At 69.3% G+C, this 57,255-nt stretch carries 53 protein-coding genes (2 of these 53 cut by a window edge); 31 read left to right on the top strand and 22 right to left on the bottom strand.

What is annotated here, in order from left to right; all coding sequences use genetic code 11:
- The 4 genes in view from ACFMRZ_RS04540 to ACFMRZ_RS04525 are tightly spaced (at most 46 nt apart) and all read left to right on the top strand, a layout consistent with a single transcriptional unit that may run on beyond the window.
- On the top strand, positions 1–170 hold the 3' end of the coding sequence (locus tag ACFMRZ_RS04540) for an ASPIC/UnbV domain-containing protein (RefSeq protein ID WP_400178032.1). Its footprint begins 1,831 nt before the window's first position; only the last 170 of its 2,001 coding nucleotides appear in the window; the start codon falls outside the window, past its left edge; it ends in the stop codon at positions 168–170.
- Positions 170–1,270 carry an RnfABCDGE type electron transport complex subunit D gene (locus ACFMRZ_RS04535; RefSeq protein ID WP_400178031.1) on the top strand — a complete coding sequence of 367 codons (1,101 nt, stop codon included), beginning with the start codon at positions 170–172 and terminating at the stop codon, positions 1,268–1,270. The genes ACFMRZ_RS04540 and ACFMRZ_RS04535 overlap by 1 nt, the downstream gene beginning before the upstream one ends.
- A 46-nt stretch (positions 1,271–1,316) precedes the next feature.
- On the top strand, positions 1,317–2,267 hold the full coding sequence (locus tag ACFMRZ_RS04530) for a DUF1702 family protein (RefSeq protein ID WP_280276429.1): 951 nt from the start codon (positions 1,317–1,319) through the stop codon (positions 2,265–2,267).
- The gene (locus ACFMRZ_RS04525) at positions 2,264–3,079 is read left to right on the top strand and encodes an SDR family NAD(P)-dependent oxidoreductase (protein WP_400178030.1); all 816 of its coding nucleotides are present in this window, start codon (positions 2,264–2,266) and stop codon (positions 3,077–3,079) included. Before ACFMRZ_RS04530 ends, ACFMRZ_RS04525 begins: the two co-directional genes overlap by 4 nt.
- A 32-nt stretch (positions 3,080–3,111) precedes the next feature.
- On the opposite strand, the gene ACFMRZ_RS04520 is transcribed toward ACFMRZ_RS04525, so the two are convergent.
- Positions 3,112–4,101, bottom strand: a complete 990-nt coding sequence (locus ACFMRZ_RS04520) for a UbiA family prenyltransferase (RefSeq protein WP_400178029.1) — start codon at positions 4,099–4,101, stop codon at positions 3,112–3,114.
- Between the two features lie 91 nt (positions 4,102–4,192).
- Here ACFMRZ_RS04520 and ACFMRZ_RS04515 point away from each other — a divergent pair, with 91 nt between their 5' ends.
- The 4 genes from ACFMRZ_RS04515 (at position 4,193) to ACFMRZ_RS04500 (ending at position 7,730) form a co-directional block, all read left to right on the top strand.
- Positions 4,193–5,062, top strand: a complete 870-nt coding sequence (locus ACFMRZ_RS04515) for a geranyl diphosphate 2-C-methyltransferase (protein WP_400178028.1) — start codon at positions 4,193–4,195, stop codon at positions 5,060–5,062.
- Between the two features lie 101 nt (positions 5,063–5,163).
- On the top strand, positions 5,164–6,174 hold the full coding sequence (locus ACFMRZ_RS04510; RefSeq protein WP_400178027.1) for a hypothetical protein: 1,011 nt from the start codon (positions 5,164–5,166) through the stop codon (positions 6,172–6,174).
- Between the two features lie 145 nt (positions 6,175–6,319).
- Positions 6,320–6,901, top strand: coding sequence for a TetR/AcrR family transcriptional regulator (locus tag ACFMRZ_RS04505; protein WP_400178026.1), 582 nt, complete (start codon positions 6,320–6,322; stop codon positions 6,899–6,901).
- A gap of 40 nt (positions 6,902–6,941) precedes the next feature.
- Positions 6,942–7,730: an SDR family oxidoreductase gene (locus ACFMRZ_RS04500; protein ID WP_400178025.1), complete on the top strand. Its 789-nt coding sequence runs from the start codon at positions 6,942–6,944 to the stop codon at positions 7,728–7,730.
- A 23-nt stretch (positions 7,731–7,753) separates the two neighbouring features.
- On the opposite strand, the gene ACFMRZ_RS04495 is transcribed toward ACFMRZ_RS04500, so the two are convergent.
- From ACFMRZ_RS04495 to ACFMRZ_RS04485, 3 genes are all read right to left on the bottom strand, one after another.
- Positions 7,754–8,227: a DUF2269 family protein gene (locus tag ACFMRZ_RS04495; protein ID WP_400178024.1), complete on the bottom strand. Its 474-nt coding sequence runs from the start codon at positions 8,225–8,227 to the stop codon at positions 7,754–7,756.
- Positions 8,224–8,964 carry an HD domain-containing protein gene (locus ACFMRZ_RS04490; RefSeq protein ID WP_400178023.1) on the bottom strand — a complete coding sequence of 247 codons (741 nt, stop codon included), beginning with the start codon at positions 8,962–8,964 and terminating at the stop codon, positions 8,224–8,226. The genes ACFMRZ_RS04495 and ACFMRZ_RS04490 overlap by 4 nt, the downstream gene beginning before the upstream one ends.
- A 666-nt stretch (positions 8,965–9,630) precedes the next feature.
- On the bottom strand, positions 9,631–10,578 hold the full coding sequence (locus tag ACFMRZ_RS04485) for a GlxA family transcriptional regulator (RefSeq protein WP_400178022.1): 948 nt from the start codon (positions 10,576–10,578) through the stop codon (positions 9,631–9,633).
- 1,107 nt (positions 10,579–11,685) lie between these two features.
- Here ACFMRZ_RS04485 and ACFMRZ_RS04480 point away from each other — a divergent pair.
- Both ACFMRZ_RS04480 and ACFMRZ_RS04475 read left to right on the top strand, forming a co-directional pair.
- A complete protein-coding gene (locus ACFMRZ_RS04480) occupies positions 11,686–12,555 on the top strand; it encodes a bile acid:sodium symporter family protein (protein ID WP_400178021.1) in 870 nt (289 codons plus the stop codon).
- A 55-nt stretch (positions 12,556–12,610) separates the two neighbouring features.
- Positions 12,611–13,951: a family 1 glycosylhydrolase gene (locus tag ACFMRZ_RS04475; protein WP_400178020.1), complete on the top strand. Its 1,341-nt coding sequence runs from the start codon at positions 12,611–12,613 to the stop codon at positions 13,949–13,951.
- 321 nt (positions 13,952–14,272) lie between these two features.
- Here ACFMRZ_RS04475 and ACFMRZ_RS04470 read toward each other — a convergent pair whose 3' ends face one another.
- The 5 genes from ACFMRZ_RS04470 to ACFMRZ_RS04450 all read right to left on the bottom strand — a co-directional run bounded on the left by ACFMRZ_RS04470 (position 14,273) and on the right by ACFMRZ_RS04450 (position 20,278).
- Complete coding sequence (locus ACFMRZ_RS04470; protein WP_400182766.1) at positions 14,273–15,298, bottom strand: alpha/beta hydrolase; 1,026 nt, start codon at positions 15,296–15,298, stop codon at positions 14,273–14,275.
- Between the two features lie 169 nt (positions 15,299–15,467).
- Complete coding sequence (gene ligD, locus ACFMRZ_RS04465) at positions 15,468–16,409, bottom strand: non-homologous end-joining DNA ligase (RefSeq protein ID WP_400178019.1); 942 nt, start codon at positions 16,407–16,409, stop codon at positions 15,468–15,470.
- Between the two features lie 138 nt (positions 16,410–16,547).
- Positions 16,548–17,201, bottom strand: a complete 654-nt coding sequence (gene lexA / locus ACFMRZ_RS04460; protein ID WP_400178018.1) for a transcriptional repressor LexA — start codon at positions 17,199–17,201, stop codon at positions 16,548–16,550.
- Positions 17,202–17,228: 27 nt separating this feature from the next.
- Complete coding sequence (locus ACFMRZ_RS04455) at positions 17,229–18,845, bottom strand: LCP family protein (RefSeq protein ID WP_400182765.1); 1,617 nt, start codon at positions 18,843–18,845, stop codon at positions 17,229–17,231.
- A gap of 722 nt (positions 18,846–19,567) precedes the next feature.
- Positions 19,568–20,278: a TetR/AcrR family transcriptional regulator gene (locus ACFMRZ_RS04450; protein WP_400178017.1), complete on the bottom strand. Its 711-nt coding sequence runs from the start codon at positions 20,276–20,278 to the stop codon at positions 19,568–19,570.
- A gap of 179 nt (positions 20,279–20,457) precedes the next feature.
- On the opposite strand from ACFMRZ_RS04450, the gene ACFMRZ_RS04445 reads away from it, so the two are divergent.
- Complete coding sequence (locus ACFMRZ_RS04445) at positions 20,458–22,173, top strand: GMC oxidoreductase (protein ID WP_400178016.1); 1,716 nt, start codon at positions 20,458–20,460, stop codon at positions 22,171–22,173.
- 192 nt (positions 22,174–22,365) lie between these two features.
- Here the strand turns inward: ACFMRZ_RS04445 and ACFMRZ_RS04440 are convergent, their stop codons facing one another.
- Together ACFMRZ_RS04440 and ACFMRZ_RS04435 are read right to left on the bottom strand one after the other, a co-directional pair.
- Positions 22,366–22,845 carry a hypothetical protein gene (locus ACFMRZ_RS04440; RefSeq protein ID WP_280276335.1) on the bottom strand — a complete coding sequence of 160 codons (480 nt, stop codon included), beginning with the start codon at positions 22,843–22,845 and terminating at the stop codon, positions 22,366–22,368.
- A 36-nt stretch (positions 22,846–22,881) separates the two neighbouring features.
- Positions 22,882–23,967 (bottom strand): TerD family protein, encoded by a 1,086-nt coding sequence (locus ACFMRZ_RS04435; RefSeq protein WP_280276334.1) that lies wholly within the window; start codon positions 23,965–23,967, stop codon positions 22,882–22,884.
- A gap of 154 nt (positions 23,968–24,121) precedes the next feature.
- Between ACFMRZ_RS04435 and ACFMRZ_RS04430 the strand changes: the two genes are divergently transcribed.
- The gene (locus ACFMRZ_RS04430; protein ID WP_400178015.1) at positions 24,122–24,646 is read left to right on the top strand and encodes a DUF2599 domain-containing protein; all 525 of its coding nucleotides are present in this window, start codon (positions 24,122–24,124) and stop codon (positions 24,644–24,646) included.
- A 27-nt stretch (positions 24,647–24,673) separates the two neighbouring features.
- On the opposite strand, the gene ACFMRZ_RS04425 is transcribed toward ACFMRZ_RS04430, so the two are convergent.
- On the bottom strand, positions 24,674–25,105 hold the full coding sequence (locus ACFMRZ_RS04425; RefSeq protein ID WP_400178014.1) for a pyridoxamine 5'-phosphate oxidase family protein: 432 nt from the start codon (positions 25,103–25,105) through the stop codon (positions 24,674–24,676).
- Positions 25,106–25,280: 175 nt separating this feature from the next.
- Here ACFMRZ_RS04425 and ACFMRZ_RS04420 point away from each other — a divergent pair, with 175 nt between their 5' ends.
- The 7 genes from ACFMRZ_RS04420 (at position 25,281) to ACFMRZ_RS04390 (ending at position 34,226) form a co-directional block, all read left to right on the top strand.
- Entirely contained in the window at positions 25,281–26,555 is a 1,275-nt protein-coding gene (locus ACFMRZ_RS04420; RefSeq protein ID WP_400178013.1) for an aminotransferase class V-fold PLP-dependent enzyme, read from the top strand.
- Positions 26,552–27,829, top strand: a complete 1,278-nt coding sequence (locus ACFMRZ_RS04415; protein WP_400178012.1) for a heavy-metal-associated domain-containing protein — start codon at positions 26,552–26,554, stop codon at positions 27,827–27,829. The genes ACFMRZ_RS04420 and ACFMRZ_RS04415 overlap by 4 nt, the downstream gene beginning before the upstream one ends.
- Entirely contained in the window at positions 27,826–29,274 is a 1,449-nt protein-coding gene (locus tag ACFMRZ_RS04410) for a decarboxylase (protein ID WP_400178011.1), read from the top strand. Before ACFMRZ_RS04415 ends, ACFMRZ_RS04410 begins: the two co-directional genes overlap by 4 nt.
- Positions 29,274–30,602, top strand: a complete 1,329-nt coding sequence (locus ACFMRZ_RS04405; protein ID WP_400178010.1) for a pyridoxal-phosphate dependent enzyme — start codon at positions 29,274–29,276, stop codon at positions 30,600–30,602. Before ACFMRZ_RS04410 ends, ACFMRZ_RS04405 begins: the two co-directional genes overlap by 1 nt.
- A 73-nt stretch (positions 30,603–30,675) precedes the next feature.
- Positions 30,676–32,550 (top strand): Na+/H+ antiporter, encoded by a 1,875-nt coding sequence (locus ACFMRZ_RS04400; RefSeq protein WP_400178009.1) that lies wholly within the window; start codon positions 30,676–30,678, stop codon positions 32,548–32,550.
- A 19-nt stretch (positions 32,551–32,569) separates the two neighbouring features.
- Positions 32,570–33,196, top strand: coding sequence for a TetR/AcrR family transcriptional regulator (locus ACFMRZ_RS04395; RefSeq protein ID WP_400178008.1), 627 nt, complete (start codon positions 32,570–32,572; stop codon positions 33,194–33,196).
- A 301-nt stretch (positions 33,197–33,497) separates the two neighbouring features.
- Positions 33,498–34,226 carry an MgtC/SapB family protein gene (locus ACFMRZ_RS04390; protein WP_400178007.1) on the top strand — a complete coding sequence of 243 codons (729 nt, stop codon included), beginning with the start codon at positions 33,498–33,500 and terminating at the stop codon, positions 34,224–34,226.
- A gap of 7 nt (positions 34,227–34,233) precedes the next feature.
- Here ACFMRZ_RS04390 and ACFMRZ_RS04385 read toward each other — a convergent pair whose 3' ends face one another.
- Positions 34,234–34,965, bottom strand: coding sequence for a TetR/AcrR family transcriptional regulator C-terminal domain-containing protein (locus ACFMRZ_RS04385; protein ID WP_400178006.1), 732 nt, complete (start codon positions 34,963–34,965; stop codon positions 34,234–34,236).
- A gap of 53 nt (positions 34,966–35,018) precedes the next feature.
- On the opposite strand from ACFMRZ_RS04385, the gene ACFMRZ_RS04380 reads away from it, so the two are divergent.
- A complete protein-coding gene (locus ACFMRZ_RS04380) occupies positions 35,019–36,500 on the top strand; it encodes an MFS transporter (RefSeq protein ID WP_400178005.1) in 1,482 nt (493 codons plus the stop codon).
- A gap of 90 nt (positions 36,501–36,590) precedes the next feature.
- On the opposite strand, the gene ACFMRZ_RS04375 is transcribed toward ACFMRZ_RS04380, so the two are convergent.
- Positions 36,591–38,129: a DHA2 family efflux MFS transporter permease subunit gene (locus tag ACFMRZ_RS04375; protein WP_400178004.1), complete on the bottom strand. Its 1,539-nt coding sequence runs from the start codon at positions 38,127–38,129 to the stop codon at positions 36,591–36,593.
- Positions 38,130–38,259: 130 nt separating this feature from the next.
- Between ACFMRZ_RS04375 and ACFMRZ_RS04370 the strand changes: the two genes are divergently transcribed.
- The 5 genes from ACFMRZ_RS04370 (at position 38,260) to ACFMRZ_RS04350 (ending at position 42,289) form a co-directional block, all read left to right on the top strand.
- Positions 38,260–38,499, top strand: coding sequence for a hypothetical protein (locus ACFMRZ_RS04370; RefSeq protein ID WP_280276318.1), 240 nt, complete (start codon positions 38,260–38,262; stop codon positions 38,497–38,499).
- Positions 38,500–38,513: 14 nt separating this feature from the next.
- Entirely contained in the window at positions 38,514–39,614 is a 1,101-nt protein-coding gene (locus ACFMRZ_RS04365) for a flotillin family protein (RefSeq protein WP_280276317.1), read from the top strand.
- A gap of 57 nt (positions 39,615–39,671) precedes the next feature.
- Positions 39,672–40,058, top strand: a complete 387-nt coding sequence (locus ACFMRZ_RS04360; RefSeq protein WP_400182764.1) for a cold-shock protein — start codon at positions 39,672–39,674, stop codon at positions 40,056–40,058.
- 96 nt (positions 40,059–40,154) lie between these two features.
- Entirely contained in the window at positions 40,155–41,237 is a 1,083-nt protein-coding gene (locus ACFMRZ_RS04355) for an ATP-dependent DNA ligase (RefSeq protein ID WP_280276315.1), read from the top strand.
- The gene (locus ACFMRZ_RS04350; RefSeq protein ID WP_400178003.1) at positions 41,234–42,289 is read left to right on the top strand and encodes a DNA polymerase domain-containing protein; all 1,056 of its coding nucleotides are present in this window, start codon (positions 41,234–41,236) and stop codon (positions 42,287–42,289) included. Before ACFMRZ_RS04355 ends, ACFMRZ_RS04350 begins: the two co-directional genes overlap by 4 nt.
- Positions 42,290–42,303: 14 nt before the next feature.
- On the opposite strand, the gene ACFMRZ_RS04345 is transcribed toward ACFMRZ_RS04350, so the two are convergent.
- The 3 genes from ACFMRZ_RS04345 to ACFMRZ_RS04335 all read right to left on the bottom strand — a co-directional run bounded on the left by ACFMRZ_RS04345 (position 42,304) and on the right by ACFMRZ_RS04335 (position 44,975).
- Positions 42,304–42,909 carry a TetR/AcrR family transcriptional regulator gene (locus tag ACFMRZ_RS04345; protein WP_400182763.1) on the bottom strand — a complete coding sequence of 202 codons (606 nt, stop codon included), beginning with the start codon at positions 42,907–42,909 and terminating at the stop codon, positions 42,304–42,306.
- Positions 42,910–43,063: 154 nt separating this feature from the next.
- A complete protein-coding gene (locus ACFMRZ_RS04340; RefSeq protein WP_280276313.1) occupies positions 43,064–44,209 on the bottom strand; it encodes an acyl-CoA dehydrogenase family protein in 1,146 nt (381 codons plus the stop codon).
- Positions 44,210–44,312: 103 nt separating this feature from the next.
- Positions 44,313–44,975: a TetR/AcrR family transcriptional regulator gene (locus tag ACFMRZ_RS04335; protein WP_280276312.1), complete on the bottom strand. Its 663-nt coding sequence runs from the start codon at positions 44,973–44,975 to the stop codon at positions 44,313–44,315.
- 241 nt (positions 44,976–45,216) lie between these two features.
- On the opposite strand from ACFMRZ_RS04335, the gene ACFMRZ_RS04330 reads away from it, so the two are divergent.
- The 3 genes from ACFMRZ_RS04330 to ACFMRZ_RS04320 all read left to right on the top strand — a co-directional run bounded on the left by ACFMRZ_RS04330 (position 45,217) and on the right by ACFMRZ_RS04320 (position 48,566).
- Positions 45,217–46,098: an alpha/beta fold hydrolase gene (locus ACFMRZ_RS04330; protein ID WP_400178002.1), complete on the top strand. Its 882-nt coding sequence runs from the start codon at positions 45,217–45,219 to the stop codon at positions 46,096–46,098.
- 91 nt (positions 46,099–46,189) lie between these two features.
- Positions 46,190–47,653 (top strand): SDR family NAD(P)-dependent oxidoreductase, encoded by a 1,464-nt coding sequence (locus tag ACFMRZ_RS04325; RefSeq protein WP_400178001.1) that lies wholly within the window; start codon positions 46,190–46,192, stop codon positions 47,651–47,653.
- A gap of 523 nt (positions 47,654–48,176) precedes the next feature.
- Positions 48,177–48,566 carry a DUF2784 domain-containing protein gene (locus ACFMRZ_RS04320; RefSeq protein ID WP_400178000.1) on the top strand — a complete coding sequence of 130 codons (390 nt, stop codon included), beginning with the start codon at positions 48,177–48,179 and terminating at the stop codon, positions 48,564–48,566.
- Between the two features lie 15 nt (positions 48,567–48,581).
- Here ACFMRZ_RS04320 and ACFMRZ_RS04315 read toward each other — a convergent pair whose 3' ends face one another.
- Both ACFMRZ_RS04315 and ACFMRZ_RS04310 read right to left on the bottom strand, forming a co-directional pair.
- Positions 48,582–49,331, bottom strand: a complete 750-nt coding sequence (locus ACFMRZ_RS04315) for a thioesterase II family protein (RefSeq protein ID WP_400177999.1) — start codon at positions 49,329–49,331, stop codon at positions 48,582–48,584.
- A gap of 146 nt (positions 49,332–49,477) precedes the next feature.
- Complete coding sequence (locus ACFMRZ_RS04310; protein WP_400177998.1) at positions 49,478–50,050, bottom strand: TetR family transcriptional regulator; 573 nt, start codon at positions 50,048–50,050, stop codon at positions 49,478–49,480.
- Positions 50,051–50,153: 103 nt separating this feature from the next.
- Here ACFMRZ_RS04310 and ACFMRZ_RS04305 point away from each other — a divergent pair, with 103 nt between their 5' ends.
- From ACFMRZ_RS04305 to ACFMRZ_RS04295, 3 genes are all read left to right on the top strand, one after another.
- On the top strand, positions 50,154–51,368 hold the full coding sequence (locus tag ACFMRZ_RS04305; protein WP_400177997.1) for an FAD-dependent monooxygenase: 1,215 nt from the start codon (positions 50,154–50,156) through the stop codon (positions 51,366–51,368).
- Positions 51,369–51,437: 69 nt separating this feature from the next.
- Entirely contained in the window at positions 51,438–52,460 is a 1,023-nt protein-coding gene (locus ACFMRZ_RS04300; protein WP_400182762.1) for a nucleoside hydrolase, read from the top strand.
- Between the two features lie 6 nt (positions 52,461–52,466).
- A complete protein-coding gene (locus tag ACFMRZ_RS04295) occupies positions 52,467–53,348 on the top strand; it encodes an amidohydrolase family protein (RefSeq protein ID WP_400177996.1) in 882 nt (293 codons plus the stop codon).
- Here the strand turns inward: ACFMRZ_RS04295 and ACFMRZ_RS04290 are convergent.
- The 3 genes from ACFMRZ_RS04290 to scpA form a co-directional block, all read right to left on the bottom strand.
- Positions 53,345–54,910, bottom strand: a complete 1,566-nt coding sequence (locus ACFMRZ_RS04290; RefSeq protein WP_400177995.1) for an adenylate/guanylate cyclase domain-containing protein — start codon at positions 54,908–54,910, stop codon at positions 53,345–53,347. The genes ACFMRZ_RS04295 and ACFMRZ_RS04290 overlap by 4 nt on opposite strands.
- Positions 54,911–55,008: 98 nt before the next feature.
- The gene (meaB, locus tag ACFMRZ_RS04285; protein ID WP_400177994.1) at positions 55,009–56,154 is read right to left on the bottom strand and encodes a methylmalonyl Co-A mutase-associated GTPase MeaB; all 1,146 of its coding nucleotides are present in this window, start codon (positions 56,152–56,154) and stop codon (positions 55,009–55,011) included.
- A protein-coding gene (gene scpA, locus ACFMRZ_RS04280) for a methylmalonyl-CoA mutase (RefSeq protein WP_400177993.1) crosses the window boundary here: on the bottom strand, positions 56,151–57,255 show its 3' end. It continues 1,163 nt past the right edge of the window; the window shows 1,105 of its 2,268 coding nt (coding positions 1,164–2,268); its start codon lies off the right edge, out of view; the stop codon is at positions 56,151–56,153. The genes meaB and scpA overlap by 4 nt, the downstream gene beginning before the upstream one ends.

Genomic DNA, 57,255 nt, shown 5'->3' with positions numbered 1-57,255 from the left:
AACGCGCCACCGACGTCCATCTCGGGCTCGGCGACGTCGATCCCGCCACCCCGCTCCCGGTCCAGCTGAGCTGGCGCGACAACCACGGCGCCGTGCACACCCAGCAACTGCAGCTGCGGCCCGGCAGCCACACCCTCGTTCTCGACACCGATGCCCGGGAGGTGCACTGATGAGTGTCCAAGGCAACGGCCATCATCCCGACTCCGACGGCAAGGCGGTCCTCGCGACCGACACCAACGGGAACGGATCGGCGCCCGACGCGACGCCGGACGCACCCCCGACCGCATTCCAGGCGTGGCGGCGAAAGTGGCTGGGGGTCAACAAGGAAGGCCGTGACCCCCGCTATCTGGCGCTGCGCAACTTCGCGGCCTCGCTGACGTTCTTCAACGTCGTCGGCTTCCTCTGGCTGGGCTTCGAGCAGCCGTGGCTGTGGCCGATCCTGGCGGCGCTGACCGCCTACACCGTCGAGCTGATCCTCGAGACGCTGGCGGCGTGGGCCTACAAACGCCCGGCCGGCTACCGCGGCAACGGTTTCCGCGGTCTGTTCGTATTCCTGATGCCCGCGCACATCACCGGCGTCGCGTTCAACTTCCTGATGTACGCCGCCGACCAGTGGCTGCCGATCATGTTCGGCATCACCGTCGCCGTGGGCACCAAATGGGTGCTGCGCGCGAAGATCCGCGGCAAGATGAAGCACTTCATGAACCCGTCGAACTTCGGGATCGTGGTGGCGCTGCTGGTGTTCCCGGAGATCGCGGTCGTCGGGCCCTACCACTTCGTGGAGAACGTGCAGGGCGCGGCGGACGCGCTGCTGGTGCTCGGCCTGCTGATGGCGGGCACCATGCTCAACGCCAAGCTCACCAAGAAGACACCGCTGATCGCGGCGTGGCTGGGCGCGTTCGTGCTGCAGGCGGTGGTGCGCGGGGCGCTGGATCCCGATGTCTCCATCATCGCGGCGCTGCTGCCGATCACCGGCATCGCGTTCGTGCTCTACACCAACTACATGATCACCGACCCGGCGACCTCCCCGTTCGCGAAGCGCGATCAGGTCATATTCGGCGCGTCCGTGGGCCTGATGTACGGCGTGCTGATGGCGCTCAATGTGTCGTTCGGGCTGTTCTTCGCGCTGGTGATCGTGTGCGCGTGCCGCGGCATCTTCTGGTGGTACCGCAACATTCGCGAATGGCTCGGCAACCGCGCCGTCCCCGCCGAACCCGCACCGCGCCCGGCCGAGCCGGCCGCGCTGGAACCGGCGGCCGCGCCGTCCTGACCGATCCCGCACCGCCGCAACAGAACCGAGGATTCCCATGCCATCGATGATCGGACCGATACGGTCGGTGCTACTCGGCACCGGCGCCGACGTACCACCGCTGGGCCGCCCCGGGTTCGCCGCGCCGAGCCCGGCGACCAAGGCCGAATTGGAGCGCGTCGCCACCCATCTGGCCACCAGCATCGACGTCGCGGTGCGCAGCAAGAACAACGACGAGTTGATCGCGCACATCGAGACCCTGCCCCAGCAGTATCGAGGCTTCGCGTTCGAGGGCGCGGCGACCGGTCTGGCGGCGGTCGACTCGATTACGCCGTTCAGCCGCCGCGCGCACGACCTGATCGCCGGGCCCGCCGCCGCACACGACCTGACCATGTACGTGGGCGTCGGGCTGGCCTTGGGACGCATCCCGAGGCCGTTCTGGCGCAAGGTGTTTCCGAAACACCCGTCCTACCGGTGGCTGGCGATCGACGGGTACGGCTTCTACAACGCCTTCTTCCGCACCGAGAAGTACATCGGGCGGCACTTCGCCGAGGACCGGTATCCGCGCTGGATGGGCGACCGCGCACCGCTGCGCCGCGCCGCCGATCAGGGTATCGGGCGGGCGCTGTGGTTCGTCAGCGGCGGCTCGCCGGAGGGGGTGGCCAAGCTCGTGGACGAGTTCGACGCGAGCCGCCACGCCGATCTGTGGAGCGGTATCGGCATCGCGACGACCTTCGCCGGCGGTGTGGAAGCCAGCGATCTCGAGGCGATCCTGGCCCGGGTGCCGCAGTTCCGGGAGCCGCTGGCCGCCGGGTCGGCGATGGTCGCCAAGATCCGGCAGCAGGCCGACAGCGCCATCCCGCACACCCACGCGGCCGTGCGCGCCTACACCGGCCGCACCCTCGACGAGGCCGCCGCCCTGATCGACCGGGCGTTCGCCGAGGTGCCCCAGGACGGCACCGCGGCCGGCTATCAGGCCTGGCGCGACCATCTCGGCGCGCTGGCCGTACCGGCATGAGCGGCGCGCGCTGGGCGGGCGAACACGTCATCGTCACCGGCGGGTCGGAGGGCATCGGGGCCGCCGTGGCCGCCGCCTTCGCCCGCCGCGGCGCCCGGGTGTCGATCATCGCCCGACGCCCGGACCCGTTGCGCGACACCGCGAAACGCCTCGGCGCCGACCACCGCGCCGCCGACGTCACCGACCGGGCGGCGCTGGCGGCGGCGATCGCGGAACTGGAGGCCCGCAACGGCGGCTGCGGCGTGCTGGCCTGCTGCGCGGGCCTCACGCTGCCGGGCCTGTTCACCGAATTGGGCGACGACGAGTTCGCGGAGCAGACCGACGCGAACTATCTCGGCTCGGTGCACGCCGTGCGCGCCGTGCTGCCGGGCATGGTGGAACGCGGCAAAGGCCATGTGCTGCTGCTGAGTTCGACCTCGGCGTTCCTCGGCATCCCGGGCTACAGCGCCTACGCGCCCACCAAGGCGAGCATCCGCCAGCTGGGCCTGTGCCTGCGCTATGAGACCGAACCGGCCGGTGTGTCGGTGACGGTGCTGTATCCCGCCGATACCGACACCTCCGGGCTGGTGCGGGAAAATCTGCGCAAACCGCCGGAGACCAAGGCCATCACCGGCACCATCAAGCCGATGCCGGCCGAGAAGGTGGCCGAGGCGGCGGTGCGGGGCATGGAGCGCGGCCGCCACCACATCACCACCGATATGCTCACCACCTTTCTCCTGCGCTGGGCGAATATTCCCGAGGATTTCATGCGGCCGTTCTTCCGCCGCAGCATCTCCCGGGCGCGGCAGCGCGCGGAAAAGGCGACCACCTGACCGGAATCGAGGTGAGGATCGACCGTGCGCTGTCACCGATTCGCGAATACCGCGGCGGCGGGAAATACCGTCGCCCAGGAAAGCAGCATCGCGACGACCGCGAACGATTTCGCGCGGCGCACGACGTCGATCGCCGCCGCCAGCGGCTGCCCGCGCACACCGGCGAGGAGCCGTCCGAGATACATGACGCCGACAGCCACCGCCGCCAGGTACGGAATGTATGTCCAGGAAAATCCCGCCGCCGGAAATGTCGCCACACAGAACACCGCGGCACCGGCCACGAGCTGCCCGAGCCCTATCGCGAATGCCGGAAATATTCCGATCGCACGCGGGGCGGTGACGATGGAATGTTCGGCGTCCTCGGGAACATCCTCGGCGGCGTTCACGATGAATACCGAGTTCACCGTGAGCGCGAGCCCGACAATCGCCAGGAGGGCCGGCCATTCCAGCGGCCGGTCGTAGGTCCGTACCAGCGCGAGACCGGGAAGGAGCGTCACCATCACCAGCACCGTCGGAATCTGCCAGGCCCCGGCACCCTTCAGATGCAGGGGCGGCAGCGAGTACTGAAAGGCCAGCGCCACACCGATACCCAGCACCAGCACCAGGTCGAGGTGGCCGGTCGTGGCCACCAGCCAGATCAGGCACACCGCGATGACCGCGACCCATCCGAAGACCAGCCGCCGCACGCGCCGCACCCCGAGATCACCCACGGCCCGCGACAGCCGCGATTTGAAGTCGGCGTCGAGCCAGCGGTCGGCGAGACAGTTCACGACATTGGTCAACAGAACGTAAGCGGTGAGCATGATTATAGTGACCAGCATTCGCACCGAGAGCACCTCGTTCCACGAATGCGAACTGACCACCACCGAGGCGGCCATCACGCCCGCGCCGAGCGGCAGCACCTCCACGCGATGCACGGCGAGGCCGAGCCGGAATGCGCGCGCCGGTGATATTTTCCGCCCGCGTTCCGCCGGGCCCGCCGAGAATACCCGGCGGAACTCGGCGACTGCGCCCATGGTCATCGAATTCTCCAAATCGTCGAACAACAACCCGGTACCCGCGCATAATACAATTGATTTCCGCCTGTGAGAACAGCACGAAAGGATGCCGCTAATGTCGATGCTGGACTCGGTAACCGATAACGTCCTGCGCACGCCCTATCAGCGCGCCGTGGCCGACTACTGGAACAACAATCCCAACGACGACCGCATCAATGTGAAACTCGGCGAAGTCGACGGGCTTTACCATCATCACTACGGCATCGGCGATTACGATCCGCGGGTCCTGGAGGGCCCGGCGGAGTCACGTCAGGAACGTCTCGTCGCCGAGTTGCATCGGCTCGAAACCGCGCAGGCCGATCATTTGCTGGATCAATTCGGGGCGGTGCGCGCCGACGATCGGCTGCTGGACGCCGGTTCCGGTCGCGGCGGCACGAGCATCATGGCGAACGCCCGGTTCGGCTGCCGCGTCGACGGGGTCTCGATCTCGGAGTACCAGGTGGGTTTCGCGAACGAGCAGGCCGCGCAGCGCGGCGTCGCCGACCGGGTCGAGTTCCATCTGCGCAATATGCTCGACACCGGATTCGAGGCGGGGTCGATCGGTGGGGTGTGGACCAACGAAACCACCATGTACGTCGACCTTTTCGACCTGTACGCCGAATTCGCCCGGGTGTTGCGGCCCGGTGGCCGCTACGTGTGCATCACGGGCTGCTCCAACGACGTCATCGGGGGCAGGTCCTCGGCGGTGAGCAAGATCGACGCCCACTACACCTGCAACATCCACCCGCGCGGCGACTACTTCAAGGCCCTGGCCGCCAGCAAACTGGTGCCGGTCAGCGTCACCGACCTGACCGCGGCCACCATCCCCTACTGGGAACTACGCACGCACTCGGAACTGGCTACGGGGGTGGAGGAGTCGTTCCTCACCGCTTACCGGGAGGGCAGCTTCCAGTATCTGCTCATCGTCGCCGACCGGGTCGTCTGATGAGCGCCCGCACCGGCCGTGCGGCCCACTACACTGCGTGGCTGCTCGGCGTGCCGGACGCGGCGACGCCGGACTTCGTGAACGACGGTTAGGAACTGCCTATGGCCACCACACACAGCGACAGCCTCCCTCTAGGTGGGCAGTTGCGGCGCATCTTCACCGCCGGTCCGGGCGAGGAGGGCAGGCCGCTGCCGCTGCCCACGAAGTTCAACTACGCGTTGTGGCTGACGCGGCCGGAGATCGCGCCCATGTCCTCGGCCGTGATGGTGGCCGACGTCCTGTTCAGCGCCCACTCCGGCGCGGAGATCGCGAATGTTCCGATGCTGGTCGCGGCGCTCATCCTCGCCGCGGCCATTCAACTGCTGCACGTCGCCAACTGCCTGGCCGACCGCTGGGTCGACATGGAGTACAAGTCGAAGTTCGCCCGGATGGTGCGCGATCTCGGGGTGCGGTTCGTCGCCTGGCAGATCTACCTCACCACCGCGTTCATCCTGCTCGGCGGCGGGTATATCGCTTGGGCGACAGGGCATTACGATCTGGCGCCGATCGTCGCGCTGGGCACCTTCCTACTGCTGCAGTACTCGCTGCCGCCCTGGCATTTCAAGTCCGGCGGGTTCTGGCAGATCCCGTGGACCTACATCGGCACCATGGTGTTCCCCGGCCTGGTGGTGCTGCGGCTCTACGACCGGCCGATCGAGATCCCGGCGTTGCTGGCCGTGCTCGGGCTCGGGCTGACCCTGACGGGGATCTTCTCGGTCAATACCGCCGAGGACATTCCCGAGGACGCCGAGCACGGCATCAACACCTCGGTGCTGGCGCTGGGCCTGCCGCTCTCGTTCGCCGAATCCATGACCCGGGTGAGCGTGGGCGCGGCCCTGGTGATCGGCGGCGTGGTGGCGGTCGCGGGCTGGACGTGGACACTGATCCCCTACACCGTCGTCCTGCTGATCGTGCTGTGGTATCTGGGCAGCACCCTCGCCGGGGTCTGGCGCACACCGCTCGACGAGGCCATGGCGGTGGTGCGGCCCCGAGCCAAGATGTTCGTCGTGATGGTGGCGTTGATGGGCTGGGTCACGGTCTTCCCCGCCGCCGCCATGTTCGCGGCACGGTAATCGCCTGCGGATCGTCCGCAGACCGGGCGGGTTCTCGCTGGGCTTGCTTCGACGTTATCCGTTCGGATAATGTTATCCAGGTGAATAACGAAGTTGCCGGTCTCGTTGAGGCACACGAGGATCGACGCGTCGGGGGCGGTAGGTAGTGACCGCACATCAGGCGGCGACCGCAGCCCGCAAACAACAGATCACCCGTACCGCGGTCGCGCTGCTGAGCGAATTCGGCTATCAGGCCACCACTTTCGAGGCCATCTGCCACCGGGCCGGGCTCAGCAGCAAGCGGCTGATCACCTATCACTTCTCCAGCAAGGACGAGTTGTTCGCGGCCGTCGCCGATCAGATCGTCGCCGACGCCGAAGCCCACATGCGGACCGCCCTGGCGGACGCGACCGGCGCCCGCGCATTGCTCGCCACTGTCATCCGGGCGAACGTGGCGTTCATCGCCGATCACCTGCCGCAGGTGCGGGCGCTGCAGCAGATCCTGCTCAACGGTGGCCACGGTGTCTGGGAGCGGCATCACCTCGAATCGCTGCACCGGCTGGCCGACCTGTTCGAGGAGGGCCGGCGCACTGGCGCCTTCCGCCCGTTGGATCCGCAGGTCATGGCGGCGGCGCTACGAGCCTCCATCGACAGTGTGGTCCCGCTCCTTTCCGCCGGCCTCGACGCCGAACGCTGTGGAAACGAACTGGTCGAACTCTTCGACCGCGCTACCAGTGCGCGGCCCTGATCGGACGGCGTCGCCGGGCCCGCGAACGGAAGGAACAGATATGACATATCCAGGGGTCGCCGGGCGTACGTATGTCGTGACCGGCTCCGCCTCGGGCATCGGTGCCGCGACCGCGACGATGCTGCGCGAGCGTGGCGCCGAGGTCATCGGCTGCGATCTCAGCGACGCCGATATCGAGGCGGACCTGTCCACGCCGAGCGGTCGGCAGGCGCTGATCGACCAGGTGACCGAGCGCGGGCCCATCGACGCGGTACTCGCCGTCGCCGGGGGCGGCAAGACCGGTCTGCTCGAGACGAACTACTTCGGTGCTGTCTCGACCCTCGAAGGGTTACGGCCCCTGCTGGCGCAGAGCGCCGCGCCCCGAGCAGTGGTCGTGTCGTCGACGTCGTCGCTGGCGCCCGCGGACGAACGGGTGATGCGAGCATGCCTCGACGGCGACGAAAGCGCCACCCTCGCTTACCTCGACGCGGACCCGTCCCTCGGCGGTGTCGCGGGCGCCTACGGCGTCGCCAAACGCGCGCTGAATCGCTGGGTGCGCACGGTTGCCCCGACACCCCTGTGGGCGGGAAGCGGCATCGCCCTGAACGCTGTCGCGTCCGGCGTCGTGGACACGCCCGCGGCCGCGTGGATCTTCGCGAGCGAAGACACCCGCGCCGCCGTGGAAGCCGCTGCGCCGCAACCGTTCGGTGGATTTCCCGGGCAACCGGAATGGGTCGGCGAGCTCATCTGCTGGCTCGCCGGCGCGGACAACAGATTCGTGACCGGTCAGGTCATCTTCGCCGACGGAGGTGCGGAGACGGCGCTGATCGGAGACCTGCACTGGCGCTGACCGACGTGTTCACGGACCGGTGATCACGCCGCGGTGGTCGATCCGGGACGCACGATCATCAGGACCGTGACGATCACCCAGAGCAGATTGAAAACGCCTGTATACATGGTCAATTGCGTGAGGGTGCGCGCTTCGATCCGCACCTTCAGCCCCGCCGCGGAGTTCGCGCCGCCCAGCAGCGCGGCCTGCCGGGGCAGCACGGCGAACCCGAGTACCGCGGCCGCGGCGGCGGTGAGAAGGATCGACGCGATCAGCCACGCGTCGCCCAGAACGCCGAGGCTGCTCGCGGTGCCGAAACCGAAGACCGGCACGGCCAGTCCGATGACCGCGTAGACGCGGCAGATTCGATGCAGTGCCGCGACGACGGCGTGGTCGGGGTCCGCGCCGGTTTCGGATGCGCGTCGCGTGGCGGCGGGAAACATGCTGGCGGCCACGGTGACCGGGCCGATGGCGATGATCGCCGCGAGCACATGGATGGCGAGCAGGGCCTTCGTCATGCGGCATCGTTCCAGATGCTGGTGGCGAGGATCGCGTCCCATGTCAGGTGCGGCACGTCGGGGTGGTGTTCGCGCACGATCACACCGGCCAGCGTGCCCGGCATGGCCTTGCGCGGGTCGGCCAGCGCCTGGGTCTCGATGGCGGCGGTGAGTGCGCGGCTGCCGCCGAGCCGCGGATAGGCGGCGTGGACCTGTTCGGCGTAGTCCGGCGCGATGTCGCCCGGGGCGGCCGCCACGTCGATGCCGATGCCGCGCACGGCGATCCAGATCTCCGGTGGGCGTCTGCGGCGATAGACCGGGGAGTCGCTGAATCCGGAGGTGTGGGCGGCGATGGCGTCCCACACCGTGTCGATCAGGGTGTCGGGGGCGTCGTGGTCTTCGAGGAAGCGTGCGGCGTAGTCGGCGCCGTCGAGTTCGAATCGCTGCTGTCCGTTGCCGATCCCGGCCAGCCCGATGTCGTGCAGGGCACAGATCAGATACATCGCCTCGTCGTCGTAGTCCGCGCCCGGCCGCAGGCCCTGCTGTGCGGCGGCCGCGCGGGCGAACAGGTAACCGCGCACACTGTGATTGCGGATGGCCGGGGGCAGTTCGCGGCCGATGAGGTCACTCGCGGTGTCCGCCAGCGGGGTCGAGGGCAGTGCGAGCGGATCCTGTTGCGCCCCGGCGGAACCAGTGGCGGCGATGAACGCGCCGGTGGCCAGGCCTGCGCCGAGTGCGGTGCGGCGTGTGATGGACATGGGTGATCTCTCTTCTCCGGGTCGAGCGGGTTGCAGTGTGTTCAAGGAATGCAGTGCGGTTCAGCGGGATTCAATGGGATGCGCTGGGATCCAGCGGGTTCAGTGGGATTCAGCGTGGGTTCACTGGGAAGTACTGGGGTCCACGGGGGGTTCCGCAGGATGCGTCTGCGTGCAGTGGAATTCCGTGGGATGCCGCAGGCTTCAGGGATGCGGCGTTCAGTAGGAAGCAGCAGGATTCAATAGGAAGCATTGGGGTCCAGGGGGAAGCAGCGCGGTTCAGTCGAAAGCAGTGGGATTCACTGGGAGGCAGCGGGATTCAGTGGGAAGCACTGAGGTCTAGGGAGATGCCGCAGGATGTGGCTGGATGCAGTGGAATTCAGTGGGAAGGCAGCGGGATTCAGGAATGCAGCGGGAGTGCACTGGGTTCGGCGGCACGCAGTGGGGTTCGGCTGTATCGAGTGGATGTGGCTGTATCGAGTGGATGTGGCGGGGTTGAGTGGATGTGGCGCGATTAGTGGAGGCGTGGCGGGATTCAGCATGGACGTGGTGGGGTTCAGCAGCGGCGTGGCCGGATTCAGCGGGGCGGGGCGGGTGTTCAGTAGGGACGTGGGGCGGGTTCGGTAGGGACGTGGGGCAATTCAATGGGACGTGGGAGCGTCGCGGGACTCAGGGGGATGTGGCGCGGAAGCGGGTGCGGTAGTCGGTCGGTGTGGTGCCGAGAACTTTGACGAAGGTGCGGCGCAGCGTTTCCTCGGAGCCGAATCCGCAGCGCCTGGCTACGGTGGCGACGCCGTCGTCGGCAGCCTCGAGCAGTTGCTGGGCGGCCTCGACACGCACGCGTTCGACGTATCGGCCGGGTGTCATGCCGATCTCGCGACGGAACAGCCGGGTCAGGTGGCGTTCGCTCACCGCGGCGTGTTCGGCCATCGTCGCAAGGGTGTGCTCGGCCGCGGGATTCGCGGCCACGGCGTCGATCAGGCGGCGCAGGCGGGAGTTTCGCGGCGCGGCGACACCGGCGCGGACGCTGAACTGCGATTGCCCGCCGGGCCGGTGCAGGAACACCACCAGATGTTTCGCCACCGACCGCGCGAGGTCCGGACCCTCGTCTTCTTCCACGAGCGCGAGGGCGAGGTCGATGCCCGCCGTCACGCCCGCGGAGGTGACGACCGGGCCGTCACGCACATAGATCGCGTCGGGTTCGACGTGTATCTCCGGAAAGCGTTGCGCCAGTTCGGCACACGCCAGCCAGTGCGTGGTGGCCCGGCGGCCCGTCAGCAGCCCGGCCTCGGCCAGCACGAACGCTCCGGTGCACACCGACACGATACGCCGCGCCCCCGCCGCCGCGGTGCGCACCGCGGGCACCAGGCCGGGCGGCAGCGCCTCCGCGACCGGGTATCCCGGCACGACGAGAGTGTCGACACGCCCGGCGAATTCGCCCATCGCGCCGTTCACGCCCACCGTCAGACCGACATCCGTGCGCACCGACCCGCCATCGGGCGAGGCGAACCGTACCCGCCGCCCCGCCCAATGCAGCACCTGCACCGGCCCAGCGATGTCGAGCAGCAACGCCCCCTCGGCCAGCGCCACCACCACGTCCCCACGGTCCGATCCCATGCCCCGAGTCTGTCCCGGCCGCATGGTGTCCGCAATGACACGAAGCCCACAGATCCGGACACACCACCCGACTCTCCGCCGGGCACCCACGGAGGCGGGCCGTCCAACCTGCTCCAGATCAGTGACCGGCGAAGATCTCATATGTCTTGCGCCCCAGGAGAAACGCCGTGGCTTTGGCGAAGCGGCCGCCGACAATTTCACCCATATCGTCATCCGCGTACGCACAGCGGCGGGATAGCCCAGCCCAGTTCAGATCCACAGCGGTGGGATAGCCCAGCTCAGTTCAGATCCACGCCAGTTCCACGGCAGTGGGGTCGCCCGGTCCAGTCCAGGCCCGCGGCGGTGGGGTCGCCTGGCCCCGTTCAGACCGGTTGTGGCGGAATCGCCCAGCCCGCTTCAGATCCGCGGCGGTGGCGTCGTCCGGACCGGTTCAGGCTGCCCGTAGCAGTGGAGTCGCCCGGCCTGGCTCAGACCCGCGGCGGCCGGGGTCGTCCAGCCCCGGTTCCCCACGGCGGTGAGGTCGTCCAGCCCCGTTCAGGCCCGTAGCAGTGGAGTCGCCCGGCCTGGCTCAGACCCGCGGCGGTGGCGTCGTCCAGCCCCGTTCAGATCCACGGCGGTGAGGTCATCCAGCCCCATTCAGGCCCGTGGGGGTGGAGACACCCGGCCCGGTTTCACGCCCGTGGCAGTGGAGTCATCCGGCCCGGTTCAGATCCACGGCAGTGGAGTCATCCGGCCCGGTTCAGATCCACGGCAGTGGGGTCGCCCGGCCCGGTTCAGGGCCCGTGGTAGTGGGTCGCCCGGCCTGGCTTAGGCCCGCGGTGGTGGAATCGTCCAGCCCCGGTTCGGGTCCAGGGCGGGGAGGCGATAGTCCGCGGTGGTCGGCGGACCGTCGTGGGCGGTGGGGCGGTGGCCGGTATGGGGAGTTGTCCAGCCTGGTTCAGGTCACGGCGGCGGGATAGCCGAGGCGCGTTCGGCTCGTCGGGTGGGCGACGGCGTGCGGTGTCGAGATGTTCGCCACCCGTGAGGGATCGGGCTCGCTTGGGTGGCTTGGGGTTACTAGGGTCGGAGCCGACGCGGCGGGGAATGTGGGTAGGCGAGGAGTTGGCAGTGGGTTCGTTGTTCGCGGTGTTCCTGCCGTTGGCGTTGGCGCTGGTGATGTTCGGGCTCGGGCTCACCCTGACCTCGGCGGATTTCGCTCGGGTGCTGCGCTATCCGAAGGCGGCCGCGGTGGCGCTCGTATGCCAGATGGTGGTGCTGCCCGCGGTGTGCGTGGGCCTGATCTACCTGTTCGGGCTGGACGGGGCGGTGGCGGCGGGGATGCTGCTGCTGGCGGCGTCGCCGGGTGGGCCGTCGGCCAACCTGTTCAGCCACATCGCGGGCGGGAACGTGGCGCTCAACATCACCCTCACCGCCGTCAATTCGGTGCTGGCGGTGTTCACGCTGCCGCTGGTGGTCGGGTTGTCCTACGCGCTGTTTCTCGACGGCGACGCGGGCATCGGGCTGCGGCCGGACAAGTTCGCCCAGGTGTTCGCGATCGTGCTGATCCCCGTGGCGCTCGGGATGTGGGTGCATCACCGCTTCCCCGAGTGGTCACGCCGCCGGCGCGGCAGGGTCAAGGTGCTGTCGGTCGTGGTGCTGGTGCTGGTGGTGCTCGCCGCGGTGGCGCGCGACTTCGACACCCTCACCGACAATGTGGGCGCGCTGGCCGCGGTGTGCCTGCTGCTGGCGAGCATCGGCATTCTCGTCGGCTATTACGCGTCGCGGCTGTTCGGCGTCGACTCCGATCAGGCCGTGGCGGCGGCGATGGAGATCGGCATCCACAACGGCGCGCTCGCCATCGCCGTGGCGACGTCGGTGCTGCACGATTCCGCCATGGCGGTGCCCGCGGCCGTCTACGGAGTGCTGATGAACCTGCCCGCCGGAGTGGCCGCCGCCCTGTTCGCCCGCCGCACCCGCCGGGCGGCCGTCCCCGCGTGACGACACGCCGACCACCACCGGCGATGACAGCAATCGTCCAGCTACGATTGCTCGAATGCGACAGTCGAATCGCCGCCACGCTCTGGCGGCGTCTGCCGCCGCCGTCGCGGCCCTGCTCGTGCCCGGTCTGACGTGGATCGCTCCGGCCGCGCAGGCGAGTGCGCTGCCACCGCTCGGCGACGACTTCCTCTGGGGCGTGGCCGCTTCCGGCTTCCAGTCCGAAGGTGCTGTGCCCGACAGCAATTGGAGCCGCTTCATCAATTCCGGCGCGGTCGAGGACTACCGCGACTCGGTGCGGTTCCTCGACTTCTACACCGACGACATCGACCACGCGGCCCGGCTCGGGGTGAAGGTGTTCCGGATGAGCGTGGAGTGGGCACGCGTGCAACCGACCCCGGACGGCTGGGACGAGCGCGCCTTCCAGGTCTACGACCGGATGGTCGACAAGATCATCGCCTACGGCATGACCCCGATGATCACCCTCGACCACTGGGTGTACCCGGGCTGGGCGGCCGACCGCGGCGGCTGGCGCAACCCCGGCATGGTCGAGGACTGGCTGACCAATGCCCGGAAAGTGGTGAACCGCTTCGCCTCTCGGAAACCGATCTGGGTGACGATCAACGAACCGGCCGCCTACATCGGCACCGAGCTGCGCATCGGCGCGCTGGGGCCGGGCGAGGAACCGCTGATGCGGGAGCGACTCGCCCAGGCGCACAACGAGATCTACGACACCATCCACCACAACCAGCCCGACGCCCAGGTCACCAGCAACCTCGGTTACGTGCCCGGGATGGAGACCGAGGTCAATCAGCCCTTCGTCGACCTGGTCGCCGACAAGCTCGACTTCCTCGGCGTCGACTACTACTTCGGGCCCGACGACCACAGCGCCGCCGGCGAAACCTCGGCGGGCACACCCGCCATGTGGGAACTCCCCCTGCAAACCGAGGGCATCTATTACGCGCTGCGGCACTACGCCCGGCTCTTTCCCGGCAAACCCCTCTACGTCGTGGAGAGCGGCATGCCGACCGAGAACGGGCAGCCGCGCCCCGACGGTTACACCCGTGTCGACCATCTGCGCGACACCGTCTACTGGTTGCAGCGCGCCAAGGCCGACGGTATCGACGTGCGCGGCTACAACTACTGGAGCCTCACCGACAACTACGAATGGGGCAGTTACGCACCACGTTTCGGCCTCTACACCGTCGACGCCGAACAGGACCCGAAGCTGACCCGCCACCCCACCGACGCCGTCGAAGCCTACGCCACCCTCACCCGCACCGGCGGCGTCCCGGCGGACTACCGCCCCACCCGCGCCCCGGTCGAATGCTCCCAGGTGGACCCGCCTGCCAGCTGCGACGAGCCGGTCACTGTCTCCCCCGAATCCCCCGCTCCCTGATCCCGCACTCGCCGCGTGGTGGAGGTCGAGTGCGCCCGGAAGTCGACCCGTATGTAGGTCGAGAAGGCCCCTGCTACACCGGGATACCGACTGGGATCCCAAGCAGAAGGCGGGCGCAGCACGGGATCCCGAGCAGAAGGCGGGAGCGGCACCGAGATACCGAGCAGAAAACGCACACGGCGCGCCGGATGTGGCGCTGCGGAGACCTACCCGCACCGGGCAACCCGGCCGCAGCGGTCACAGATGAACTTGAGGTGGCCGATTTCGCCGTCTCGGTGCTGATCGTGTCCGCGTAGACCGGGTCAGGCAGGCAGTTCCAGGTCAGGCGGGCAGTTCCAGGCCCTTGGCGAGAACCGGCCACGACTTGATCAGCGCGTCGTGCCAGTAACCCCACGAATGGGTGCCGGTGGGCGGGAAGTCGTAGGTGGCGGGGATGCCGAGGGCGTCGAGTTTGGTCTGCAGGTTGTGGCTGCAGTAGTTGACCGCGGCCTCGATGACGCCGCCGACGATGAGCTGGTTGGCCCAGCCGCCGATGCCGGGCAGGGTGTACGGTCCGTCGATGCCGTCCCACTGACCGGGCAGCCCGGAACCGCTGGAAACGAACAGGTTCAACCCGCGCAGCTGGTCGGCGTGCACGTACGGGTCGTTGTCGGCCCACATCGGGTCGTTCTGCGGGCCGTACATGTTGTCGGTGTTGCCGCCGCCCCACACGTTCACCGCGAGGTTCACGAAGGTGTAGCCGGTGGGGTCGGAGATCTGCGCGCACCCGCTGTAGGCGGCCACCGACTTGTACAGGCCCGGCTTGGCGATGGGCAGCTGCAGCACCGAGGTGCCCGAGGTGGACAGTCCGGCGATGGCGTTGAGCCCGTTGGTGCCCAGCGCCCCGTCGATCAGCGGCGGCAGTTCCTCGGTGAAGAAGGTCTTCCACTTGTTGACGCCCAGCACGGGATCCGGTGCGCGCCAATCGGTGTAGTAGCTCCAGGCGCCGCCGATCGGCTGCACCACGTTCACGTCCTTGTCGGCGAGGAAGCGCAGCGCGTCGGGCGCGCGCTGGTCCCAGGTGGCGGCGTCCTCGCCGCCGCCGGCGCCGTTGAGCAGGTACAGCACCGGCCGCGGCACCGAGGCGTCGGCGGGTCGCTGCACGTCGACGGCGAAGGTGTTGTCCATGGCCGCGGAGTACACGTACAGGCGGATGTTGCGGTCGTCCTGCACGGTCGCCTTGGTGATGTAGGACCCGTCGGCCGAGCGTGGGTCGGCGAGCAGGCTGCGGGAGCCGATCACGGGATCGCCGGTGTCCGCGGTCGCCGGTCCCGTGCTCACCGCCGTCGTCAATGCCGCGAAAACCATTGCGGCAACAGCTGTTCCGATCCGATTGCCAACCGCCACGTGCGCCTCCGTAGCCGACTAGACCGCATCATGAAACTTCCGTACCGTCCGGACTGTATCCCACCGGCCACCCCGCGGCGCCGCACTCGGGCGGTGCGTCGCGCAACCCATCGCCGCGAGTAGCCGGTGGTCAGGGCAGGGTGACCTCGGCGGGGGTCTTGTCGGGGCGCAGGCCGCGCCAGGAGGGGTGGCGGAGGCGGCCGTCGCTGGTCCGTTCGGTGAACGAGACCTCGCCGACCAGTTCGGGTTCGACCCAGACCGCGTCGGTGACGTCGGCGCGGACGGTGGGGGTGTTCCGGCGTAGCGGGCGCAGGCGCTGCTGGAGGTCGGTGAGCATGGCGCGGGTGAAGCCGGTGCCGACGTTGCCGATGTAGGTGAGGGCGCCGGTGTCGTCGTGGGCGGCCATCAGCAGTGAGCCGATGTGGCCCGCGCGGCGGCCGGCGCCGGGTCGCCAGCCGACGATCACGACTTCTTGGTCGCGGGCGTTCTTGACCTTGGTCCACAGCGCGCTGCGGCGGCCGGGCAGGTAGGGGCTGTCGAGGCGTTTGCAGACGATGCCCTCGAGCCCGAGTCGTTTCGATTCGGCGAGGATGTGGGCGGGGTCGCCGTGCAGGCGCGGCGGCACCTGCCAGTTCGGGCCGCGCAGTTCGAGTTGTTCGAGCAGTTCGCGGCGTTGGTGATACGGCAGGTCGATCAGGGAGCGGTCACCGATGTGCAGCAGGTCGAAGATCATGTAGGTGGCCGGGACCGACTGTGCCAGTGCGCGGATCATGCCCGCGTTGCGCTGGTGCATGCGCGGTTGCAGCGCCTCGAAGGAGGTCCGGCCGCCGGTGTCGAACGCGACGATCTCACCGTCGACGACGAAGGGCGGGTCCCCCGGCGCGATCGCGGCCAGTTCGGGCCAGGCGGGGGTGATGTCCTTGTCGTTGCGCGAGAGCAGCCGCAGTTCCCGGTCGACGTAGCCGACGGCCCGGATGCCGTCGAATTTCACCTCGTAGTTCCACCGCGGGCCGTCGGTGGGGAGCACGCCCGCTGTCGCCAGCATCGCCGCGTAGTGCGGCAGTCTGGTCACGCCCGCCTCGCCGCCATCGCCGGTCCTTCCCGAACCCGAACGTCGCTGGTAGACAACTCACCGGGACGATACCGACCGGTTCATCCGGTCGAGCGGGAGCGCCGGTCGCGACGCGTGTTCGGAGGATCGACGGGGGCGTCAGATGCGGCGCATGACGGAGACGACCTTGCCGAGGACGACGGCGTGGTCGCCGTCGATGACGTCGTAGGCGGGGTTGCGGGGTTCGAGGTAGGTGTGGCCGTTGCGGCGGCGGTAGACCTTGACGGTGGCCTCCTCGTCGATCATGGCGGCGACGATGTCACCGGTGTGGGCCTCCTGCTGGCGGCGGACCACGACGATGTCGCCGTCGCAGATCGCGGCGTCGACCATCGAGTCGCCGCGCACCCGAAGGGCGAAAACCGTGCCGCGCCCGACGAGTTGGCGCGAGAGCGTGAGGACGTCGTCGGTGTGTTCCTCGGCCAGGATCGGCGTACCCGCGGCGATGTCACCGACGACGGGCACCGACACCGACTCCTCGTCGCGTTCGGGGGCGGCGGACCGCAGGAACAGCCGGACGTCGATCGGCCGCGACATGCTGTCGCTGCGCCGCAGAAATCCCCTGTCCTCCAACGCTTTCAGGTGCTTGGACACCGACGAGGCGGACCGCAGCCCCACCGCTTCCCCGATCTCGCGCGTGCTCGGCGGATACCCGTAGCGCACCACCCAGTCGCGAATGGTGGCGAGGATCCGCTGCTGCCGGGGCGGCAGGGTCGAGGTGTCGAGGTGCTCGAACGCATCGTCGTATCCGGTCACCGGGAGATCGTAGAGGTCGCGCGGGGCTCAGTTCACGCAGGGTATGTCGGAGCCGATGCTGGTGGTGACCGGTTTGCCCGAGTCGGGGGCGGGGTCGCCGGTGGTCGTCGCGCCCAGCGCAGAGGTGCCGGAGGTTCCGGCGGTGGTGGCGCCGGTACTGCTGGATGTGCCGGTGCCGGTGCCGCTTTCGCCGGAGGTGAGTCCGTCGGGCATGCTGAAGTCGGCGCCGACGACGATCTTCACGTGGCCGGGCTGGACGTTCTTGGAGGGGGCGGTCGGGAGGCCGCCGAGCATGTCGGCGGCCTGGGTGGCGTCGGCGTCGGCACCGGCGCCGTAGTAGACCACCGAGCTGGAGCCGTCGGTGTAGGCGGCGGCATTGCCGACCTGACCTTTGGGGAAACCCTTGTCCGCCAAGGCCGTTGACACCTGACGCGCCATGCCGTCGGGGCCGCCGGAGTTGACGACGTCGACGGTGCTCGTCGGGGTGGTCTTGGGTTCGGTGGGCTGTGGCGCCTGCACACCGAAGGCGGCGCGCACGGTCTTCTTGATGAGGGCCGGGTCGATGATGTTGACCTCTTGGCCGTCGACGGTCTGGTAGGCCTTCACCGGCAGGGTCTGGAATTCGATCGGGATCGAGCCCGCCTTGCCCAGCGTCTGGGCGAAATCGAGTAGGTTCCAGCCCTCGGACAGCACGATGTCCTCCTGGGCGGCGGTGATCAGCTGCTGCAGTTTGCCGACGTTGGTGAGGGTGCCGGAGTCCTTGAGCTGTTTGGCGACCGAGGTGAGGAACGCCTGCTGGCGGTGGGTGCGGTCGAGGTCGCCGTTCTGCAGTTCGTGGCGCTGGCGCACGAAGGCCAGGGCGTTGGCCGCGTCGAGATGCTGTGGGCCCGCGGGGAATACGGCGCCGGAGTAGTACTCGTCGTTGACGGGCTGGTTCAGGCACACGTCCACGCCGCCGAGGATGTTCGCGATGTGGTAGAAGCCGACCAGCGACACCTCGGAGAACCGGTTGATCGGCACGCCGGTGAGCTGTTTGACCGTTTGCACGATGGATTCGCGGCCCGCCTCGCGGCCCTTGTGCTCGAGTTCGATCTTGTCCTTGACGCCCTGGTTTTCCAGCTTCTGCTCGGTGTACGCCTTCTTCAGGCCGTAGGCCTCCTTGATCTTGGCGTGGTCGTAGCCGGGGATGCCGTTGACGGGGACGTAGTCGTCGCGCGGGATGGAGAAGGCGGTGACCTTCTTCAGATCCTTCGGAATGTGCACCAGGATCAGGGAATTGGCGTTGTAGCCGCCCTCGCTGCCGTCGCCGGCGTGCAGCTGGTCGAGGATGTCCTTGGGCAGATCGTTGCCGTTCTGGTCCTTGCGGGTGTCCAGGCCGATCAGCAGGATGTTCATGTCGCCGTCGAGGGCGGCCGCGTCCTCGGCGCTGATCACGCTGGAGCGGGTGAAGCCCCGGTCCAGACTGCGCTCGGTGTAGTAGGCGAACCCGGTGCCGGACACGACCACGACGGCGGTCGCGGCGGCCACCAGCCGTCCCGCGATCCGCGCCGCCCGCTCGGCCTTCCCCGGCCGCCGCTGCTGCGCGCGCCGGGTATGCCGATTCGGCGTGGCGGGCGCGTACTGCTCGGTGGGCTGATCCGCCAGATCGACCGCCTCGGCCTGCGTGCGCCGCTTCCCTCGCGCCGCCCCCACCGCCGCGGCCTCTCCGGTCCGGGACTGCCGCCGACCGGCGCTCTCCCCTTCCGCCGCAGCGGATTCCCCACCCCGGCTCCCTCGCCGTGTCGCACCGGTCCCCGCGCCGCCTACCCGCCGCGTGGCGCCCGTTCCCGAGCCACCGGCGTCCTCGTCCCGCGCACCGCCGACTCGTCGCCTCGCGCCCGTGGTCGCCGCACCGCTCGCTCCGCGCGGCCGCTGCGCTGGGTCCGTACCCGCTCGGCCAGCGGAATCCTCGGCTCGCGCACCGCGCCCGGTCCGGCCCGGTTCACCGGCGGGTGCGCGGCGCGGCCGCTCGTTCGCGGCGGAGCCGAACGCCGAATCCGTTGCGGCGCTTCGAGGCTCCGGCACGGGGCCCTCGCCGCGCGGCTCCCGGCGGGGCGGCGTGGAGGCGTCGCGGCCGCGCGCCGGTGGCTCGGGCTGTTCGTGGCGCGCACGCCGGGATTGTCCGGACCGATCGGGCGCGGCCGGTGACTCGGGCCGCGCGTGGCGACCACCGGCGCGCGGGTCGGGCACGACCGGGATCGGTTCGGTTTCGTCGTTCATCTCGCCGTACAGTTTCACACCATCGTGCTGTGGAGAAGCTGAGAAATCGCTTCGGGGGTTGTGACATCCTGCACGACGAGCGCGGCGAATGCACATCCACTGTGGGTCTACCCGGTGCGCGCTGCGCGCAATCCCACCAAGGCGCACAGGCTGTCGAGGTGGCGTTCGAACACCTCGGCGCGGTCGGTGAAGGTGTCCGCACCGTACATGTCGAACACCTCGAAACTCACCGCGCCGAACAGCCCCGTCCACAGCGAGATTCCGCGCACCAGCGCCCAATCCGGCAGTGTCAGAGCGAATTCCGACCGGATCCGTACCAGGTCGCCCGCCAGCCGCTCCGACACCGTCGGCGGCTGCGCGGGTTCGGCGAGAAGGTCTGCGCGATAGGCGTTTTCGAGCACGACGAGCAGGGCGCCGATGACCCGCGTGCCCGGCGCGACGGTCTGTTCGGCCGGGGCGTGGTAGCCCGGCACCGGCGTGCCGAACAGCAGTCCGTAGCCCGCCGGTTCGGCCAGCGCCCAGGCGCGGACCGCGCGCCCGATGACGCGCAGCCGCTCGGCGGGGTCGGCCGGGGCCTGCGCCAGCGCGGCGTCGACGGCGTCGGCGAGTTCGGTGTAGCCGTCGACGACGAGCATGGTGAGCAGTTCGTCGCGGCTGCTGACGTACCGGTACACCGCCGAGGAGACGACGCCGAGATCGCGGGCCACCGCCCGCAGCGACAGCGCCGCCGCGCCGTGCTGGGCCAGGTGCTCGCGCCCGATGCGCACGATGTCTGCCATGGTGCGGGCGCGCGCACGCGCCCTCGGTGTCGTGGCCATGGTTTCACCATGCCATATCGAGAGCACCGCATCCACATGCGATCACCGCTTCCGGCACCTCGAATGCGATTGCGCTGGTGAGCACTACCGAGTGGTTATGGGATACCGGGCGACACAGGTACTGTACTCGGTAGTAACGTAAGCAGCGTCACAGGCGACACCGAGCAAGGAGCGGCGACATGGCCCAGCCCGATACCGATTTCGACGTGCTCATCGTGGGCTCCGGTTTCGGCGGCAGCGTCACCGCGCTGCGGCTGGTGGAGAAGGGCTACCGGGTCGGCGTGCTCGAGGCGGGGCGGCGCTTCGCCGACGACGAACTGCCCGACACCAGCTGGGATCTGCGCAAGTTCCTGTGGGCGCCCAAGCTGGGCTGCTACGGCATCCAGCGCATCCATCTGCTGCGCGATGTGCTGATCCTGGGCGGCGCGGGCGTCGGCGGCGGCTCCCTCAACTACGCGAACACGCTCTACGTGCCGCCGGACCCGTTCTTCCACGACGCGCAGTGGCGCGAGATCACCGACTGGCGCTCGGAGCTGACGCCCTACTACGAGCAGGCCACGAAAATGCTCGGCGTGGTGCGCAATCCGCACATCACGCCCGCCGACGAGGTGTTCCAGCAGGTCGCCGAGGACATGGGCGTGGGCGACACGTTCGTGCAGACACCGGTGGGGGTGTTCTTCGGCGAGCCCGGCAAGCGGGTGTCCGACCCGTATTTCGGTGGCGTCGGACCGGACCGCACGGGCTGCCTCGAGTGCGGCGAGTGCATGACCGGCTGCCGCCACGGCGCCAAGAACACGCTCGTCAAGAACTATCTGTATCTCGCGGAACAAGCTGGCGCGCAGGTGATCCCGCTGACCACGGTGACGGCAGTGCGGCCGCTGGAAGGCGGGACGTGGCAGGTCGACACCCAGCGCACGGGCGCGTGGCTGCGCAAGTCGCCGCAGTCGTACACCGCCGGGCACGTGGTGCTGGCCGCGGGTACTCGCGGTACCCAGCAGTTGCTGTTCGCGATGCGTGACAAGGGCGTCCTGCCGGGCCTGTCGCCGCGGCTGGGCGAATTGACCCGCACCAATTCCGAGTCGATCGTGGGGGCGGCGACCCGCACGGTGGATCCGGATCGCGACTTCACCCGCGGCGTGGCCATCACCTCCTCGATCCATCCCACTCCCGACACCCACATCGAACCGGTGCGCTACGGCAAGGGCTCCAACTCGATGGGCCTGCTGCAGACGCTGATGGTCGACGGCGGCGGGCGCGTGCCGCGCTGGCTGCGGTTCCTGTGGGAGGTGCTGCGCCATCCACTGCAGTTGCTGTCGATGCTGCGGGTGAAGAACTGGAGCGAGCGCACCGTCATCTCGCTGGTTATGCAGCACCTGGACAACTCGATCACCACCTACACCAAACGCGGCCTGTTCGGGCGGAAACTCACCTCGAAACAGGGCCACGGCGAACCGAATCCGACGTGGATCCCGGCGGGGAACGAGGCGACGCGCCGGGTGGCGGAGAAGATCGGCGGTATCGCGGGCGGCACCTGGGGCGAGATCTTCAATATCCCGCTGACGGCGCATTTCCTGGGCGGCGCGGTGATCGGCGCGGACGCCGAGCACGGGGTGATCGACCCGTACCACCGGGTGTACGGCTATCCGACGCTGAGCGTGGTGGACGGGGCGGCGGTGTCGGCCAATCTGGGCGTGAATCCGTCGCTGACCATCACCGCGCAGGCCGAGCGGGCGGCGGCGCTGTGGCCGAACAAGGGCGAGCAGGACACCCGCCCGCCCCAGCAGGCGCCGTACGAGCGGATCTCCCCGGTGGCCCCGCAGCGGCCGGTCGTGCCCGCCGGCGCGCCCGCGGCGCTGGTGCTGCCGATCGTCGAGATCCGCCGCGACACCGCCTGAGCTTTCCGCGCCCCGCCGGGCGATCGCCGGTGGAGCCCGCGCCCACCGGCATCAGGCGGCACCGCGCACCCGAAAAGACGCCTGCGACGGCATGGCATGCAATGTTGCATCGAATGCATCCATGCACCCGATGCCATTCCGGCACAAGATTTTACGACCCGGCACCGGTCGAGCGCGGGCCTGCGCCGATGTTCACTGGTCGGGGATGTGGGCGAAGCCCATGGGCGAGGTCGGGGGCGGGGCGGTGGACACCGGTGCGCGGAATTCTTGGAGGGCGGTGAGGACGTCGACGTGGCGGGCGGCGTAGCAGCGGACCTGCGGGAGCGCGTGGCCGACCTCGCTGCGTTCCAGCGGTTCGGCGTCGAGGTAGCCGACGGCGGTCAGGTCGATGCGCAGCCGGTCGGCGATGCGGGCGATGGCCGCGGATTTACGTCCCCAGCCGACCTCGACGGCGGCGAAGGCGGCGTGCAGCCCGTGCCGGTGCAATTTGTCGCTGGTCCAGTCCCATTCGCCGCGGCTGGCGACGGCGTGCACGACCCCGCGGCGGGCCAGGGTGCGTAGCGCGCGCACGGCGTCGGGCCGCAGCGGCCCGCTCGTCGAATCGCACACCACGCCGTCCCACAGCGTGTTGTCCAGTTCCCAGACAAGGCATTTCACGGCCGGTGCTGTCATGTCGTCCCCACGCTCTCGTGTTTTCGGAACGGGCGGTTACAGATACGGCGCCACCAGTGGCACCGCCTCGACCGGATGCCCGGCCTCGATGGGCGCGCCGATCGAGGCCAGCCGCCAGTTGGCGTTCTCGCGATACACCTTCGCCACCACCATGGCGGTGTGCGGGCCGCCGCCGCGCAGGTTGCCGCGCACGAGTTCGGCGTTGGTGGAGCCGTCGACCATGCGCCAGTAGCCGTTGCGGATGCGTTCGAAGGTGTGCCCGGCGTAGGAGGTGACGACGAAGACCATCGCCGTCACCTGTGTCGGCAACCGGCCCAGGTCGACGGTGATCACCTCGTCGTCGCCCTTGCCCTCACCGGTCAGGTTGTCCCCGGAGTGCCGCACCGCCCCGTCGCGGGACGCGAGTTGCTGGTAGAAGGCGACATCCACGAGGTCGTGGCCGACGAACAACAGCGCCGAGGCGTCCAGGTCGATCTCGAGATCGCGCAGTCCGCGCGGGCCGTGCACCTTCACCGGGTCCCAGCCGACGGCCATCTTCACCAGCGACAGATCGCCTTTGCGGATCTCGCTCAGCGCGACTTCCTGCCCGGGGTCGAGCACCGCGGGACCGCGGTAGACCTCGGCGGCGGGACCGCCCACGGGGACGCCGTGCGCGGTGACCAGGGCGGCGAATCCGGCGGGATAACCGTGCCCGAGCGTGCGCACCTGCCACTCGGCGCCGGCGCGGTCCAGGTCGAAGGCGATGACCGCCGATTCCTGGCTCACATCGTCGATCACGTACTCGTACACCAGGTTTCCGGCGGCGTCCTCGATGAGGACCTGCGGCGGCGCGAAACCGGCGAACTGGGCCGCGGTGTCCTCGAGCGACAGCGACACCCGTACGTGCTGGATGTCGGGCGGCAGTTGCCGCAGCGCGATCGACAGCGTTGCGTGCTCGGGCGCCAACCGCACGCCGGGGCCCGCGGGATGGTTGTAGAAGACCAGGTCTTCGGCCGAGCGCACGCGGCCGCCGGTGTCGAGCAGCAGTGCGGAGAGGTCGATCGGCTCGCTGTGCCGAACCGATACCACGATGTCGTCGACGGCGAGGCGGTCGACTTGTCCCTTGGTCAGCTGTGCGGCCACCCGTCCTACTTTACGTTGCCCGGCCCGTGTTCCGGCTCATCCGAATCGGCCCGGCCGGTCTCGCAACCGGCTCGGCAGCAAGCGAATTGCCGCGCCCGCGGCCCGACCGGGTACGGTAGCGGCGCGAGAAGGCACGAGCAGGCAGGAGTTCGCGGTGCGCCACAGCGTCAGGCGGGTGGTCGGGGCGGTGCTGCTGGCGGCGGCGCCGGCGGCGGCCGGGTGCGGCGCCGAGGATCCCGCGCCGGTCGCCGCGGAGCCCAGCGTCACCACGACGATCACCCCGCCGGCGCGGACCGCCACGCCGACCGCGACGGGCACCGGGTCGACATTCGCGGCGATGCCCACCGTCGACGAGTACGCCGACAGCGCGCTGATCGACCGCAGCGAGTGGGGCGACGACCCCGACGGCCGCCGCCTGCGCGTCTATCCCAGTCCGGCCGGGCGCGCCGACACCTTCCCCGCCGCCCTGGACCGGGCCTGGGGCGAGGTGGTCACCGCGGCGCCCGACGCCGACAGTCCCGGCATGTACGACCAGTTCAAGTGCCACTGGGAGTGGGCGCGCCTCGTCGCACCGGACAAGCCGAGCTGGAATCTGGAGCCGTGGCGACCGGCGCCGGGCTATCAGGGCACCGTGCAGGCCCGCTGCAATCCCGGCGGGCCCGATCCGGCGGGCAACTGAGCGGCCGTCCGGAGTGCGTGCCCGGGTTCAGAATTCGTTCAGGTCACCCAGATCCGCCGAGAGCCAGTGCTCGGGCCGCATGTACACCGCCGACTGCTCGCCGAGGCTTTCGGCGAACTTCAGGTATCCGGCGACCTTGTCCTCGGGCAGGTAGCGTCGCACCATCGCCTCGTGCAGTGCGTCGGTGGCCGGGACGATCCGCGTGACGGGACCCTCCGCCGTCACGTACCTGACGGTCGGTTCGACGCGTTCGACCATGAGGCTGAACCGCCCCGCGGCCCGCAGCAGCGTCATCTTCTTCGATTCCGGACCGGTCAGCAACCACAGCTCGCCGCCGGGAACGTAGTCGTACCAGATCGGTACGGTGAGTGGTCCGCGGTCGGGTCCGGCGGCGATCGCCAGCGCCCCGACATGCGGTTCGGACAGGAACTTCTCGCGGTCTCGCGGAGTCAGCGCCATGGTGTCCACCGTACCGTCCGGGCCCGCACCGGGGCGCCGTGCGCCGTGCGCGCCGCGGCGGCGGCCGAAACTCGTTGTCCGGGAGAACCTTCGAACAGGTCGCGAAATATGCGTATCGTTGAGGGGTCGGATCGTTGGTGAGGTCGGAGCGTCACGACCCGAAGGGAGCGTCGCGTTGCGGTCATCTGCGTCATGGACTGTCCCCGACGGACCGCCACCGACCGTTCCCGCGGCGGCGCTGCGCGAGTTGTTCCCCGCGCTGGCCGAGTCCGCCGAGGTGTATCTCGACAGCGCGTCCACCACGCAGAAGCCGCGCCCGGTGATCGAGGCCGTGCACCGCTACCACAGTTCCCGCACCGCCAACGCCGGGCGCGGCAGCTACCCGTGGGCGACCACCCTCACCCGCGCCGTCGCCGGGGTCCGCGCCCGCACCGCCGAATTCCTCGGCGCCGCACCGGAAGAGGTCGTGTTCACCGCGGGCGCCACCGCGGGCCTCAACGCCGTCGCGCTGGCGTGGGGCCTGGCCACCCTCGACGACGGCGACGAAATCCTGTACAGCCCACGCGATCACGCCTCCAACGTGTATCCCTGGCAGCACCTGCAGGCAACGCTGCGCCGGTTCGGTCGCCACATCCGGCTGGTCCCCTACCGGGTGACCGCGCTCGGCGAGGCCGACATCGACGACATCGCCGCCAAACTCGGGCCGCGTACCCGCCTGATCACGATCTCGCACCTGCATCACGTGTTCGGCGCCCGCACCACGCTCGAGGAGTTGCGCGGCCGCCTCGATCCGCGGGTGCTGCTGTGTTTCGACTGCAGCCAGAGCGCCGGGCACATACCGGTCGACGTCGAGGAACTCGGCGCGGATTTCGCGGTGTTGTCGGCGCACAAGATGTTCGGCGCGCCCGGCACCGGCGTGCTGTATTGCCGCGGCCGCGTGCACGATCAGCTCACCGCGTTCCTGCCCGGCGGCAATTCCGGTGTGGCGGCGACGGATTCGGGGCTGGCGGCGGGCCCCATGCCCGACCGGCTGGAAGGCGGCACACCCAATCTGCCCGGACTGCTCGCCCTCGGCGCGGCGCTGGAGTTCCTGGACACGGTCGGGCTGGACACGATCGCCGCGCACAACCGGGCGTTGACCGGGCATCTGATCGAAGGCCTGCGCGCGGTGCCGGGGCTGGAGTTCCTGCCCGGCCCGGCGTACGCGCCGTGCGAGACCGGGTACGGCATCGTGTCGTTCACTCTCGACGGCATCGGCGCCACCGATCTGGGTTTCGTGCTCGCCGAGTCCGGATTCCTCGTCCGCACCGGCGCGCACTGCGTCCCGTCGGGCAGCGCCGCTGTCGCCGACGACGATTCGGTACGGGTGAGCACCCACCTGTACAACACCGCCGCGGAGATCGACCGATTCGTGCGGTGTGTCACCACCATTGCCACGGAGGTCCGATGACAACCGATCCGGCGCACCCCCGCTACGACCGGCGCGCGGCCTCCCGCGTCCTCGCCGGGCTGGCCCGCCCCGGCCTGTTCGCCGACCCGCCCGATCCCGGACCGCTCGAGATCGAATACCGCACCGCGGCAATGCGTCCCGAACCCGGCGGCCATCTGACGCTGTCACAACGGCTGTATCTGGAACGGTTCATGCGGCCCTGCCGCGCCGACCAGGTCACCAGCGCCACCCACCGGATCGAGTGGACCGACTCCGACGGCATCCCCAACACCGGGCACTTCCATGCCGGCGGCCTGGGCCCGATCGTGCCGATCGCGATGCGGGAAACGGTGCTGCGGCTGTGGCACGCCCTGGCCGGCGACGCGGCCCTGGCCGGCCGGATCACCGCCCTCGGCCCGCGCGATCGCGCTGTGCTGGCGGGCACCACCACCGATCACGACCCGATCGACATCTTCCGGGTCGGGATCGAGGCGTGCGGGCGCGTACTGGCCCAGCACGCGCTGCTGGCCCGCTGGACCCCGTACCGCACACCGGCCGAATTCGCTTGCGGCATCCGCGATTCGGGCATCTTCGCGGCCGTGGCCACCCGCTGGTTCTGGGAGTTGCAGGCCTCCACCTACCGGCGCGGCATGATCCCGGCGACCCTCGCCACCCAGCCCGACGGCACCGTGCGCTACACCGCCGACACCGTCGCCACCCTGCGCGCGATGAAGGACGCCACCATCACCGACGCACACACCGTGATGCGCCGCGCCACCGGCCCGGAAGGATTGTCGGTGACCGCGGCGATCGAGAAGTACCACGACGAACTGGATCTGATCTCGCGCCAGTACGCGCTGCTGGCGCCGGGCACCCGCCCGTCGTGCCTGGCGGCGATGCCGCATCGGGTCGACGGCGAACACTCCAGTGTGCTGCCGACGGTGGTGGACCGGTTCGTGGACCTGTTCTGCGACACCGTCACCACGATCACGGTGACCGAGACGCCGGGCGAATCCGAGCCCGGCGCCGGCGATCTCGCCGCCGAGGACCAGATCTTCTATGTGCCGGACATGAACTGCAAGCATTGCGTGCGCACCATCACCGGCGTGCTGGAGTCGATGCGGATCCGGGTGCACGAGGTCGATCTGATCAGCAAGCGCGTGGTGGCGGAATTCCGCAGCCCGCGCAACCGCCACCGCGCGTTCGAGGCCCTGCGCGACGGCGGCTACAACCCGGTGCGGACCCGGCCCGCGGCCGAGCCCATCGTGTCACGCGGCGCGGAAAGCGCGGTATGACCGCCGCGCTACCCGCGCTACCGGCCAAGATCCATCCGCTGGTGCGCGCGTTCCTCGACACCCCGGGCGCGGCCGCGGACGCGCTGGCCCGCTTCGGCTCCCCCGCTCACCTGGTGTTCCCGCAGGTGTACGCGGAGAACCTGGCCCGGCTGCGCGCGGTGCTGGAACGGCGGTCGCCGCGGCACCGGATCTGCTACGCGCACAAGGTGAATCGGTCGCGGGCGTTCCTGCGCACCGCCGAACAGGCCGGGATCGCCGTCGATGTCGCCTCCGCCCAGGAACTGGCGGCGGCGACCGAGGCCGGGTTCGGGCCCGAGCGCATCGAGGTGACCGGGCCGAAGGGTGAGACGTTGCTGCGGGGTCTGGTCGATACCGGGGTGACGGTGAATGTGGACAATCTGTGGGAACTGCGGCGAATCGCCGAGCTGGCCGGGGAGCGCGCGGCTGTCCCTGTCCTGCTGCGTGTTTCGGGGTTCGCGGCGAGCGCGGTGAGCCGGTTCGGGATCGCGCTGGGCGAGGCCGAGGAGGCGTTGGGGCTGGCGGCGGCGCAGCGTGACCGGATCACGTTGCGCGGGTTCGCCTTCCATATCGATTCCGGCGAACCCGCCGAACGGGTGCGTGCGGTGGAGGCGTGCCTGGGCCTGGTCGAGCGCGCCTATTCCCATGGACTGGCGCCCGCGGTGCTCGATATCGGCGGCGGCTTCCGGCAGGTGTTCACCGCCGACGCGGACCGTTTCGACGGCTATGTCGCCGCGCTGCGGGAGGCGCTGCTGGGCCGCGGCGAGCCGATGACATGGGGCGGCAACACCTTCGGCTTCCATGTCGACGGCGCCGGCGTGCACGGCACACCCGTGTTCCACAAGTACGCCAACACCGTGCCCGCCGCCCGCATGCTCGACGATCTGCTCACCGCACCGCTCGACGCGCACGGCGGGCGCACCGTCGCGCAGCTGGCCGCGGAGAACCTGCTGGAGCTGTGGCTGGAGCCGGGCAAGGCGCTGGTCGATCACGCCGGAATCACCCTGGCCCGAGTGGAATTCGTCAAACAGGCCGCCGACGGCAGCGTGCTGGTCAATCTCGACCTCAGCCGCGACACCGTCACCCCGGCCGACCAGGAGGTGATGGTGGATCCGATCGTGCTGCCCGCCGCGGGCGACAGCGGCCCCGTGGCAGAGCCCGGCCCGGTGGGAGTGTTCTTCGCCGGGCGGCTGTGCCTGGAACGCGATCTGATCACCAATCACAAGGTGTGGCTGGACGCGCGGCCGCGCCCCGGGGATCTGGTGGTGTTCCCCAATACCGCCGCCTACCATTCCGACCTGTCCGCCGCGGCCGCCTCGATGCATCCGCTGCCGCCGAAACTGGCGGTGGCGCACCGATCCGGGGAGTTCCGGATCTGCCCCGACGCCGACTACGAGCCCGCCCTCGCCGCCTCCGGGACGGTGTGATGCGCTACGACCACATCACCGACCTGATCGGCAACACACCGCTGCTGCGGCTGGATCCGGCCGTGCACGGGCTCGAAAACGTGCAGCTGTACGCGAAACTGGAGTCCTGCAACCCATTCGGGTCGGTCAAGGACCGGGTGGCGTGGGGCATGATCCGCGACGAACTCGACGACATCACCGCCCGCGGGCAGACGCTGATCGAGGCGTCCAGCGGCAACACCGCCAAGGCGCTGCGCATCCTGGGCGCCCTGCACGGGGTCGGGTTGCGCGCGGTCACCAACCGCATCAAGGTGTCGGAGGTGCGGGAACTGCTGCAGCTGTTCGGCACCGAGATCGAGGAGCTGCCCGGGTTGTCGGAGTGCCCAGATCCCACCACCCCCAACGACGTGTACTCGGTGATCGAGTCGACGATGGCGAAAAACCCTGGCGCCTACCATCATCCGTCGCAGTACACCAACGAGAAGAACATCGAGGCGCACTATCACGGCACCGGCCGCGAGATCCACGAGGACCTCGCCCACGACGGCGTGCACCGCGTCGACTACCTCGCCGGCGGTCTGGGCACCACCGGCTCCACCCGCGGCGCGGCGTCCTATCTGCGCAAGCACAATCCGGAACTGCGGGCGCTGGCGGTGGTGTCGGAACGGTCGGACTTCATCCCCGGTATCCGGTCGGAGACCGAGATGTGGGAGGTGGGGCTGTTCCGGCCCGACTTCTACGACCACATCCTGACCGTGGACTCCGGGCGCGCCATCGACGCCACCGTGGAACTGGCCACCGGCTACGGCGTACTGGCCGGGCCGACCAGCGGCGCCACCTACGCGGCGGCGCTGGATTTCCTGGGCGCACTGGACCATTCGGCCGCCGACACCCCGGTCGTGGCGGTCATCATCGTCTGCGACCGGCTCGAACCGTACCTGTCCTACATCAAGAAGCGACGCCCGGAGTTGTTCGGGCGCAGCGGTTCCCGCACCGAGCCGCCCACTGCCGCGGAACTGGCCGCGGTGCCGGCGCTGTCCCCGGCGGCACTGGCCGAACTCGACGCCACCGCACACCCGACGATCGTCGACACCCGCGGCGCGATGGCCTACCGGATCGGGCACGTGCCCGGCGCGTCGAACATCCGAGACGACCAGCTCGACGACATGCTGACCCACGGCATACCGTTCTCACGGTCACGTCCGGTGGTATTCGTGTGCCCCGTCGGCGAGGTGTCGCGGCGGTTCGCCGCCCTGGCCCGCCGCGCCGGATTCGACGCGTCGACCCTCGACGGCGGCATCGTCGCCTGGCGAGACGCGGGCCTGCCCCTGGAGTCCGCGCCGCGATGAGTCTCCGCGGCGGCCGAGGGCTCGCAGGAGGAGGTCCTTACCGATCGCGCTGGTCGCGGCGGGTGCTGGCAGGATGGGCGGGGTGCATATCGCTGTCGGGCTGGTGATCCTCGTCGCCGTGGCGGTCGCGCTGGCGGCGCTGGCGCGCCGGCTGGGCATGGCCGAGCCGCTGCTGCTGACCGTCGCGGGCGTGGTCGCCTCGTATCTGCCGTTCATTCCCCAGGTCGACATCAACTCGGAGCTGGTGCTGCTGGGGTTGCTGCCGCCGCTGCTGTACACCGCGGCGATCAATACCTCGCTGATCGAGTTCCGGCCCAAGAAGCTGTCGATCGCGCTGCTGTCGGTGGGCTTGGTGCTGGCGACGACGTTCGCGGTGGCGGCGGTGGTGTGGTGGCTGCTGGGGGTGCCGTTCGCGGCGGCGGTGGCGATCGGCGCGGTGGTCGCCCCGCCGGACGCGGTGGCCGCGATCGCGGTGGCGCGGCGGGTGGGCATGCCGCGGCGTATCGTGACACTGCTCGAGGGCGAGTCGCTGTTCAACGACGCGACCGCGCTGGTGTCGCTGCGCACCGCGATCGCGGCGATGGCGGGAAGTTTCAGCGTGTGGCAGGCCGGCGGCGACTTCTTCTACGCCGCCGGTGGCGGCGCGCTGATCGGGGTGGTCGCGGCGGCGATACTGGCGCTGCTGCGCCGCCGCATCACCGATCCGGTGCTCGACACGAGCCTGTCGCTGCTGGCGCCGTTCGCGGCGTATCTGCCCGCCGAGGCCGCGCACGCCTCGGGGGTGATGTCGGTGGTGGTGTGCGGGCTGATCCTGGGCCAAGGCGCGCCGGTGTGGCAGACCGCGGCCTCGCGCATCGCCGAGCGCACCAACTGGCGCACCATCCAGTTCCTGCTGGAGAGCGCGGTGTTCCTGCTGATCGGCCTGCAGGTGCGCCATATCGTCGAGGACGCCTGGAACAGCGGGCTCGATCGCCCCACGATCGTGGGAACCTGCGCCGCGGTGCTGCTGACGGTGGTCGTGGTGCGCCCGCTGTGGGTGTTCCCCGCCACCTATTTCGCGTGGTTCGTGGAATCGCGGCCGCGCGGCAAACCGCGCCCGGCGTGGACCGGCCCGGCGGTGGTGTCGTGGTCGGGCATGCGCGGCGTGGTGACCCTGGCCGCGGCGCTGCTGCTGCCCGACGACACCCCCGAACTGGCCACACTGAAACTGATCGCGCTGGTCGTGGTGGGCGGAACACTACTGCTGCAAGGCATTTCGCTGCCGATGCTGGTGCGGCTGCTGCGGCTGCGCGGGCCCAGCCGCGCCGAGGACGCGCTGCAGGAGGCCAACCTGCTGCAGCAGGCGACCACGGCCGGGCTGGCGGCGCTGGAATCGGAGATCGCGCCGGAGACCCCGCCGGAGGTGGTGACGGCGCTGCGGGATCGGGTGTCGCGCCGCGCGTTCGCCGCCTGGGAGCAGCTCGGGCGCGCGGAGTCGGTGCGGGTCACCCCCAGCGGCGAATACCGCAGGCTGCGGCTGGCGATGCTGGCCGCCGAGCGCGCCACCGTGCTGGAGGTGCGCGACGCGGGCACCGTCGACCACGAGGTCCTCGCGCACGTGCTGGGCGCACTCGACATGGAGGAGTCGACGATCGACCGGGTCGCCGAGGTCGACGACGAGCCGAGCGGGCCGCTGCGGGCCGCGGGCGGCGGTGACTGCGAGCATCTGCGCGAGGCCCCGCACACCGCCCGGCCCGATACGCCCGACGCCTGCGCCGAATGCGTCGCCGAGGGTTTGACCTGGGTGCATCTGCGAATGTGCCTGTCTTGCGGGCACATCGCCTGCTGTGATTCCTCGCCGGGCAATCATGCCAGTGGCCACTTCCGCGCCACCGGGCATCCGGTGATGCGCAGCGTGGAGCCGGGTGAGAAGTGGCGCTGGTGCTATGTCGATGAGCTGCTGGGCTGAGGGCCGTTAGGGTGGGCGCGTGCACACTGGTCAGGACTCCGCCGGCGCCGAACCTCGGATCTGGGGCGGCACGACGCTCACCGAACGCCGCGAGGCGCGCCGCACCGCGCTGCTGGAGGCCGCGCTCGACCTGATCGGCGAGGCGGGCGCCGGCGCGGTGACGATGCGCGCGGTGTGCCGGACGGCCACGCTCACCGACCGCTATTTCTACGAGAGTTTCGCCAGCCGTGACGATCTGCTGGACACGCTCTACCGTCAGGTCGCCGAGGAGTTCCTGGCGCCGATGACCGCCTTCGCCGCCGCGGACAGTCCCGCACGCGACCGGGAGCTGGCGAGTGTGCTCGTGGACAAGGTGCTCGAGGATCCGCGTAAGTCCCGGCTGTTCCTGGTGGAGCCGTATTCGAGTACAGGCTTGGGGCAGACCACGATCGCGGTGATGCCGACGTTCACCCGGCTCATCCAGGACCACCTGTTCGGCCACATCGAGGATCCGGTGCGCCGCCGCATGGCCGCGGTCACCATGGCCTCCGGCAACGCGGGCATGTTCTCGGCGTGGCTGAACGGTTCGCTCAAGGTGACGCGCGAGCAGGTGGTGGATCACCTGGTCGAGGTGATCACCGTGTACCGCGCCCTCTACCGCGACTGACTGCGGCCGCACGACGGTGGTGCGATTCCGCTCACAGCAGGGTTGCCGGGCGCTGCCGGCCGGGTGTCTACTGTCCGACGCACGGTGAACAAGCCCGACCAGGAGTGCGCCGTCCGGCCGTCCACGCCGGACCACTCCGCGGCGCGAAAGGAGGTGGTCGACGTGTCCGACGGTGACAGTACGCAATTCGCTTGTGCCGACACGATTTTCGGCGACCACTCCGCTGCGCGCCCCCACCCGCCCCTGCGCGGGTAGCCCGCCGCGCGTCCCGGTCGCCACGAGCCTGCGGGAGGGCTGACTCATGACGACCTTCGATATGCTGGCGCGGCTGGCCACCGGCGTGGGCCTGGGCGTGGCGATCGGGCTGGAGCGCCAGTACCGGGCGCGGATGGCCGGGCTGCGCACCAACGCACTCGTCTCGGCCGGGGCGACGCTGTTCGTGCTGCTGTCCGCACACGGCTTCCACGGCGGCGCCGCCGACCCGACACGTGTTGCCGCGCAGATCGTTTCGGGCATCGGCTTCCTCGGCGCGGGAGTGATCATGCGGGAGGGCGCGAGCGTGCGCGGGCTGAACACCGCGGCCACGCTGTGGTGCTCGGCGGCGATCGGCGCGCTCGCGGGCGCGGGCATGTACGGCACCGCCGCGGCGGGCACGATCGCGGTGGTCGCGGTCAACACCGCCCTACGCTGGGCCGGTCGCGCAGTGGACCGTCATCCCGAGTCGGGCCGCGAGCAGCGCGCGGACTACCTGTTCACCGCGGTCACCGACGACGCCGCGGAGGCGCACGTGCGGGCGCTGCTGGTACAGGCGTTGGCGCGCACCGACTTCCGGCTGGTGTCGGTGTCGAGCCGCAACCTCGCCGAGCCGGGTGCGACCGCCGCGCGCGGGCGGGTGCGGGTGTGCGCCGAACTGTCCGGCGATCAGCGCGACGACCGCCAGATGGAGGCGGCGGTCAGCCGGCTGAGCCTGGAACCGTCGGTGACCAGCGTCGGCTGGAGCATTCCCGACACCACCGACGCCGTGGGATGACCCGTGCTCAGCGGGTCTCGCGGGCGGGTTCCTGCGATTGCGCGGCCCGCAGCCGGGCCTCGAGGCCGTCGAGCACGCACAGCAGGCCGAAGTCGTAGGCGACCATGCGGGCGGCGGCGGGGTCGGTGGGCATGTATTCGCGGTAGTCGCGCAGCATCTCCGGGTAGTCGGGGGCGACCCGTTCCAGGGTGGTCATCGCATTGTCGTAGTCCCACTCCTGGCCATCGGAGACTCGTTTCAGGCTGATCTCCGGAAGTACCTGTCCCAGGACGAAACTCATCACCATGCCCGACGCCAGGTAGATGTCCAGGCCGGTGAATCCGGCCTGCACGAACGCCCGCCGCAGCCGGTCGCTGAGTTCGAACGCCTTCGGCCCGACCATGGGCATCTGCCCGATGAGCCCCGCCACCCAGCGATGCTCGAGCATGGTGACGCGCAGGCTGTAGACGAAGGTCGTGATCACCTCGCGCCACGGCTTGCGCTCCGGGTCGGGCACCTCGACGTAGCCCCAGAACTCGTCGAGCACCAGCTCCAGCAGGTCGTTCTTGTTCGCGACGTGCCAGTACAGGCTGGTCGCCCCGGCGTGGAGTTTGGCGCCGAGCTTGCGCATGCTCAGCGCCTCGAGCCCCTCGGCGTCGAGCAGTTCCAGTGCCGCGGCCACGATCTGCTCGCGCCCGAGGCCCGACGTCCGCGCCGGGCGCGGCGGGCGGGTCCACACGGAGGAAAACTTCTCGGCCACCGCCTCACCCTAATTCACTGGCACAGTGTTCGAGTTTATCGTACGGTGTGCGAGTGGAATCGAACACTGTACGAGATTCGTCCGGCGAGGTCGCCCGCGATCCGCGCCGCTGGTGGATCCTGGCGGTCCTCTGCCTGTCCCTGCTGGTGCTCATGATCGACGGCACCGTCCTCAACCTGGCCATACCGTCACTGATCCGGGAACTCGGGGCCGGCCCCGCCGATATCCAATGGATCCTCGACGCCTACATCCTCGTGTTCGCGGGCCTGTTGCTGACCGCGGGCGCGCTGTCGGACCGATTCGGGCGCCGCCGCATGCTGATCACCGGACTCGCCGTGTTCGGGGTGGCCTCGCTGGTGGCGGTGCTGTCGACCGAACCGTGGCAGGTGATCGCCTCCCGCGCCGCCATGGGCGTCGGCGGATCGCTGCTGATGCCCTCGACCCTGTCGATCCTGATGACCACCTTCGCCGAGGACGAGCGCCGCAAGGCGATGGCCGGATGGTCGACGGTCTCGATGGTCGGCATCGTCGCCGGCCCGACCCTGGGCGGGCTGCTGCTCCAGCATTTCTGGTGGGGTTCGGTGTTCCTGCTGAACATCCCCGTCGCGATCCTCGCGATCGCCGCCGCCGTGGTCCTCATGCCGGAGACCTTCGGCGAACAGCGGCCGGTGGACCTGGTCGGGGTGGGGCTGTCGATCGTGGCGCTCACCGCGACGGTGTACGTCATCATCGAACGCGAATGGAACATCCCGGTGATCGCGCTGGCGGTCCTGGCCGCGGCCGGATTCGCCTACTGGGAACACCGCTCCGAACATCCGATGCTGCCGCTGGCAGTGTTCCGCAACCGCGACTTCACCGGCACCTGCCTGACACTGCTGCTGATGGTGTTCGGCATGGGCGCGGTGCTGCTCATGCTCACCCAGTACCTGCAGTTCGTGCTCGACTACACCCCGATGAAGGCCGGATTCGCGCTGCTGCCGTACGCGGTCGCCGCCGCGGTGTGCAACGGGCTGGGCGCCACGCTGGGCAAGACGCTGAGCAACAAGACGCTCATCGTGTCGGGCCTGCTGGTGATGGGCGCGGCCTTCGCGGTCCTCGCCAACGCCGACAGCTACCTGTGGGTGCTGGTCTCGATGCTGGTGATGGGTGTGGGCGGCGGCCTGGCCGGCCCCTCGGCCTACGCCTCGATCATGAGCGCCATCCCGCTCGAGCACGCCGGTGTCGGCTCGGCCATGAACGACACCCTGCAACAGGTCGGCCAGGCGCTGAGCATCGCGGTACTCGGCAGCGTCCTCGCGGGCGTGTTCACCTCCCACATGCCCGCCGAGATCCCCGCCGCCGCCCGCGACAACATCGGCGCCGCCCTCCAACTGGGCTTCACCGAACCCGCACGCTCGGCATTCACCACCGCCATGCACTACGGCTCCTGGATCAGCGCCGGATTCGCCGTCGCCGCAGCCCTTTTGGGCCTGATCCTGCTCCGCACCCGCAAACCCAGCCACAACCAGGAACCCGAATCCGCCCCGGTGGCGTGAACGTCCCGGCCCGGAAGACGGCGACGCCGCGCGGTCCCTCGTGGGTCCGCGCGGCGTCGTGGTGAATTGTTCAGTGCGCCAGCGAGTTACTCAGTGCCCCATCATCACCGGGGCATCGGTGACCGCGTCCGGGTTGGCCGGTTTCTTGCGGGACAGGAACGCCGCGGGGATCAGGGTGGCGGCGACGAGGACGACCGCCACGATGAAGGTGTGGGCGAAGGAACTCGCGGCCTGGGACAGGCCCTCGTCCAGCGCGCCCGGCGGCAGCTTCGCCGCGATGGACGGGTCGAAGTTCGCGCCGATCGCGGCCTGGGCGAACTGCTTGTCGTTGAGCAGGTTGGTCAGCACCACCGACATCGTGGCGGTGCCGATCGAGGCGGCGGTCTGGTTCACGATGTTCATCAGCGTCGACCCGCGCGCCACCTGCTGGTGGGTGAGGGTCTGGATGGCGGCGGTCATCGTCGGCATCATCGTGCAGCCCATGCCCAGACCGGTCACGAACAGCGCCGCGCCCATCATCCAGTACGAGGTGTCGGCGGCGAGCTGGGTGAAGAACGTCATGCCGACGGCGATCACCGCGAGACCGGTCATCACGATCTTGCCGGGACCGATCTTGTCCACCAGCCGCCCCGCGATCGGCATCGTCAGCATCGCGCCCAGGCCCTGCGGCGCGAGCAGCAATCCCGCATGCAGCGCGGACTCGCCGCGCACCTGCTGCAGATAGCTGGGCAGCAGCAGCCCGGATCCGAAGAACGCCACCGCGAACAGCAGCATCGTCAGCACCGCGAAGGTCAGATCGCGGTTGCGGAACAGGTGCAGATCGATCAGCGGATGCTCGGTGCGCAGCGCGTGCAGCACGAACAACACCAGCAGCACTAGCCCGAGCACGGCCGGCACCAGGACCTTCGTCGCGGTCACGGTGTGCTCCTCGGGAATGGAGGACACGCCGAAGAGGAACAGCGCCAGGCCCGGCGAGGCCAGCAGCATGCCGAGGAAGTCGAACGACTGCGACGGCTCGGGCCGGTCGGACTGCAGCACCACGTACGCCAGCACCAGCGCGACCGCGCCGATCGGGACGTTGATCAGGAAGATCCACTGCCAGTGGAACCCGATCAGCCAGCCGCCCAGGATCGGGCCGCCGATGGGTCCCAGCAGCATCGGGACGCCCATCACCGCCATCACCCGGCCCACCCGCTGTGGCCCGGCCGCGTGGGTCATGATCGTGATGCCCAGCGGCATCAGCATGCCGCCGCCGAGGCCCTGGATCACCCGGAAGGCGATGAGCGAGGGCATGTTCCACGCCGTCGCGCACAGCGCCGAGCCGAGGACGAAGAACACCAGCGCCAGCATGTACAGGCGTTTGGTGCCGAAACGGTCGGCCGCCCAGCCCGTCACCGGGATGACGCTGGCCAGCGCCAGCGTGTAACCGGTCATCGCCCACGCGGCGATGGCGTAACTGGCGCCGAATTCGGTCTGGAACTTGGGAATGGCGACGGTGACGACGGTGATGTCGAGAATCGACATGATCGCGCCGATCACCACCACACCGGCCACCTTGAACACGGCGGCATCGAGCTTGTCGGAAACCGGTCCCGACTGCGGCCCGGGAGTATCCGGAGGTAGGGTCACCGCTTCAGCCTGCCAGGTGCCGCCCCGAAGCACCAGAGGCCACACCGAAACCGGACATCCGACCATATCCGCCGCCGGTAGGCTGGACGACCACTGTCGTACACCGTTGCCGGGCAAGGAGTTCCCACTGATGACCGACCCGGTACAGGGGTTGACCGGTACGCTCACATCGCCGATCCGGGGCGCAGACATGCTCGGGGAGGTCCTGGTCGCGATCCGAGGGGGAACCGAAATCTACATCGCGCGCGCCGCCGAACCGCTCGACGCGGGCACCACCGTGCTCGTCGTCGCCGTCAACCCCGGCCGCATCGTCGATGTCGTTCCCTGGGTGCCGCTCGACTTCGGACCGGGTGGGGACACAACGAAATAGCAAGGGAGACAACAGTGCTGGGGTACCACGTGCCCGATCCCGACGAGGCCATGCTCGTCAGCGGCGGGCGCGCCGCGGACAATGCGCCGTTCCGGGTCGTCATCGGTCGCGGCAATTGGGTCATGCCGTTCTTTCGCAAGGTCAGCTACCTGTCGCTGGCCATGTTCGAGGCCGAGATCTCCGAACGATGCGTCACCAAACAGGCGATCCAGCTCGACGTGCGCGCCGTGATCGCCTTCAAGGTGGCCAACGACACCGTCTCGATCGTCAATGCGGCACAACGATTCCTGTCCGAACAGGAACGGGAGATGTCCGTCCTGACCGGACGCATCTTCTCCGGCCACCTGCGCTCGATCGTCGGCTCGATGACCGTCGAGGAGATCATCCGCGAACGCCAGAAACTCGCCGACGAGGTACTGGTGGCGTCCAAGGTCGAAATGAGCAACATCGGACTGTGGGTGGACTCGTTCCAGATCCAGTCCATCGACGACGGCAACCTCGGCTACATCACCGCACTGTCCGCGCCGCACAACGCCGCCGTCCAGCGCGACGCCAACATCGCCCAGGCCCAGGCATCCCAGCTCGCCGCCCAGGCCCAGCAGGAATCCGAACGCCGCCAGGCCGAATACGCCCGCGAGACAGCCCTGCTGCGCGCCCAATACCAGCGCGACATCGACAAGGCCAACGCCGAAGCCGCCCAGGCCGGCCCGCTCGCCCAAGCCGTCGCACTGCGGGAAGTGCTCACCGCCCAGGCCGAGCAAGCCCGCAAACAAGCCGAACTCCGCGAGGAACAACTACAGGCCGAAGTGGTCAAACCCGCACGCGCCGAAGCCGAACGCGTCCGCATCCTCGCCGAGGCCGAAGCCGACCGCACCCGCATCCAGGCCGAGGCCGCCGCCTCCAACAACCGCATCGCCCTCGACCAGCTGCTCATCGAGCAACTCCCCGAAATCGTCAAACAAGCAGCTCAAGGCCTGTCCCAAGCCAACCTGACGGTCCTCAACGGCCCCGACGGCGTCAGCGAACTGGTCAACGGAATGGTCGGCCAAGGCCTGACCGTGTACAACTCCCTGCAAAAAGCTCTTTCCTCCGACAACAATCAACAGGACGGTTAGAGTGACGGCACCAGGGACTGCGACGAGGAGCGGGTGTAGGTGTCCATCGGGAAATTGGTGTCCTTCGATAGTTCTCGGGGATTCGGCTTCATCCGCCCGGAAGACGGTGGCCCCGACGTGTTCGTGCACGTCAACGACATAGGACTGGACGAAGACGAACTGCGGCAGGGGCGGGTGTTCGAGTTCGAGGTGACCGAGGGCGACCGCGGACCCAAAGCGGTCAACCTCACCGCGGTCGGCGGCGCGCCCGCGGCCGCGGCCCCCGCCGCACCGCGCCACCGCAACCGGGAGCGCACCTCCGGCCAGCTCACCACCGCCGAACACCGGCGGCTGATCACCGAGCTGTTGCTGGACGCCAGCCCCGCCCTCACGGCCGGGGAAATCCTCACCATCCGCGACCGGCTGACGGCCTTCGCCGATCAGCACGGCTGGCTGGAGAACTGACAACTCGGGCATACGATCTTGCTGAACGGTTGCGGGCGATGAATCCACGTCGCCCGCACCGTCGGTATCGGTGAGACCGACCCCGAGGAGGATCGTGTGGACCTGCCCGTCATGCCACCCGTCAAGCCGATGCTGGCCAAATCGGCCTCCGACCTGCCGCACGACCCCGGCCTCTACTACGAACCCAAATGGGACGGATTCCGCTGCATCGTGTTCCGCGACGGCGACGAGATCGAACTCGGCTCCCGCAACGACCGCCCCCTGACCCGGTACTTCCCCGAACTGGTCGAACTGCTGAGCAAAGCCCTGCCCGACCGCTGCGTCATCGACGGCGAGGTCGTCGTCGTCACCGACAAGGGCCTGGACTTCGACACCCTGCAGCAGCGCCTGCACCCGGCCGCGTCCCGAGTCAACAAACTCGCCGTGGAAACCCCCGCCAGCTTCGTCGCCTTCGACCTGCTCGCCCTCGGCGACGACGACCTCACCGACAAACCGTTCGCCGAACGCCGCCGCATCCTCGAAACCCTCCTCACCGGCACCTACGAACGACTGCACCTCACCCCACTGACCTCCGACCCGCACACCGCACAGGACTGGTTCACCCGCTTCGAAGGCGCCGGCTTCGACGGCGTCATGGTCAAAGCCACCGACCTGCCCTACCTGCAGGACAAACGCGTCATGGTCAAGGTCAAACACGAACGCACCGCCGACTGCGTCATCGCCGGATTCCGCTGGCACAAGGACGGCCAAGGCGTCGGATCACTGCTGCTGGGCCTCTACGACGACGAAGGCAGCCTGCACCACGTCGGCGTCGCCAGCAGCTTCACCGCCAAACGCCGCAAGGAACTCGTCGACGAACTCGCCCCGCTGCGCGAGAACGCCCTCGAACACCACCCGTGGCGCAGCTGGGCCGACGCCGCCGCCCAAGCCAAGGCCGACGGCAAGATGCCCGGCGGCATCAGCCGCTGGACCGGCGGCAAAGACCTCTCCTGGGAAGCACTGCGCCCCGAACTGGTCGCCGAAGTCCGCTACGAACACGTCATGGCCGGCCGATTACGCCACGGCGGCCGCCTGGTCCGCTTCCGCGACGACCGCACCCCCGAATCCTGCACCTACGCCCAACTCGACGAGGTCGCCCCCGCCGAACTCGCCGACATCTTCGCCGAGGCCAAGCAATGAGCGCCGGCATCGACCTCGAGGTCGACGGCAAAACCGTCACCATCAGCAACCCCGACAAGATCTACTTCACCAAGCGCGGCGAAACCAAACTCGACCTCGTCCGCTACTACCAGGCCGTCGCCGAACCGTTCCTGCGCACCGTGCGCGACCGGCCCGTGCTGCTCGAACGCTATCCCGACGGCGCCGGCGGCAAATCATGGTTCCAGAAACGCGTCCCGAAATCGGTACCCGACTGGCTACAGACCACCGTCGTCTCCACCCCCAACGGCACCACCAGCGACGCGCTGGTCGCCGCCGACCTCGCCCACCTCCTCTGGGCAGTCAACCTGGGCTGCTTGGGATTTCACGTCTGGCCCACCCACGCCCGCGCCGCCGAGCACAGCACCGCACCCGAGGTCCACGACGCAGCCGGGCAACTACTGCCACCCACCGGCGTCACCGACGAACTACGCATCGACCTCGACCCCTCCCCCGGCACCGCCTTCGACGACCTGCGCAAGACCGCCGCCCTGACCCGCGACCTGTGCGCCGAACTCGGCATCGACGCCCGCCTCAAGACCTCCGGCTCCCGCGGCCTGCACATCTACGTCCTGCTCGAACCCCGCTGGGACGGCTACCAGGTCCGCGCCGCCGCCGTAGCCCTCGCCCGCGAACTCGAACGCCGCCACGGCGACCTCATCACCGCGCAATGGTGGAAAGAGAACCGCGGCAGCCGAATCTTCATCGACTACAACCAGAACGCCCCGCACCGCACCGTTTTCGGTGCCTGGTGCGTGCGACCCAAGGTCGGCGGCCAGGTCTCCACCCCGCTCGCCTGGGACGAACTCGACACCGTCGTCCCCGACGAACTCACCCTCGCCACCGTCCCCGCCCGCGTCGCCGAACTCGGCGACCCCTGGGCCGACCGCACCCCGCAATCCATCGAGCCACTGCTCGAAATGTCCACGCGCGACCTCGAATCCGGCCTCATGGACGCCCCCTGGCCGCCGGTCTACCCGAAGATGCCCAACGAACCCCCGCGCGTCCAGCCCAGCCGGGCACGCAAGGAATAGAGGGACAGCGCCCCCTAGCCCTCGTTCTCGATCTTCGGGAAGGACTGGGTCACCAAGGTCAGCAACATGTCCGTCAGCAGATGGTGAACCTGCTCGCGCGACAACGTGCCGCGCGTGATCCATTCGCGCCCAGCCGCTTTCACCAAACCGCCGTAGGCACGGACCAGGGCGCGCAGTTCACTGCCGCGCTTCGAGCCGGACAGGCCGACCATCTGCAACAGCCGGTCGGCCGCCGCATCGTCGGCCGCGTCCAGGATGCGCTCCACATCCGGGTCGTCGCCGATGCCCTCGTGACCGGTCACCTTGACCCACGTGCTGCCGTGCTCACCGATGGTGTCCAGCAGCCACGCCACGCTCGCCTCCACCCGCTCGCGGGTATCGCCCATGGGCACCGCCATGTGATCGGGGCGCGGCAGCGTCACCATCCGCCGCACCACCGCCAGATACAGATCACGCTTGTTGCCGAAATAGTGATTGATCAGCCCGCGCGCGACACCCGCGCGCTGCGCCAGCTCCGCGGTCGACACGGCCGCGTACGGGCGCTCACCGAACATCTCGATCGCGCATTCCAGAATCTGCGCGCGCCGTTCATCGGGCTCCAGCCGACGCCGCCGCGCCAACGGGTCGGCGGCGTCCCCTGTTTCGCGGGTCGTTTCAGATCGACGCTGCCGGGCAATGAGATCCTGCTCCGGGGCGTCGATGTTGTCGGTTGTTTCAGATCGACGCTGCCGGGCAATGAGATCCTGCTCGGGTGCGTCGATGTTGTCGGTTGTTTCAGAGTGAGCGGGCAATGAGATCCTTCATCACCTCGTTGGAGCCGGCCAGGATGCGCAGCACCCGGGCGCCCGTGTACAGCTGGGAGATCGGGTATTCCGTCATGTATCCGTAGCCACCGAACAGTTGCAGACAGCGATCCACCACAATACCCAACTGGTCGGTGAGCCAGTATTTCGCCATCGCCGCGGTCGGGATGTCCAGCTCACCACGCAGATGCTTGACAATGGCATCGTCCAGGAACGTCCGGCCCACCTTCGCCAGCGTCTTGCATTCGGCCAGTTCGAACTTCGTGTTCTGCATCGCGAACAGCGGCTTGCCGAACGCCTCGCGCCCCTTGGTGTACTCGACCGTCAGATCGACGGCCTTCTCCATCATCGCCACCGCCATGATCGCGGTCACCAGCCGCTCCTGCGCCAGCAACTGCATCATCTGATAGAAGCCCTGACCCTCCGACGCACCGAGCAGATTCGACGCCGGAACCCGCAACCCGTCGAAGAACAACTCCGCGGTGTCCTGCCCCTTGCCGCCGATCTTCGACAGAATCCGGCCCCGCTCGAACCCCGGCGTGTCGTCCCCCACCTCCGCGAAGATCAGCGACACCCCGGCGGCGCCCTTCGTCGGATCGGTCTTGGCGGCGATGATGATGCCGTCGCACAGCCAGCCGTTGGAAATGAAGATCTTCGACCCCGTGATGATGTACTCGTCGCCCTCACGCACCGCCCGGGTCTTGATGTTCTGCAGATCCGACCCGGTGCCCGGCTCGGTCATCCCGATCGACAGCACCATCTCCCCGCTGGCAGCCCGCGGCAGCACCCGCCGCTTCAGCTCCTCGGAACCGAACTGATGCAGATAGGGCGCGATGATCGTGGAGTGCACCGGCATGCCCAGCGCGCCGTCACCCTGAAACGTCTGCTCCTCGATGATGGCCGCCTCGTGCGCGAAAGTGCCGCCCCCGCCGCCGTATTCGGCCGGAATCGAGGCGCACAGCAGGCCCAGCTCACCGGCCCGGTTGTACAGCTCACGGTCGGGATGGCCCTGCGCGACGAACTTCTCCTCGTGCGGAACGACCTCCTTGGCGAAGAAGTCCTTCGCCAGGTCGCGTACGGCCTCGACCTCGTCGTCGCTCCATGGGGCGCGCACCATCGTTGTTGCCCTTCGTCTCGTGCCCGGCCGGCACCCACCGGCCCTCCGAGCACCAGCGTGGACGACTATTGGCGGAATGTCAACAACGCTCGCGGCGCGACCGTCACCCCGCCTCGCGCGCCTGATTCACCTCGGCCAGAGTGGTGAAGATCGGCGTCTCCGGATCCGCGGCCACCCCCTGCCGCCGCAGGAACCCATCGATCAACCCCCACACCAGCTCACTGGCCTCCACCACGAACTCCTCCGCCCCCTCCTCCGGCGGACCCTCCAGCCACAGATCCGTCGTCGCCACCACCACACCGATCACCGCACGAGACAGATAATCGATCCCGCCCACCTCGATCGGCACCGCGTCGGCGATCGCCCGCGCCAACCTGGTGAACCGCTGCGCCGCGGCCCGCCCCAAATCGAACTGCAACACCGAACCGTCCCGATCACCACCCGACGCAGGCAGCACCGGCGCCTGCGCCAGGAACCGAAACACATTGGGATGCTCCAGAATCCCCCGCGCGTAATCACCGAACACCCGGCGCAACGCCGGCCGCGGCGGCTGCAACAGCAACGTCATATCCTCACCCGTCGCGGCGAACGCCGTACGCGACATGCGCTCCGCGACCGCCGTGTACAGATCCGCCTTGTCCGCGAACTGCCGGTACAACCGCGGCTTGGTGATCCCGGCCTCGCGCGCGATGCCGTCCATACTCGGCCGCGGACCCGTCCGATCGATCACCCGAATCGCCGCATCGACAATCTCATCGCGAGTCACTCGCGGCGAATGGGTATTACGGCTGGGACGGGGCACGATCGACTCGACTCCCTGGGGCGTGGGCTCACCGCGAAGATTACACGTACCAGCAGTACGGAAGCAGCCCGCACCGAATGTGAACGTATACAGGGAAAACACGACGCGCACCGTCTACCAACCCAATATCCCCGTACTCTCGGTAGCGTCGAACGTACCGGCGGTACGATCCAGCGGGACAGCCCGGCACTGCGAGGTAGACACAATGACCCACCTGCCCGACACCGACCCACTCCGGCCACGCCGGCGCACCGTGCGCCACCGCGGCCTCGAGCTCGCCGTCTACGAACGCGGCAACCCGAAGGCCGACACCCTCGTCCTCGTCCACGGCATCACCGACACCCACCGGATCTGGGACGACGTCGCCCGGATGCTGGCCGACAGCTTCCACGTCGTCACCTACGACGTGCGCGGCCACGGCCGCTCCGCCAAACCCCCTCGCACCCAGGACTACCGGCTCACCGACCTGACCGACGACCTCTACGCCGTACTCGACGCCGTCAGCTCCGACCGCCCGGCACACATCGCGGGCCACGGCTGGGGCGCCTTCCAACTGTGGGCCGCACTCGGCGACCCCCGCGCCAACACCCGCATCGCCTCCGGGACCGCACTGTGCGCACCCGACCTCGGCCGCCTCGCCCTCGCCCTACGGCACCCCCGACTGCCCGAAACCCCCTGGTGGAAACTCCCCGGCCTCGGCTGGCTCGTCCTCGGCCGCCGCCTGCTCGGCTGGCCGCGCGTGCGCGCCCGCCTCCGCCACGGCACACCACCGCTCGCCCCCACCTGGATCACCGATCTGCTCGCCGGCGCCCGCATCGTGCACGCCAACCTCGTCTACCACCTGCGCCACCCCCGCGAAACCCACACCGCCGTACCGGTCCAGCTGATCGTCGACCGCGCCGACGCCCTCGCCCTGCCCACCGCCGCCGACCACGTCCGCCGCGGCGCCGACCGGCTGTGGTGCTACCGGCTGCCCGCCGACCACTGGCTGCCCATCACCGAACCACTGCTGGTCGGCGAGGCGATCGCCAACTTCATCGACGACCTCCGCGCCGACAACGCGCCGATCGAATACTCGCCGCGATAGCCGAACATCGGCCACCGAGATCGGCCCCGGGCCCACGGTGCGACAATGAGTCGCCAGCCCACCAGCGCACGAAGGACAGATCCGCACCACGATGGCCCACAACGACCCGACGACCCGCACCGCATCGCCGGAGCCCGCCATCGACCCGGCGGACCTCGCCGCCTGCCTCCGAGTACTCGACCTGGCCGCGCAACTCGACAAAGAACACCCCGACTCGATCGCCGTGCAGCACGCCGTCGGGCACATGTTCAAGAAGCTGAAGCAGCGCCGCCGGGTAGCCGCCCGCGACGCCAAGTCCGCCGCCGACCGCGCCGTGGTCGCCGCCACCGCCACCGGCTCGCCGAACCGCATCGATGACGAGACGGCCGGAATCCCGTTGTCCCCCAACAGCACCGGCGCTACCGCGGGCACCCTCGTCCGCCCGCGACCGTGCTACATCTGCAAACAGCGATACACCCGCGTCGACACCTTCTACCACCAGCTCTGCCCCGACTGCGCCGCCCGCAGCCACGCCAAGCGCGACGCCCGCACCGACCTCAGCGGCCGACGCGCGCTGCTCACCGGCGGCCGCGCCAAGATCGGCATGTACATCGCACTGCGACTGCTGCGCGACGGCGCCCACACCACCATCACCACCCGCTTCCCCAACGACGCCATCCGCCGCTTCAAGGCCCAGCCCGACAGCGCCGACTGGATCCACCGGCTCCGCGTCGTGGGCATCGATCTGCGCGATCCCGCCCAGGTCGTAGCGCTCGCCGACGACGTCGCGGCACAGGGACCGCTGGACATCCTCATCAACAACGCCGCCCAGACCGTCCGCCGCTCACCCGGCGCCTACAGTGCGCTCGCCGACGCCGAGAACGGTCCGCTCCCCGCGGGCGAGCTGCCCGACACGGTCAGTTTCGGCAAGACCATGCAGGCCCACCCCACAGCGCTCACCGCATCGCTGGCCCCCGCGCTCTCGGCCGCCGACGTCACCGACCTCGCGCTCGTCGCGGGTTCGGCCACGCCCGAACGCATTTCGCGCGGTATCGCCATCGACGCCGGCGGCCTGGTGCCCGACCTCGCGCACACCAACAGCTGGGTGCAGACCGTCGCCGAAGTCGACGCCACCGAACTGCTCGAGGTGCAGCTGTGCAACTCGGTCGCGCCGTTCGTACTCGTCTCACGACTACGTCCCGCCATGGCCGCCGCACCCGCCCGCCGCAAGTACATCGTCAACGTCTCCGCCATGGAAGGCGTGTTCAGCCGCGCCTACAAGGGCCCCGGCCACCCGCACACCAATATGGCCAAGGCCGCGCTCAACATGCTCACCCGCACCAGCGCCGACGAGATGTTCGAGTCCGACCGCATCCTCATGACCGCCGTCGACACCGGCTGGATCACCGACGAACGCCCGCACTACACCAAACTCCGCCTCGCCGACGAAGGCTTCCACGCGCCCCTCGACCTGGTCGACGGCGCGGCGCGCGTCTACGACCCCATCGTCCAGGGCGAAGAAGGCGTCGACCTGTACGGCTGCTTCCTCAAGGACTACGAGCCGTCGAACTGGTGAGGCTCCCGGTCACGACCGAGCCATCCCGCTGAGGGCTCCTGGCCTCTTTTGCTTTCTTTTGTCGTGAGTTGATGTGAAGGTTCCTGACGTGGTTGATTGGATTTACATGCATAACTTCGCATAGGGCGATAGCAGTATCTCCAAACTGACCAGGCGCCCCGGAGGCAGCCGGCTCCAGGAGCCAACAGCCGAAACCTTTGGCGCGCAGGCCTATTGGTCAGCGATGTGACATCTCGAGGGCGAGACACTCCCCTCGGCGGGTATCTCGCGCCGCTGCCGCGCCCCTCCCCCATCAACGACCCGAGTCCTCCGACATCGGGTCCCGGTTTCGTCGTCGATGCTGGTTGTTGGCGGCGCACCCATCCTCTTCAGTCGGTGACACGCTGAAGCATGTAATACATGCCTAGATTCGCATATCGGTATATAGGTATTGAAATAACCCGCGGACGCCGCCGGGCGGAGCCGAAGTCGGCCGGGCGGAAGATCTCTGGGCAACCCGGTCCGGCCCTTCTAAGCTGGATGTGTGATGTACCGGCTGCTGGCAGACGTCACCGCGGGCGTGCACTATTTGTTCGTCGTCTACCTGGTGACGGGCGGGTTCCTCACGTGGCGGTGGCGCTGGACGATATGGACGCATCTCGCGGCCGTCGGCTGGGGGTTCAGCACGGTGATCTTCGGCGTCGACTGTCCGCTCACCCATCTGGAGAACTGGGCGCGGCACCGGGCCGGTGACGCGGAACTGCCGCCGGGCGGGTTCATCGACCACTACATCACCGGGGTGCTGTATCCGCAGGACGCGTTGGACCTGGTCCGCGTGCTGGTCGTGATCGTGGTGGCGATGTCGTGGGCCGGGTTGTGGTGGTTGTCGCGCCGGCGGGACTACCTCACGCCGATTCCCCCGTCACCGCAATAGGCGCGGCAGGATTCGTCAGGGCAGGCGGGCGGCCACGAAATCGGCCACCTCGTCGACCTTCTCATCGAGGTAGAAGTGCCGGCCGGAGAAGGTCTCCAGCTCGAATTCGCCGGTGGTGTGGGCGCGCCACTGCCCGGCCTGCTCGACGGTGACGGTCGGATCTGCGTCGCCCAGCAGCGCGGAGATGGTGCAGCGCAACGGCTCTCCGGGTTCGAACGCATACGTCTCGACCGCCCGGTAATCGTTGCGAACGGCGGGCAGCACCAGGTCGGCCAGACCCGGTTCGGTGCGCAGTACGGCCACCGAGGCGGGATCGTTGGCGAGCCGCTCCAACTCCGCGATCAGATCCGCGTCGGGGGCGTCGTGCAGACGGCCGGGGTAAGGCGCCGACGGCGCGATCCGACCCGAGACGAACAAGCGGGTCAGGTCGTGGCCCGCGGCCTCCAGCCGGCGCGCGGTCTCGAAGGCGACGGTGGCACCCATGCTGTGCCCGAACAACGCCGGCTCGCCGGGTAAGGCCAGCGCCGTCAACTCGCGTGCCACCGCATCGGCCATCGCGCCGATATCGGCGATCATCGGCTCCCCCAGCCGGTCCTGCCGCCCCGGATACTGCACGGCGACGACCGTGACGCCGTCCATCCGCTGCGCGAGTGGACGGAACGCGCTCGCCGAACCGCCGCCCGGCGGGAAACACACCAGCACCGCGCGCGGCCGCGCTTCCGTCCGGAACTCCCGCAACCAGGTGCCGCTGCCGTCTACCGCCACGTTGCCTCCTTGCGCCTTCCGGCCGGGGATTCCGGCACGAGCATTCCATTTCGGCGGGGATCGCACAGCACGGACACCGGCTTCGGTTCCCGCTGTGCATGTCCGCACCGCGTGCAGCCCCGCACTCGACGCAGGTGCGGCCGATGTCATTTTTCGCGCAATGCCCGCACGGCGAGTGCCACGTCCTCGCCGTGCAGCAGGTCACCGCCGGGAGCGAGCAGCGCCAGCATGGCGTAGCCCTGGAACAGCACGAAATAGAGTTTGGCGACCGCACGCGCCTCCTTCGCCGACAGCTCCGGATGCATCTCGCGCAATACCGCACCCAGGTCCGCGTAGGCGCCCTCGGTCGCCTCGGACAGATACGCCTGGAGTTCCTCCGAGCGTGCGACGCGGATCCCGTTCTCCATGCTCAGCAACAGCTGCTCGTGGTTCTTCTGGATGACGTCGAGCATGGCGTTCCACGTCGGTTCGATCGCTTCCCGGAGCGAACGCCCCTCCCCTGCGTCGCGGATCGCGGCCTCGATGCCGTCGCCGAGGTCGGTGCCTATCGACTCGGTGATCGCCTCGGACACCAGCCGGTCCTTGGAGCCGAAGTGATAACCGATGGCCGCCAGGCTGACACCGGCCGCCGCCGCGATGTCCCGCGCGGTGACCTTGGCGAGTCCCCGCTCGAGGATCGCCTTGCGAGCACCTGCCAGCAGATCTTCCCGGTTTCCCATGAGCCCACCCTACCAGCGTCTTAGACATTTGTTCTAGACATACGTGCTAAGTCTGTGTTAGACATTTGTCTAAGACATTCAAACCAAAGAACAGGAACCCACCGTGACTGCCTCCGCACAGACTCCCCACGTCCTCGTCTCCGGCGGCGGCATCGCCGGCAATGCCGTTGCGCTGCAACTGCTCCGGGCCGGCGTCCGGGTCACCGTCATCGAGCGTGCCGACGCTCCGCGGCCCGGCGGGCAGGCCGTGGATCTGCGCGGGCCCAGCCGCGAGGTCGCCGAGCGGATGGGGCTGATGCCGGGCATTCGCAAGTACCAACTGCAGGAGCTGGGCATGGCCTACGTCGACGCTCAAGGCCGCGAGTTCGCGACCATGCCGATGGAGATGTTCGACGGCAAGGGACCGGTCGCCGAGATCGAGATCACCCGCGGCGACCTCAATCAGGTGTTGCTGGACGAGGTCACGAGCGTGGGCGGCGAACTGGACTATCGCTACGGCGATCGGATCGAGGCCCTGCGCCAGGACGACACCGGCGTGGAGGTCACCTTCGCCGCCGGCGGCACCGGACGATTCGACCTCGTCGTCGGCGCGGACGGCGTGCACTCGGCCACCCGGCGGCTGGCATTCGGGCCGGAGGAGCAGTTCGCGACGTTCCTCGGCGGGTACGGGGCGTTCTTCACCATCCCGACCCCGCCGGACGTGCGGCCGGGCTGGTTCGCCCTGCATCCGATGCGCAGCGTGGCCGTCGGCATCCGGCCCGACGGCGATCCGAGCACCGCCAAGGCCATCATCACGCTGCGTGTGGACGCGAATCCGGCACTGCGGCGCGATGTTTCGGCGCAGCAGCAGCTGATCCGGGACATGCTGGCCGAGGCCGGCTGGCACGCTCCGCTCGTGCTCGAGGCGATGCGCACGACCCCGGACTTCTACTTCGACGAACTCGCGCGCATCGACATGCCGACGCTCTCCGCCGGACGAGTGACCCTGGCCGGGGACGCGGGCTACTGCGGCTCCCCCATGACGGGCATGGGCACCGCGATGGCTCTGGTCGGCGCCTACATCCTGGCCGGGGAAATCACCGCCACCCCGGACGATCTCCCCGCCGCGCTGGCCCGGTACGAGGAGAAGGTGACGCCGTTCCTGGCCGAGGCCAAGGAGATGCCCGGCGGCGGGATCAAGATGATGTTGCCGCACAGCCGGATCGGCGCTGCCCTCGCGCGCACGTCCGCGCGGGTCATGCTGTCGCGGCCGCTGCGGCCGGTGATGGTGAAGGCGTTCTTCTCCAAGACCGACAGCTACGACCTGCCCGCCTACTGAACGGGCCGGACAGGCGAGCGGCCCGTGGATCGGGTCGCTCGCTAGGCTCGACTCGTGCGGCAGAAGATCATGATGGATGTCGACACCGGCATCGACGACGCGCTGGCCCTGCTGTACCTGCTCGCCAGCCCGGACGCCGAGATCGCCGGTATCGCCGCCACCGCGGGGAACGTGCCGGTGGCACAGGTCGCCGCGAACAACCTGGCCCTGCTGGAGCTGTGCCGGGCTCCCGACATCGAGGTCGCCCTGGGGGCGGCCGAGCCGCTCGCGATCCCGCTGCGCACGACCGAGGACACCCACGGTCCGCAGGGCATCGGGTACGCGCGGTTCCCGCCGCCGACCAGGACGCTGTCACCACGGTCGGCGGCGCGGCTGTGGGTCGACACCGTACGGGCGCATCCCGGCGAGATCATCGGGCTGTGCACCGGGCCGCTCACCAATCTGGCGCTGGCCCTGCGGCTGGAGCCCGAACTGCCCCGGCTGCTGCGGCGCCTGGTGGTGATGGGCGGCGCGTTCCAGCATCCCGGCAACACGACCCCCACCAACGAATGGAACGTGCACGTCGATCCCGAGGCGTGGCAGGAGGTCCTCGCCGCCTTCGCCGTGGCGCCGGCCGATCGGCGGCCCCTGATCTGCGGGCTCGACGTCACCGAGACCATCGAGATGCGCCCCGATCACCTGGTGCGACTGGCCGAACGGGCGCACAGCCTGCCCGTGGAGATCCTCAGCGACACCGACGCGCCCGGTGCGGTGTCCAAGGCGGGCAACGCGATCGTCCGGTTCGTCACCGACGCCGTGCGGTTCTACTTCGAGTTCCATCACGCCTACGGCCAGGGGTACATCGCGCACATGCACGACCCGTTCGCCGCCGCGGTCGCCCTGGACCCCGCGCTCGCTCGCACCCGGCCCGCCACCGTCGACGTCGAGCTGGCCGGAACCCTCACCCGGGGAGCCACCATCGCGGACTGGGCAGGGATGTGGGGCCGGGAACCCAACGCCGACATCGTGATCGGCGCCGACCCGGCGGACTTCTTCGACCGGTTGATCGCCCGCGTCGGCGACTTCGCCCGTACGACTTCCGCACAGGCGTAGGCCGAGATGAGCGCCGAGGACACCACCTACATCGCCGAGTTCCGGCAGCGGCTCGGGCTGCCGGGTCTGGTCGACATCCACACCCACTTCATGCCCGACCGCGTACTGCGCAAGGTCTGGGCGTACTTCGACGACGCCGGGCCGCTCGTCGGCCGGCCCTGGCCGATCACCTACCGCGACGAGGAGCAGGTGCGGCTGAAGACGTTGCGCGGCTTCGGAGTTCGCGCGTTCACCGCGCTGGTGTACCCGCACCGTCCGGACATGGCGGCGTGGCTCAACGAGTGGGCCGCCGACTTCGCCGCCCGCACGCCCGACTGCCTGTATACCGCCACCTTCTATCCCGAGCACCACGCCGCGAGTTATGTGGAGGCGGCGATCGAGTCCGGGGCGCGGATCTTCAAGGTGCACATCCAGGTCGGCGATTTCCATCCGTGCGATCCGCTGCTGAACGACGTGTGGGGGATGCTGGCCGAGGCCGGGCTCCCGGTGCTCATCCACTGCGGATCGGGCCCTGCGCCGGGCGAATTCACCGGCCCGGAGCCGATGCGCGAACTGCTGCGGCGGTTTCCGCGGCTGCGCCTGATCATCGCGCACATGGGCGCGCCGGAATACACCGAGTTCCTGGATCTCGCAGCCGAATTCGACGGCGTCCACCTGGACACCACCATGAACTTCACCGACTTCTTCGAGTCGCAGGACCCCTTCCCCGTCGCCGAGCGCGGCCGGTTGCGCGATTTCGGTGACCGCATCCTGTTCGGCAGCGACTTCCCCAACATCCCCTACTCCTACGGTCACGCGCTGTTCGCGCTGGAGCGTCTGGATTTGGGTGCCGACTGGCTGCGGAAGGTGTGCTACGACAACGCCGTGCGCATGTTCGAGCTCGGCTAGTCGCGCGGCCGCGCCAGCCGGGTGGGTTGCACCCGGCCGCGCAACACCACCGATTCGCCGGTGTGCCACCGGTGCTGTTCGGTTTCCACGGCGGCCTCGACGGTGACCGCGGCGGCGAGTACCCGGCCCGGGTCCTGCTTGGCCAGCTCGCACAGGCGGGCCGCCTCGTTGACGGCATCGCCGATCACGGTGAACTCGTAGCGGCGGCGCGCGCCTACGTTGCCCGCCACCACTCGCCCGGACGACACTCCGATCGCGGCGTCGAATTCCCTTGCGCTCTCGGACAATCGGCGGCGGATGGCACGGGCGGCGGCGAGCGCGGAGCCCGCGAAGTCGGTGAGCGGGGCGGGGGCGCCGAAGATCGCGAGCGCGGCGTCGCCCTCGAACTTGTTGATCAGGCCGCCGCAGCGCTCCACCTCGTCCACCACGATGCCGAAGAAGTCGTTGAGCATCGCGACGATCTCGTCGGCGGGCCGGGTCGCCGCCATCGTGGTGGACCCGATGATGTCGATGAACAGCGCCGCGGCCTCGACCTCCTCGCCGCCGAGTTCGGGGTTGCGGGCCAGGGCCGCGTCGGCCACGTCGTCGCCGACGTGGCGGCCGAACAGGTCCCGGATCCGCTCGCGTTCGCGCAGCCCGTCCACCATGCGGTTGAAACCGCTCTGCAGTTCGCCCAGTTCGGTGCCGTCGAAGACGGTGACGTGCACGTCGAGCTCCCCGTTCTCGACGCGGCGCAGCGCCCGGCGTACGGTGCGCACGGGCGCCACCGTGGCCGCGAAGGTCTGTGTCATCAGCAGCAGACCGAAGACCAGGGTCGCGCCGCCCAGGGACAGCACGCAGATCGCCAGGCGCGCCTCGCTGAAGTCCATGCCGCACAGCGACAGCACCGCGAGCACCATCGCCAGCGTCACCGGCACGCCGGTGGCGAGGGTCCACACGAGCACCGAGCGGCCGAACACACCGAAGCCGCGCAGCCGCCGGGCCGGGGCGGCCTCCAGCACCCGCGCGGTGACCGGGCGCAGCGCGAACTCCGCGATCAGATAGCTGTTGGCGCACACGACAACCACGGTGAAACCCATGCCCAGCAGTACCTTCGGCGCGTACGCGATATCCACCAGGCCGTAGAGCGGCGCCAGGACGGCCGCGCCACCGAGCCACAGCACCGCCTGCTGCATCACCAGCCGCCGCGGCACCCGGACCGCGGCCGCCTGCTCGGCCGGGGTGGGGACGCGGTCGGGATCGATCGCCCAGCGCAGGGTCCGCACACCCCACACGGTCCCCCACACCGTGCCGACCACCACCGCCAGCGCCGTGTACAGCGGAGTCGCGATGACGTTCTGCAGGATCAGCCGGCGGCTGAACATCGACGGGCCCGGCAGCACGAAGCCCACCAAGGCGATCACCACGGCGATGCCGATGAGGTTCGCGACCAGCAGCGGGATCGTCAGCAGCGCCTGCACCCGCAGCCGTCGCACCCCGGACGTCTCGTCCGCCGAACCCAGCAGCCGCGACCCCCAGGGCGCGGGCCCCAGCGCGGCGGGACTCACGTCATGATCGACCATGGATGCAGCCTAAGCGCGCCCGGCGACACATCGGCCGCAGCCCGTCCGTCCCCGCGCGATCCCCGTGCCACGTCATGCCCCCGAGAGGGGGCACTGTGTCAGCGTTCGTCGAAGGCGCGCAGGATCTCCTCAGCGGCCAGGGCGGGGGTGAGCGAGCCGTCGCGGACGCTCTTTTCCACTTGCGCGCGAATCGACTTCACGGCGGGGTTGTCGGCGAGGCGGCGCAGGAGCTGGTCGTGCACCATGGTCCAGGTCCAGTCGACCTGCTGACGGCGGCGCTTCTCGGCGAATTCGCCCGCTTCGGTGAGTACTCGGCGGTGCTCGAGGACGGTGTCCCAGAACTGGTCCAGCCCGGTGCCGTTGAGGCCACTCATGGTGAGCACCGGTGGGCGCCACAGTGATTCGCGCGGATGGATGAGGCGCATGGCGCCCTGGAGTTCCCGGGCCGCCGACTTGGCCTCGATCTCGTGGCGGCCGTCGGCCTTGTTCACCGCGACCAGGTCGGCCAGCTCCAGCACGCCCTTCTTGATACCCTGCAGCTGATCTCCCGTGCGGGCCAGGGTGAGGAAGCAGAAGACGTCGACCATGTTGGCGACGGTGACCTCGGACTGGCCGACGCCGACGGTCTCGACCAGGATCACGTCGTAACCCGCGGCTTCCAGCAGCACGATGGTCTCGCGCGTCGCCTTCGCCACGCCGCCGAGCGTGCCCGCGGTCGGCGAGGGCCGGATGTAGGCGTCGCGTTCCACCGCCAGCCGGGCCATGCGGGTCTTGTCGCCGAGGATGGAGCCGCCGGTGCGGGTCGAGGAGGGGTCGACGGCGAGCACCGCGACCCGATGGCCCGCCCCGATCAGATACATGCCCAGCGCGTCGATGAAGGTCGACTTGCCGACGCCCGGAACGCCGGTGATGCCGACCCGGTTGGACTCGATCCGGCCGATGTCGGGGGTCAGCTCCAGTAGCAGTCGCTGCGCGGCGTCGCGGTGGTCGGCCCGGGTGGATTCGACCAGCGTGATGGCCCGGGCCAGGCCCGCCCGCTCGCCGTCGCGCACCGACCGGGCGAGCTGCTCCACATCGACCTCGCGCCGCCGCCCGCCGCCGCCCCCACCGCCGGAGCCCGCGCGCAGCGCCGGGGGTAGTCCGCGTTCGGTCGACAACGCTTGCGTCCCAGGGATGTTCACTGCCGCACCACGCTGCCCCGCGGGCGCGCCGTCGCCTCCACTCGCCGATGTCCGCTCGCTCATTCGGCTCCGGTAACAGCGTCACCGCCGATCTCGTGGCCGAGTTCCGCGGCGAGCTTCCGCAGCAGCCCGACAGCGGCGTCGGCGATCACGGTGCCCGGCGGGAAGATGGCCGCGGCGCCCGCCCGGTACAGCTCCTCGAAATCGCCCGGCGGGATGACGCCGCCGACGATGACCATGATGTCGGGCCGCCCGGCATCCGCCAGCGCCTGCCGCAGGGCGGGCACCAGCGTGAGGTGGCCGGCCGCCAGCGACGACACGCCCACGACGTGCACATCGTTGTCGGCCGCCTGTCGCGCCACCTCTTCGGGGGTCTGGAACAGCGGGCCCACATCGACGTCGAAGCCGAGATCGGCGAAGGCCGTGGCGATCACCTTCTGGCCGCGGTCGTGCCCGTCCTGGCCCATCTTGGCCACCAGGATGCGGGGACGGCGGCCCTCGGCCTCGGCGAATTCCGCCACGAGGTCGATCGCCTTGCTGATGTTGGTCACCTTGCCGGCCTCCTCGCGGTAAACGCCTGAGAGAGTACGGATTTCCGCCTGATGCCGCCCGTACACCCGCTCCAGCGCGTCGGAGATCTCGCCGACGGTGGCCTTGGCGCGCGCGGCGTCGATGGCGAGGGCCAGCAGGTTGTTGTCCATGCCGCCCTCGGAAGACGCGGCGGCCCTGGTCAATTCGGCCAGCGCCCGCTCGACCTCGGACGAGTCGCGTTCGGCGCGCAGGCGGCGCAGCTTCTCGGCCTGCTCGGCGCGCACCCGGGAGTTCTCGACCTTGAGGACCTCGATCTGCTGGTCCTCGTCGACCTGGTACTTGTTCACGCCGATCACCGGCTGCTGCCCGGTGTCGATGCGGGCCTGGGTGCGGGCGGCGGCCTCCTCGATGCGCAGCTTCGGGATGCCCTCCGAAATCGCCTGCGCCATACCGCCGTGCGCCTCCACCTCGGCGATGTGCGCGCGGGCGCGCTCGGCGAGCTGGTGGGTCAGCCACTCCACATAGTAGGAGCCGCCCCACGGATCGATCGGCCGGGTGGTGTTGGACTCCTGCTGGATCAGCAGCTGAGTGTTGCGGGCGATGCGGGCGGAGAAGTCGGTCGGCAGCGCGAGG

This window comes from Nocardia sp. N2S4-5, from assembly GCF_044628355.1.
GTDB classification, from domain to species: domain Bacteria; phylum Actinomycetota; class Actinomycetes; order Mycobacteriales; family Mycobacteriaceae; genus Nocardia; species Nocardia wallacei_B.
This window is presented reverse-complemented; position numbering and strand designations above follow the sequence as displayed.

Coding starts and splice junctions, on each gene's coding strand:
- ACFMRZ_RS04535 (WP_400178031.1), top strand. CDS start 170: ATGAGTGTCCAAGGCAACGGCCATCATCCCGACTCCGACGGCAAGGCG.
- ACFMRZ_RS04530 (WP_280276429.1), top strand. CDS start 1,317: ATGATCGGACCGATACGGTCGGTGCTACTCGGCACCGGCGCCGACGTA.
- ACFMRZ_RS04525 (WP_400178030.1), top strand. CDS start 2,264: ATGAGCGGCGCGCGCTGGGCGGGCGAACACGTCATCGTCACCGGCGGG.
- ACFMRZ_RS04520 (WP_400178029.1), bottom strand. CDS start 4,101: ATGACCATGGGCGCAGTCGCCGAGTTCCGCCGGGTATTCTCGGCGGGC.
- ACFMRZ_RS04515 (WP_400178028.1), top strand. CDS start 4,193: ATGTCGATGCTGGACTCGGTAACCGATAACGTCCTGCGCACGCCCTAT.
- ACFMRZ_RS04510 (WP_400178027.1), top strand. CDS start 5,164: ATGGCCACCACACACAGCGACAGCCTCCCTCTAGGTGGGCAGTTGCGG.
- ACFMRZ_RS04500 (WP_400178025.1), top strand. CDS start 6,942: ATGACATATCCAGGGGTCGCCGGGCGTACGTATGTCGTGACCGGCTCC.
- ACFMRZ_RS04495 (WP_400178024.1), bottom strand. CDS start 8,227: ATGACGAAGGCCCTGCTCGCCATCCATGTGCTCGCGGCGATCATCGCC.
- ACFMRZ_RS04490 (WP_400178023.1), bottom strand. CDS start 8,964: ATGTCCATCACACGCCGCACCGCACTCGGCGCAGGCCTGGCCACCGGC.
- ACFMRZ_RS04485 (WP_400178022.1), bottom strand. CDS start 10,578: ATGGGATCGGACCGTGGGGACGTGGTGGTGGCGCTGGCCGAGGGGGCG.
- ACFMRZ_RS04475 (WP_400178020.1), top strand. CDS start 12,611: ATGCGACAGTCGAATCGCCGCCACGCTCTGGCGGCGTCTGCCGCCGCC.
- ACFMRZ_RS04470 (WP_400182766.1), bottom strand. CDS start 15,298: ATGGTTTTCGCGGCATTGACGACGGCGGTGAGCACGGGACCGGCGACC.
- ACFMRZ_RS04450 (WP_400178017.1), bottom strand. CDS start 20,278: ATGGCCACGACACCGAGGGCGCGTGCGCGCGCCCGCACCATGGCAGAC.
- ACFMRZ_RS04445 (WP_400178016.1), top strand. CDS start 20,458: ATGGCCCAGCCCGATACCGATTTCGACGTGCTCATCGTGGGCTCCGGT.
- ACFMRZ_RS04440 (WP_280276335.1), bottom strand. CDS start 22,845: ATGACAGCACCGGCCGTGAAATGCCTTGTCTGGGAACTGGACAACACG.
- ACFMRZ_RS04425 (WP_400178014.1), bottom strand. CDS start 25,105: ATGGCGCTGACTCCGCGAGACCGCGAGAAGTTCCTGTCCGAACCGCAT.
- ACFMRZ_RS04415 (WP_400178012.1), top strand. CDS start 26,552: ATGACAACCGATCCGGCGCACCCCCGCTACGACCGGCGCGCGGCCTCC.
- ACFMRZ_RS04410 (WP_400178011.1), top strand. CDS start 27,826: ATGACCGCCGCGCTACCCGCGCTACCGGCCAAGATCCATCCGCTGGTG.
- ACFMRZ_RS04405 (WP_400178010.1), top strand. CDS start 29,274: ATGCGCTACGACCACATCACCGACCTGATCGGCAACACACCGCTGCTG.
- ACFMRZ_RS04400 (WP_400178009.1), top strand. CDS start 30,676: ATGGGCGGGGTGCATATCGCTGTCGGGCTGGTGATCCTCGTCGCCGTG.
- ACFMRZ_RS04390 (WP_400178007.1), top strand. CDS start 33,498: ATGACGACCTTCGATATGCTGGCGCGGCTGGCCACCGGCGTGGGCCTG.
- ACFMRZ_RS04370 (WP_280276318.1), top strand. CDS start 38,260: ATGACCGACCCGGTACAGGGGTTGACCGGTACGCTCACATCGCCGATC.
- ACFMRZ_RS04350 (WP_400178003.1), top strand. CDS start 41,234: ATGAGCGCCGGCATCGACCTCGAGGTCGACGGCAAAACCGTCACCATC.
- ACFMRZ_RS04340 (WP_280276313.1), bottom strand. CDS start 44,209: ATGGTGCGCGCCCCATGGAGCGACGACGAGGTCGAGGCCGTACGCGAC.
- ACFMRZ_RS04330 (WP_400178002.1), top strand. CDS start 45,217: ATGACCCACCTGCCCGACACCGACCCACTCCGGCCACGCCGGCGCACC.
- ACFMRZ_RS04325 (WP_400178001.1), top strand. CDS start 46,190: ATGGCCCACAACGACCCGACGACCCGCACCGCATCGCCGGAGCCCGCC.
- ACFMRZ_RS04310 (WP_400177998.1), bottom strand. CDS start 50,050: ATGGGAAACCGGGAAGATCTGCTGGCAGGTGCTCGCAAGGCGATCCTC.
- ACFMRZ_RS04300 (WP_400182762.1), top strand. CDS start 51,438: ATGATGGATGTCGACACCGGCATCGACGACGCGCTGGCCCTGCTGTAC.
- ACFMRZ_RS04295 (WP_400177996.1), top strand. CDS start 52,467: ATGAGCGCCGAGGACACCACCTACATCGCCGAGTTCCGGCAGCGGCTC.
- ACFMRZ_RS04290 (WP_400177995.1), bottom strand. CDS start 54,910: ATGGTCGATCATGACGTGAGTCCCGCCGCGCTGGGGCCCGCGCCCTGG.
- meaB (WP_400177994.1), bottom strand. CDS start 56,154: ATGAGCGAGCGGACATCGGCGAGTGGAGGCGACGGCGCGCCCGCGGGG.